Consider the following 42,734-nt stretch of genomic DNA (forward strand, 5'->3'; position numbering starts at 1 on the left):
AATGTTTTATAAAAAGTAATTAGTGATTAGTAACTAGTGATTAGCTTTGTCTCTTACTAGTTACTAATCACTATTCACTAATCACTTAAAAAAATGACCAAAGGAAAATTATTTGTATTCTCAGCACCATCAGGTTCTGGCAAAACAACTATAGTAAGACACTTATTAGAAAAAGAAGAATTAAATTTAGAATTCTCCATCTCATGTACAACACGTGAACCAAGAGGAACAGAAATTGATGGAACAGATTACTATTTCATTTCTTGGGAAGAATTCAAAGAACATATTAAAAATGAAGAGTTTGTAGAATGGGAAGAAGTCTACACGAATAATTTCTACGGAACTTTAAAAAAAGAAATCGAAAGAATCTGGGCTTTAGGAAAACACGTGATTTTTGACATTGATGTTGTAGGTGGATTACGAATAAAACACAAATTTCCTGAAGAAACTTTAGCTGTTTTTGTTAAACCACCTAGTGTTGACGAATTAAAAAGACGACTAAAACTACGTTCTACAGAGAGCGAAGACAAAATCAATATGCGAATTGCAAAAGCTTCGGTCGAATTAGCAACAGCACCTCAATTTGACAAAATAATTAAAAATTACGATTTAGATACAGCTAAGGAAGAAGCTTATCAGTTGGTTAAGGAGTTTATCAATAAGTAATTTAGTTTACAGTTCACGGTTTACAGTTTTAGCTGTTAACTTAAAACTGTTAACTTAAAACTAAAATAATGAAAATCGGTTTATATTTCGGAACATTCAACCCAATCCATGTTGGTCATTTGATTATCGCTAATCATATGGCTGAACATTCTGATTTAGACCAAATTTGGATGGTGGTTACACCTCATAATCCACATAAAAAGAAAAATACCCTTTTAGATGATTATCATCGTTTAGAAATGGTGCATTTGGCTACGAAAGATTTCCCGAAAATTCAACCTTCTGATATTGAATTTAAATTACCTCAACCGAATTATACTGTAAATACATTAGCTCATTTATTTGAGAAATTTCCGCAACACGAATTTTCTTTAATCATGGGTGAAGACAATTTGAATTCGCTTCATAAATGGAAAAACTATGAAGTTATTTTGCAGAACCATGGTATTTATGTTTATCCAAGATTAAATTCTGGTGAAATGGACGACCAATTTGCCAATCATCCAAAAATTCATAGAATTGGTGCTCCAGTCATTGAATTATCCTCAACATTCATTCGCGAAAGCATTAAAAATGGAAAAAATATTGTTCCCATGTTACCCAAAGAAGTTTGGGAATATGTGGAACATAATTTGTTCTATAAAAAGTAAATAAACTATGAATAAATTAAAATCATTAATCTTAATTCTATGCTTTACAATTATTTCTTGTGATAAAAAGAATCCAGAAAAAACTTATGAAAGTGATAAAATTACTATAATCTACAAAGAGAACAATAGTATCTTTTCTGAAAAGTCAATTAGTTTACAATTTGGATTAAAAGACACAATACTTAAATCTAAAAATTTTTCATTTATTGAAATTAATGATTTGTTTATAAAATCTTTGGGAAAGACAAAAAAAGAAATAAACTATTTAGAAACTGGAAAATATGATTTACTAATTATAAAAAAAGATACACTTCTAAATAATGATAATATTTATAAAGAATTTGAAAGATTTTTAATAACCGAAAAACTAATCAAAATAGATTAAGATTAATCAAGGTAAAAATCATTCAACTAACTTAACATTCCTTTACCATTCGTTCCGAAAAGCATTTTGTAAATTTGCATACGTTTAAACAATTAAACGATTTCACAATTAAACTTTATAAAATGAACAATTTCGAATTATACAATCCTGTAAATTATGTCTTTGGAAAAGGACAAATTGAAAAATTAAAAGATTTAGTTCCAGCCAATACAAAAATTCTAATCACTTATGGTGGTGGAAGTATTTTTAAAAATGGTGTTTATGACCAAGTAAAAGCTGCTTTAGCAACACAATTTGAAGAAAATAATATTGTAGAATTTGGTGGAATTGAACCTAATCCAAGATATGAAACTTTAATGAAAGCTGTTGAAATAATCCGAGAACAAAAAATCGGATTTGTTTTAGCAGTTGGTGGTGGAAGTGTAATTGATGGCACAAAATTTATTTCTGCAGCTGTTAATTATGAAGGTGATGCTGCTGATATTTTAAGAAAAAGAATTCTTTTCAAAGAAGGTTCAGATGTAATTCCTTTTGGAACAGTTTTAACTTTACCAGCAACAGGTTCAGAAATGAATTCTGGAGCAGTTGTAACCATTAATGAAACGCAAGAAAAATTAACGTTAGGAGGAAGTGCTTTATTTCCAAAATTCTCAATTGTTGATCCAACTGTGATTACTTCTTTACCAAAAAGACAATTGCAAAATGGTGTTGTGGATGCTTTCACTCACGTAATGGAACAATATTTAACCTACACTCATGATGCTTTATTACAAGATAGAATTGCTGAAAGTATTTTACAAACGTTAATCGAAATTGGACCAGATGTAGTCGAAAATCCATCAGATTATAAATTAGCTTCTAATTTTGTTTGGAGTGCAACAATGGCTTTGAACGGCTTAATTCAAAAAGGAGTTCCTTCCGATTGGGCAACACACATGATTGGTCATGAATTAACTGCTTTATACGAAATTGATCATGCTAGAACTTTAGCTATCATTGGTCCAAATTTATATAAAGTAATGTTTGAAACCAAAAAAGATAAATTAGCACAATACGGAAAACGTGTTTGGAACATTCAAGAAGGTTCAACTGAAGAAATTGCTGAAAAAGCTATTGAAAAAACGGTTGATTTCTTACACACTATGGGCATGAAAACTAAACTCTCTGAAAATACAGCAGATTATGCAAAAACAGCAGATTTCATTGTAAATCGTTTTGAAGAAAGAGGTTGGAAAGCTTTAGGTGAAAAACAAAATATTACTCCAGAAAAAGTTAGAGCAATTGTTGAAATGAGTTATTAATTCATTGCTGTTCGGCTTTAGCCAACGGAAAACAAAAGGTCATTATTAAATTCAAAAAGCGTTCAAGTACATGTACCTGAACGCTTTTTTCTAACCCCAAAACAAAAATTAACTTAACCCAACTAATTTATGTAGTCGTAATACTTTTGACATATTACTCCATTAAAAACGACAAGCTTTATTTTAAATTGCACCTCAATATTTAAAATTTTGTTAAACTTTACCTTAACACTTTTAACAATTGATTTGATAATGCATTTTAAATTGCTAATTTTGACTACTAAAACGATTTAGAAATGAATTCAAATCCAAAGTTTGCAGTTATAGGTGGTGGAAGTTGGGCAACAGCAATTGCCAAAATGTTGTGTGAGAACCAATCTGAGATAGCTTGGTACATGAGAAACATCTATGCTATTGAACATTTAAAACATCAAAGACACAATCCAAATTACTTAAGTTCAGTAGAATTTGACATCAAAAAACTGAAGTTAACGAACGATATTAATGAAGCAGTAGCTTTTGCAGATTATGTTATTTTCGCTATTCCATCTGCTTTCTTAAGTGGAGAATTGGAAAACCTAAAAGAAAGTTTAAAAGATAAAGTCATTTTTTCAGCTATTAAAGGTATTGTCCCAGAGACTAGTTTAATTGTTGGAGAACATTTTCATACGAAATATGATATTCCATACGAAAATATTGGTGTAATTACTGGTCCTTGTCACGCAGAAGAAGTTGCTCTTGAACGTCTTTCTTATTTGACAATTGCTTGTGGTGATGTGAAGAAAGCTAAAATCATGGCTAAAAACTTAAGTGGCAATTACATCAAAGCAAAAACTTCAGATGATATTATTGGTACTGAATATGCAGCTATGTTAAAAAACATTTATGCTATCGCAGCCGGAATTGCTCATGGTTTAGGTTATGGTGATAATTTTCAATCAGTTTTAATGAGTAATGGCATTCGCGAAATGAAGAAATTCATTAGAAAAGTGCATAAAATGAAGCGTAACATCAATAATTCTGCTTATTTGGGAGATTTATTAGTTACAGGTTATTCGGTATTCTCAAGAAATAGAATGTTTGGAAACATGATTGGAAAAGGTTATACAGTTAAATCGGCTCAGATGGAAATGAGCATGGTTGCTGAAGGATATTATGCTGCCAAAAGTGCTTATAAATTAAATCAAGAATATGGTGCAAAAACTCCAATTATTGATGCTGTTTACCAAATTCTATATGAAGGAAAAGATGCCAAAAAAGTATTTGCTAAATTAACTGAGAAGTTAGATTAATATAATTTCAAGAAAAAATAATGCTTTTTGTATAAAAAATATACATTATAAACTCAAGTAACAGCCAAGTTACACACTTTAATACTAATGCTGAAAAACACAACTATTTGTTTTTCAGCATTTTGCATTTTATTTAATCTGTTCTTTTTCTATTGGTATAGTATTTTCAATAGTCTAAGAGAAATTAAGTAAACAATTTAAACTATTATTATGAAAAAAGTATTTTTATTATCAGCTTTAGCATTTGCTAGTCTTACAACATTTGCTACAACACAAGTTAACTCAATCGAAACTACTACATTGATTTCTCAATCTCAAGAAGAGTTTAAAGAAATCAAACCAACAGACATTGCACAACCAGTTAAAGATGCGATTAAAAGAGATTTTGCAGATGCAACGGTTAGTAATGCATATGTGAATGAAAAAAATGAGTATAAATTAGTATTGTCTATCGGAGACGACAGTAAAACTGTTTATGCCGATGCAAAAGGAAATTGGTTGAAAAGAGAATAGTGGGAACTATTTCTCTTTTATTAAAAGACTATCGACAAACGATAGTCTTTTTTTTTTATAAATTTTTTAAGAAGAGCATTTATAGAATTGAAGTATTTTTATAAAAAAAATAAATGCCTAGGATTTTAATCATAGAAGACGATACTACTTTCAATAATATGCTTTTTCATTTTCTTCAGCGAAATGAATACGAAGCTGAACAAGCTTTTTCATCAAATGAAGGTTTGCAAAAGTTAGCAGAAAAATCTTTTGATATAATTCTATCAGATTTACGACTTCCTGATATGGATGGAATTTCTTTACTTTCTTCTTTAAATGAAAAAGGCAACACTACTCCTTTTGTTTTAATGACAGCTTATGCAGATGTAAAAACAGCCGTAAAAGCCATTAAAAAAGGAGCTGCAGATTATATTTCTAAACCTTTTGTTCCTGAAGAAGCTCTTTTGATATTGAAGAAGATTTTAAGTTCAGAGAAAAAGGTTGTGGTTGAAAAGAAAACCCAAGCTCCAAAAAACAAAGCACAAAATTCTCCATACTATTGGGGAAAAAGTACAGGTTCAATTCAGTTGAGAAAACATATTGATTTAGTTGCACCTACTCCATTATCTATTTTAATTACTGGAGAAAACGGAACTGGAAAAGAAGTTGTAGCCAAAACCATTCATGAAAACAGCAATAGAAATAATGGCCCATTTGTAGCGGTTGATTGTGGTGCTATTCCAAAAGATATTGGTACAAGCGAATTTTTTGGTCATGTAAAAGGTTCATTTACTGGTGCAATAAATGATAAAGCAGGTTGTTTTGAAGCTGCAAATACAGGAACTCTTTTTTTAGATGAAATTGGAAACCTATCCTATGAAAATCAAATCTTACTTTTAAGAGCAATCCAAGAACGGAAAATCAAGCGAATTGGAAGCAATAAAGAAATTGAAATTGATATAAGAATTTTAACTGCAACCAATGAAAATTTAAAATCAGCTGTTGAAGAAGGACGTTTTAGAGAAGATTTATTTCATAGAATTAATGAGTTTTCAATTGCTATTCCTGCATTAAGAGATAGACAAGAGGATATTGAAAAATTTGCCTATTTATTTCTTGAAAAAGCTTCATATCAATTAAACAAAGAAGTTTCAACAATCTCTAAAGATGCAATGCTTGCTTTGTTAAAATATAATTGGCCAGGAAATATTAGAGAACTTCAAAATATCATAAAAAGAGCAACTTTATTAAGCGAAGGTGATACTTTAACCTTACTTTCTTTACCAGAAGAAATAAGAAAATCTGAAAACAATGATGAAATTGTAGGTCTTAAAAACAAATCCGAAAAATCTGCTATTCAGGATGCTTTACATTTGGCAAATGGTAATAAATCTAGAGCTGCTGAAATTTTAGGAATGGCTAGAAAAACACTTTATAATAAGATTAATCAATATAATTTGGATTAATTTTCTTGCTGTAATGTTTTTACAAAAACTTCCAATTCTTTGATAGTGACTAAAAGTTCTTCATGAATGTTATCATAATTGTGTTCATTTGAAATTTTATCTTCAAGATTTTTAAGCCTGTTTGCCAAGTTTACATTCTTCAATTGACCAATCATGGTTTGCAACTTATGTGAAATTTTTTCTATAGATTCCAAATCCTTTTCGCTGGAAGCCTTTTTTAATAATTCAATGTCCAGAAGCAAATCACTACTATATTGTTTTAAAAAGTTTTGAATAGCGGTTTCGTTATCACCCAAAAAAGTCTTCAAAATTGAAACAATGGATTCGTTATTAGTTGTTTTAATTTTTAATTTTTGACCTGAATATTTTGAAATCAAACCCAAAAGCTGATTAGCGGTATAAGGTTTTGTCAAAAATGAATCGAATGCAACTTTATTATCTTCCGATAAAATTGGAGAATTTCCACTAATGGCAATTACTGGAATATTTTGTGTTTTTGGATTGTTTTTTAAAAATGCCAAAAAAGTATAACCACTCATAATTGGCATCTGAATATCAGAAAAAATAAGAGAAGGAATATTTTCGGCAATAAATTCTAAAGCTAAATTTCCATCGGAAAAAGTATGAATTTCTTTAAAATATGACTCCAAAACAAACTTTGTTAATTGAAGTTGAGAAGCATCATCATCTAAAATAACACATGAATTTAATGCTATAAATTCTGTAGGTTGATTTAAAGTTTTAATTTTCAGAGGTAAGTGTATTGTAAATTTTGAACCTTTTCCAACAATACTTTCTAAAATCAATTTCCCTTCTAATAAATCGACTAATCGTTTTGAAATAGAAAGACCTAAACCTGTTCCACCATAAAGTACCTCAACCTTACTATTTTCTTGGGTAAAAGGTTTAAAAATCTTCTCAAATGATTCTTTTGGAATTCCTACACCTGTATCTTCTACAGCAATTAAAAGTCGATTTTCGATTATTCTTGTTTCAATTGTAATACTTCCATTTGCGGTAAATTTGTATGCATTTCCAATTAAATTATACAAAATTTGACGTAATTTATTGAAATCACTGTTAAAAAGAATTCCTTCAGTTTCATCTAATTTAAAAATTAAATCAACGGTTTCTTTTTGATGTAAATCAGCAATACTTTGAGCAGTTTCTTCTAGCAATTCATTCAAATCAAAATCCTGAAAAGCCACTTGAACCTTTCCTTTTTCCATTCGAACATAATCCAACAAATCCGAAACCAATTGCTGAATGTAATGAGAAGCTGATTTTATTTTCAATAGTTGTTCTCTGTTTTCAAATTGATTTTCTCTTTTCAACAATTGCTCACTGTAACCCATCACAGATTGCAATGGAGCTTTGATATCATGACTAACCGTTGCCATTAACTGTTCTCTCGATTCAGAAAGTCGTTCTGCTTTCTTTTTTTGAAGTTCTAATGCTTGACGGTAATTTTTGTTTTTTAAAAAATCCATTGATAACAAGAAAAAGAAAAACACCACTAAAATTACACAGGCAAAAGCTGCATTTCGCATTAATTTTAATGTATCGTTTTGATTTTCTAATTTGCTTAATTGAATTTTCTTTTGATCATTTTCAACAGCAACACGCAACATTTGAATAATGTCTGAAAGCTTTCTAGTAAAAATAAGTTCGTTTTTTAGAAGTTCAATTTCTTTAGATTTTATTGTAACGGTTTGCTTATTTTGCAATTTTTGAGCTTTTTCGATAATGATTTTTGAAGCTCTTAAAATAGAATCTGCTTCCTTAAAAGAAATAGTATTTGTAGAATCTTTTGGAACATTAGAATTTAAATAAGCTACATACTCTTCAGCTACTCTTCTTTGATAATCAGTTAGTTCATCAGCATTACTTACAAAATTTTCAATGAATAGTTTCCCTTTAGAAACTTCTAAATTTTTTATATTTCCTAGAATTTCATTAAAAGGAGAAGGTTCTTCGTTATTGTTTTGCAAATCTCTTAAATCAATAATGTTTTGCTCTTTGAATTTTAAATACAGTTTTAAAGTATCAAATAACCCTTGTTCTTCTAGAAAAAATTCAGGTTTTAAAGTATCTAATTTTTTAATTAATTTTGAATTATTAGTCAGGAATACTGTTAAAGGTTCTTCTTCTTTGGATTGTAAAGCTGCTTTAGAGAGATTATCAGTTTCATAAAAATCTCTAATTAATTCTGTAAAAACTAAATATTTTTTGTCGGTTGTATCTTCTTGTAGCAGATTGTTTAATTTGGTTTGTTGGTTATATAAAAACCAAACGGCAAAAAACATCAAGGCTAACAAAGACAAATAACTTATTAGTAATTTTAAGGAAGTATATTTAGAAACTGCAGCCATTTAATAAATTAAAAAGTCATTAAGAAGAAAACTACTGATTAAAGTTTTTATTATATTTTAGAATTATTTGACTTCAATTTCATCCACGAAAATAAACGCTTCACCATCAAAAGGAAAACCTTGATGCCATTCTGGAAGTTTTCCAAAGTTGGTAGCAATTACTTTTACATATCTTGCTTTTTGTGGTTTTATTTTTAATTCAAAAGGTTTTATTACCACTTCGTATTCTTTTGGATCAATAGTATTATCTACTGTTCCTACTTTTGTGAAATTGATATTATCTTCAGAAATATAGTACTCTACTTTTGTTGGCATCAATATCCAAGCACGAGTGTCTTGTAAATAATTAGAGGTAATTGAACTAATTTTGCGTGTAGATTGCATATCTACGACACATTCAAAATCTTGGGTTTGATACCCTTGCCATTCTCCTTTTCTCCAATTTTCGTTACCGTAAATTCCGTCTAACAAACCTTCATCACCACCAGCATGATATTGTGGATTGTATTTTGATTTGATGTTGATGGTGAAATTGTTTGGTTTTTTGAAGAATTGTGCTGAAACTATGTTACTTTTTTTTCCATTATTTTCAGTATAACAAAATATTGCACTTGATTTATCAATCATAATTGGACTTTCATACTTTTTAATTGACATTAAAGTCATACTTGTATCTTTATCAAAAAGACTATAATAAATTTCATCTTCAGGATTTTGAGATTTGATTTCAATCTTCATTTTATCCTTAAACGCTTTGCTCTCTGCTTCAATAACTGGAACAGGAAGAATTGAAGAAACCTTTTCTTTTTCTTCAAATTCCATTGAAAATTGAGGAAGAATTCTGGTTTTCTCATTTGGTTGATTAATATATTCTGGTTTTTTTCCGTCAATACTTACTTTAATGTTATCAATAAATGGTTTGTTAACTTCCCATAAAACATCTCCTGGTCTTACATCATAAATTCCCATCGAACTCAACACATACCAAGCACTCATTTGTCCGCAATCTTCGTTGCCTATTAAACCATCTGGTGTGTTTTTGTAGAAATTTTCTAAAATATATTTTACTTTTTCGTTAGTTTTTTCTGGTTTTCCTACATAATTGTACAAATAAGCCATATGATGACTTGGTTCGTTTCCGTGTGCATATTGTCCGATTAAACCTGTAACATCAGCTTGTTCTCTTCCTGTGGTTTTACTTTCACTGTTGAACATTTCGTCCAACTTAGCTTCAAATTTTTCAGCTCCACCATAAGCTTCAATCATTCCAGAAATATCTTGTGGTACAAAAAAAGTGTATTGCCAAGCATTTCCTTCTGTAAAATTATTGTTCACTTCACGAGGGTCGAAAGGCTTGTCCCAACCTCCATTTTTCTTTGGTCTAATAAAACCTGTTTCCCAATCAAAAAGGTTTTTCCAATTTTGAGAACGTTTCATGAAATATTCGTACTCTTCTTTTTTATTTAAAATTTGAGCCATTTGTGCAATACACCAATCGTCATAAGCATATTCAACGGTTTTTGAAACACTTTCGTGGTCATCATCTATCGAAATAAAACCTTGTTTTTTGTAGGCTTCTAATCCTAAAACATCTCGTATGGCTGAGGCTTTACTCGCTTCAAAGGCTTTTTCGTAATCAAAACCTTTGATTCCTTTTGCCATAGCATCTGCCATCACAGAAACCGAATGATATCCAATCATGCAATCCGTTTCATTGGAAGCTAATTCCCAAACAGGTAATCTTCCACCTTGTTCGTATTGTTTTAGAAATGTATTGATATAATCTGAAGTTCGTTTTTTGTCAATCAAAGTATACAAAGGATGAGCCGCTCTAAAGGTATCCCAAAGTGAAAAAACAGTGTAATAATTAAATCCTTCAGCGGTGTGAATTTGGTTGTCTCTACCACGATATTTTCCATCTAAATCTTGTGCAATATTCGGTTGCATCATGGTGTGATACAAAGCGGTGTAGAAAATCGCTAATTTTTCTTTATCATTTGAAGTAACTTCTATTTTAGATAATTCTTTGTTCCAAAGCGCTTCTGCCTCTTTTTTTACTTTTTCAAAATCCCAGTGTTTGATTTCTGAACTGTTTAATTTGGCACCTTCATAACTTGTTGGAGAAAGCGATACTTTTACAAGGATCTTTTCTCCTTTTTTAACTTGTTTGGAAAAACTTAAAGCTAATTCAACTCCTTCATAAACTTTTCCCTCACTTTTATAATTGGTTTTTTCTTTATTGATTTTCATTGGCACATTAAACTCAATTCGTGCATATACATATTGATTTGTTGCCCAAGCTTCACTTCTTCTTAAAACCTCAACCGTTTTATCGTCAATTACTCTAATTCTTCCTTCCAATAATTTATCTCGATGATTTAAATCTAAAATGATATTGGCTTGACCATCTTTATTAAAAGTATATTCATGAAAACCTACTCGTGTTGAAGCTGTTAATCGAACATCAATATTATGCTTGTCTAATTTTACACTATAAAATCCTGCTGATGCTTTTTCGTTATCGTGAGAAAAACTTGAAGAATAGACTTTATTATCAAATGAAGGTTCTCCCATGGTTGGCATCAACATAATATCACCAAAATCAGAAACTCCTGTTCCGTTCAAATGTGTGTGCGAAAATCCATAGATTACATTATCTGAATAATGATAACCTCCACAACCGTCCCAACTGCCATCAATTCGTGTGTCAGGAGACAATTGTACCATTCCATAAGGTGTTGTTGCACCAGGAAAAGTGTGTCCGTGCCCACCAGTTCCAACAAATGGATTTACATGTTTAGCAAAATCTTGTGCAAATGCAGTAGTTGTAATGAAAAGTATAGCAAAAAGAAAATTCCTCATTTTATAGATTTTAATTTGCTATAAAATTGAGGAATTTTTATGATTTAAACAATTTATATCTCAGTTAGCCATTACACTGTGGTGTGTTTTTATAAAAAAGAGAGGCATACTTTATTGAAACTGAGAAATAATTAGAGGAATTTATTGATTTTTGTTTTTTTAGGGTACTACAACCTAAACTTTACTAAACTATAACCATACTGTAGTCATGCTTTTGGTATATATTTCATTTAAGATTGATTTACTTTACTATAGTTTTATGTTTGGTTTGTATTTAGTACGTAATTGGTTCGCAAAAGGAGCTGTTTTTAGCAAATACATAGAAATTAGTTAATAACTAAGGGTACTAGAACTGCGAACAAAATACGAACAAAACCTGAACAAAATACAAATAGTAAAAAGCTACACCTTGAGGGTTTGAAGTATAAAATAATAGTTTTATTAGCCCAAAAAAGGAAAACCGTAATACAAATTAAAAAAGCTAGTTTAGTTTTGTAGTTCCTAATTGATTTCCTGCGAAAATCAGTGTTTTTCCTATTGATATATTGGGGAAAAAATGGTAGGTTTGAATACAATAAATTTTAAAAATGAGTAAACCATATTTACAACCCAGAAAAGCTTTAAACAAAGCCTTTCTTAAAATAAAACCCAACCGAACTCAAATTGAATCTTTCAAGAGAAATCTTATTCAGGTTTTAGACAGTTGTAATGATAAGGAATCGGAAGAGTTTCATAAAAATTTAGTTTCTGATTTTCTTAAGAATACTTACTATTCTCCTAATCATTTTGTGAATACTAAAGGGAGAAACGATTTGGTAATTCACAACGGAAAAGAGGCTAAATCTACTGTTGGTGTTATTATTGAAGCTAAAAGTCCGACCAATAAATCGGAAATGATTTCAGTGAATAACCTTAATGGAAAGGCTTTGCAGGAATTGGTTTTGTACTTTTTAAGAGAGAGAATTACTCACAAAAACTTAGAAATAAAACATCTAGTAGTTACCAATATTTATGAATGGTTTGTGTTTGATGCTCAAGTATTTGATAAACTTTTTGCTCAAAATAAATCTTTTATAAAACAATTTGAAGAGTTTGAAGCTAAACAATTATCAGGCATTAAAACCGATTTCTTTTATAAAGATATTGCCAAACCTTTTATTGAAACTATAAAGGAAACTATTGAGTTCACCTATTTCGATTTCAGAACTTATGATAAGCAATTGCGTAATGATGATAAAGAAGACGATAAATCGTTAGTGGCTTTATTCAAATTACTTTCTCCAGAACATTTACTAAAACTTTCTTTTGCCAATGACAGCAACAGTTTAGATAAAAATTTTTATAGCGAATTATTGCACATTATTGGGTTAACCGAAACCAAAGAAGGAGGCAAAAAACTAATTCAAAGACCTAAAAAAGAAAACAGAAATGCTGGCTCTTTATTAGAAAATGCCATTACCCAAATAGATTCATTAGATAAAATTTCGAGATTACCCAATCCTAAAATTTATGGTGATACGCACGAGGAACGTTTGTTTAATGTAGCGTTAGAACTTTCCATCACTTGGGTAAATCGTATTTTGTTTTTAAAGCTGTTAGAAGCTCAATTGATATCTTATCACAAAGGAGATAAAAGTTATTCGTTTTTAAATGCTGAGTTGTTACACGATTACGACAATTTAAACGGTTTGTTTTTTCAAGTTTTGGCTAAAAAACCTGAGGAAAGAATGGAACGTGTCAAAAAAGACTACGAAAAAGTTCCTTACTTAAACAGTTCTTTGTTTGAACCTACCGATTTAGAACACGATACCCTTTTCATTTCTAATTTAGAAGATGAAATTGCATTGCCTTTATTATCTTCCACGGTCATAAAAGACAAACAAGGCAAAAAAGTTACTGGTCAAAAAAATGCTTTAGACTATTTCTTTTCGTTTTTAGATGCTTATGATTTTGCTAGTGAAGGCAGCGAAGATATTCAAGAAGATAATAAAACCTTAATCAATGCTTCGGTTTTAGGATTGATCTTTGAAAAAATAAACGGTTACAAAGACGGTTCGTTTTTTACACCAGGCTTCATTACCATGTACATGTGTAAAGAAACCATTAGAAGAGCTGTGGTGCAAAAGTTTAATGAAACTAAAAATTGGAATTGTGAAAACTTCACCGATTTATACAACAAAATTGACGATAAAAAAGAAGCCAATGTCATTGTAAATAGTCTTAAAATTTGTGACCCAGCAGTAGGTTCGGGACACTTTTTGGTTTCGGCTTTGAATGAATTGATTGTGATTAAACACGATTTAAAAATTCTACTAGACCAAGAAGGCAAAACCATTAGGGATTATAACATTGAAATTGTTAATGACGAATTAATGATTACCGATGAAGACAACATACCGTTTACCTATAACCCAAGCAACAAAGAAAGCCAACGTATACAAGAAACGCTTTTTAGAGAAAAAGAAACCTTGATTGAAAACTGTTTGTTCGGAGTAGATATTAATCCAAACTCTGTAAAGATTTGTCGTTTGCGTTTGTGGATTGAGTTGCTAAAAAATGCTTTCTATAAAGAAAATAATGAGTTGGAAACGTTGCCTAACATAGACATCAACATTAAATGTGGTAACTCGTTGATTTCTCGTTTTGATTTGGATACCGATTTAAAAAAAGCCTTAAAACAAAGCAAGTGGAACATTGAAAGCTACAAATTAGCCGTTGCCACGTATCGAAATGCCGAAAACAAAGAGCAAAAACGCGAAATGGAACGCTTGATTGAAGATATTAAAGGTAACTTTAGAAGCGAAATTGCCATAAACGACCCAAAAAAACTCACTTTAGAAAAGAAAAAAGGAGAATTATACAATTATACCCAACAAATAGGTTTGTTTGAATTGGGCAAAAAAGAAAAAGCCGAGTTTAACAAACGGGTAAACAAACTTTCAGACGAAGTAAAAACGTTAGAAAGCCAAATTGAAGAAATAAAAAGCAACAAAATTTATGAAAATGCTTTTGAATGGCGTTTTGAGTTTCCTGAAGTGTTAGATGACAAAGGAGATTTTGTGGGGTTTGATGTGGTGATTGGGAATCCACCTTATGGTGTAAACATAAATAGAAAAATTAATCCTGAATATTCAAATTTTTATAATGAAATAATTTTAGGAGAATTAGAAACGTATATTGTTTTTTATTACAGGGGATTAAAATTATTAAAAAATGAATATTTCTTATCATATATAACTCCTGATAGTTGGCTAACTAATAATGGGGCTAAATTATTCAGAGAATGGTTGTGTGAAAAAGATTTAATAGATGTATTTGATTATTATAAGCCTTTTGCTGATGCTAAAGATACACGTTGTCATTCTGTATTAATAAAAAATTCAGTTGTTAAAGATTCAGATTTAAGGGTACAACAAGTTTTACCATCAAATCCAAATGAAATTTATAGAAATTTTACAGTCAAAAATTCATCTTTAAAAGAGTTTAAAGAAAATGAATGGAGATTATACTTAATCCCTGAATTAAGGTCTTTATTTAAAAAAATTGATGATAATTCAATAGCGTTAGATGAAGTTTATAATATTAAATATGGTTTGAGAACTGGTGATAATAATAAATACATTTCATCCGAAATAACTGATTATCCAATAATTGCAGGTGCTGATATTTCATCGTTGTATGGAATTAAATGGAAAGAGAAGTATCTTAAAACAATTGAAGGTTTACCAAATAGTTATTTTAGTGAATCATTCACTAATAAAAAAATTATTATTCAATATGTTAGAACAAATAGTTTAGATTTAAAAGCTAGATGGATTGAAGCTGCATATGTAGAAGGCAATTATATCCCACTTAATTCTTTAAGTTATATTTATAGTAAAAACAATGATTTCGAACTTAAGTATTTGATTGCAGTTTTAAATTCATATATGATTAATATCTATTACAGATCATATTACACGGACGTAAATGTTAAACCAGCATATTTATCAAAAATTCCAATTATTAAAATAGGGAAAAAAGAACAACAGCCCTTCATAGACAAAGTCGACCAAATTTTAGCACTTAAAAAAGCAAATCCAGAGGCAGATACTAGTGTTTTGGAGCGAGAGATAGATTTTATGGTTTATGCGTTGTATGGGTTGAGTGAGGAGGAGATTGAGATTGTTGAAGGGAGTTAAAAATAATTAAAATGGAAAACAGAAAACTAGAAGTATATACATTTAATATACACCCAAATAGAAAACCAAATGAGATTATATTAATGGAAGATGTATATGGGAATGATCTTTATGAAAAATTAAAAAACAATTTTGCAAATTTTGTTGATACCTTTCCTCCCAAAAATATTGATAACAAAACATCTAAAATTGAAAAAATAAAAAAGGATGGTAAAATTAAAAGTATTTTTAAGTCAAATGATGAGTTAAGATATATTTCAGGTAAAATTAAAATTGGTGATGATGATGGTAAGGAACAAGATGTTGTTGAAAACAATAAAGACAAAACAGTTTTATACACTAAGAAAAAAGGACAGTCAGTTGAGAGACCTTATTATTTTATGATAGTATTACCATTAGCTTTAAAATATGGTTATTTAGTATTAGAAAGAGAAGGAAAACATTCAGCAAAAAGTGTCTTTGATAGATTGTTAAAAAAGTTCATTTATTTACATCTGTCAGAATTAAACACTAAAATTTCAAATTTTGTTGAATCTGAAGTTATAAAAGAATATTTAGAAAAAGGTATTTATAATAGTATAATCTTAAGTCAAAAAATTGTTTCAAAAGATAAAGCAGAACAATTTTTAGGTACTTATGTTGATGGTTCAAAATATAAAGTAGAAATGAAAATTATACCTTTAGAAAAATCTATAATCCCTTCTAATACAAAAAAGAAAATTTTAAAAAATTTAGAAGAGAATAAAGGTTTTTTTGATGGTCAGGATTTTAAAAATATAGGCTTTGACGATGAGGCAAATGTAAAAGTAATAGCGACTAAAGATGGTAATACTAGAACCATTGATTTAGATGATACTTTCAAAGTTAGACCTTATTATAATATTGATGTAGATATTGATAATAAAGGCTTTTCAGAATTTAAATCAATTAATAAAGAAGCAAAAAAATTAATAAAGAGTTTTGATTTGAATATCTTTTAATGTACAAAAAATTAAACATAAAGGCAATTATTAAAGGACATAAAGATTCTTTAAATATTGAAGATAAACATTCTAATTATAAAAAGGAGTTTATATATATTCCTATTATAATATCAATTATTTTAGTAATAATAAAAGTACCTGACAATGATGTTAAAAATATCTTTGGTATTTGTTTATCTATTTTGACTGGACTTTATTTGAATATATTAGTATTACTTATATCAAGCATCTCATCAGAAAATTTAAAAATAACTCCAGGTCAAAAAAAAATCAGATTAGAATTATTAAAAGAGACATTATATAATGTGTCTTTTTCTGTTTTTATTTCGGTTAAGGCTTTAATAGTATTGTTTATATCGACAATATTAATCATACCCAATAAATTATTAAATGAATTATTTTGTATATTAATTAATGTTGATTTTAATTATTCTGTTCAATTTATTTTAGGTTTATTCTTGTATAAATATACAATTGATATTTTCCTTATTTTGTTTATGATTCTTAAAAGAATCAATGTTCTTTATACAAAAGAAATTGATATTGAAAATCTTAAGTTAAATGAATTAATTAGAAAAGAAGAAGAATTGGATGATAATTATTAATTTTTATTTCATTTGACAGAAGAACAAATCATACAACTAATAAACAAACTAAACCGCTTTCCTAATTATAAAGAATGTGTAAAAGTTGGCATTGGTAAAAATGTAGACTTAGCGCATATATGGTATAAAGAAGGTTTTTCAGATAGTCATGTTCCATATACGTACTTTCTAATTAAAGATGGCGATAAATATATCGGTGCGGTATTAGACATGATACACGATTTACATTGGGTAGTATTACCAAAACATCGTAAAAAAGGGCATTTATCAAAAGCGTTAAATCAAGTCATATTACCTTATTTATTAGAAGAAACAGATAGATTAGAACAAAAAATATCAATAAAACGTTATCAAATAGGGGATACTAATTATCAAAACTCATTAAGAGCAGCTTTAAAAGTAGGTTTCAAACAAATAGATGAAGAAAATTTAGTTTTCGATTACAATTCATTAAACGAAGACGAATATCAATTGGATTTTCAATACAAAGGGTTACCACAAAAAGAACTTGAATTAGAAATTGATGAATTACAAAAAATAGCAAAAAAACTCAATAAAATAAGTTCAAAAATAGAATTTGCTTTTGGAAAACAAATTGAAGAATATTCAAAGCCATCATTAAATGATACAGCAAATAAAGTAGCTTATCTTAAAGAAGTTTTTAAGGATATGAAGTATGATTTTGATAAAAATTAAACAGTAAGAATTGGAACAAATAGCAGAAAATATAGCACAAATTACAAAAGACTACCATTCAGATTATAATGAAGGTTTTGTTATGTCATCTAAACACGTTTTAGATTGGGTAAATCAATTTGACGAGCAAGATCAAGAATTTGTTTTGAATGAACTATTGCATATTTTAAATCAAGGAGTTTATATCTCAAAAGAAAAAGCAAAGGAAATACTTTGGGAATTTATAAATAAAGCTACTACATTTTTTGGTTACCAAAATATTGAAACTTTTTTGAGAGAAACACATTTTATTTCTATTCAAGGTGCTGAAAAAAGCCAGACAGTTTTACTGTCAATACTAAATGATGTTTTATTGTTGAAAACTGGTTTTTCTATGGAAATATGTGGTTCTTTAGGTATTAGAAACTATATTTACTTAGATGATGTAATTGGTAGTGGAGGTAAATTTAACTTTGAAATTCATAAATTTATAATTAATAATGATTTACTTAATAAGTTAAAAAATAAAGAAATAAGAATTTTATCTTATTTCTTTTGTATTCATACATGGGGTACAGGAAATGCAAGGTATATTTTGAAAAATAAATTTAAAGAAGAAAACTATTTTTTAGATCACAAAGCATTTCCGATTGCATCTCACTACATTGTAGAAAATAATATTAAAGATTTCAATCAACGTTTGAATTTAGTTTATCCTGAAAAATCAAAAAACGAATATGATGTTTATATTGCTAGTCTTGACAAAGCTACAAGACAAACCGATAAAGCTTATAGAAGGCAAACGCAACCTAATAAGGAAACATTTTTTACTTCAAAGGAAAACAGATTACGTATAGAACAAATTTTCCTTGATAAAGGAATTCAAATAATCAATCAAATTCAAGATGAAGAAAGTAAACGAAAACATCGTCCATTAGGAAAAACATACCCTGGTTACAAGACTTTTGGTACAGGTACTTTGTTTTTTACTTGGAGAAATATAAGTAACACATGTCCAATTGTATTATGGTGGGATGTACCAGGACACAATTGGAAAGGACTTTTTCCGTTATATAATAGAGGAAATTAGAATTATTTTATTTAAATTTACCTAAGTTTGTACTATGAATATCAGAAACTACAACGCAAAAGAAGCAATTGTCTTTAGAAAAACGACAGAGCCATTTGGAGGTTTATCTAATATGGCATCAGGTTATGCTTTGTATATTAATGAAGTGATAATACCATCTTCAGAGCATCTATATCAAGCAATGCGTTATCCAACAAATCCTGAAATTCAATTTGAAATTATTAATCAAGATAATGCTATGAAAGCTAAAATGATTAGTAATAAATACAAAGCACAATATTCTCGTCCTGATTGGGAAAAAATCCAAATAAAAGTAATGCGTTGGGCATTAGAAATTAAGTTAGCTCAAAATTGGGATAAGTTTAGTTCAATACTTCAAGATACAGAAAACAAATCAATAGTTGAGTTTGCTACAGACAATAAAATATGGGGAGCTAAACCAGCTAATACTAATGAATTAGTAGGAGTTAATGCTTTAGGAAGACTATTAATGGATTTAAGAGAAAAATACATCAAAGATAAAAAACGTATTTTTTGTGTTAATCCACCAGATGTTCCAGCATTATTACTATACAATCAGCATATTGATGTTATATGTGACGACTTGATAATTGACTATCATAATGAAAATGTTTTAGAAGATAGTTTAGTATAACATTATCTCATTCATCTGCAGAAGATCACTCTCGTGTGCGATTCCTTTAGCTTTCTATGATTAGTAAAAAGATTCAAATTTATGATGCTAAAACAAGTTAAGCAGGATAAGATTGGAAAAATAGTTTGTGGAGCTACGAGTGTGTTCTCTTCTGCATCGGGATGACTAGATTGTAGATGTGGATTGTGGAGTTTCTTTACTTGGAATACTGAAACCAGTTCAGCATGACAAAACCAAAAATTAAACACCCATCACACCACGTTTATTAATTGCGGGTAAATCGGTTTGAGCATTTACATTTATGGAGTTGGTTTTGAAAATAAAAGTTTTGTCATACATTTTACTTCCTATAAAATAAGACAATGAAAATTCATTGTTCAATTGTAAAACACTATTTTCTAAAAATTCGATTTTGACAGCTGTTTGTGGTTCTACTGTTGCAAAGGCATGTCGCAATTGCATCGTATTTCTGTTTTCACCGTTTATTAAACCAAAAGCTCTTGAAACAATCATAGCCATTTCTAGTGTTTCATTCGTTGCATTTAATAAATAAGCATACCAACAATTTTCTTGAAAATCATCGCTCCATTCTTGAATGGCAACTATGTGAACGTTTTCTACTTTTGGGATTTCTATGTCTGCTTTCATTATAAAAAAATTAACCCTTCTAGGGTTTAAAACCCTAGAAGGGTTATTAATTATTATATAGTTGCTTTAAATTGCTCTAAGAATCGAACATCGTTTTCATAAAACATTCTGATGTCTCCAATTTGGTATAAAAGCATAGCAATACGCTCCACTCCCATTCCGAAAGCGAAACCTGAATATTCTTCTGCATCAATGCCACAGTTTTTCAAAACATTTGGGTCAACCATTCCACAACCACCAATTTCTAACCAACCTGTTCCTTTGGTTATTCTGTAATCTGTTTCAGTTTTTAAACCCCAATAAATATCGATTTCTGCACTTGGTTCTGTAAACGGAAAATAAGAAGGTCTAAGACGAATTTTAGATTTTCCGAACATTTCTTTCGTAAAGTATAACAAAGTTTGTTTTAAGTCAGCAAAAGACACATCTTTATCAATATATAATCCTTCTACTTGATGGAAAATACAATGTGAACGAGCTGAAACTGCTTCATTACGAAAAACACGACCTGGAGAAATAGTTCTGATAGGTGGTTTGTTGTTTTCCATATAACGTACTTGCACGGATGAAGTGTGTGTACGCAAAAGCAAATCGGGATTTGTTTGTGTAAAGAAAGTATCTTGCATATCACGAGCTGGGTGATATTCTGGTAAATTTAAGGCTGTAAAATTGTGCCAATCATCTTCAATTTCTGGACCTTCGGAAACATTGAATCCTAGAGTTGAGAAAATGTCAATAATTTGGTTTTTTACAATTGAAATAGGGTGACGAGAACCAATTGCAACTGGTTCACCTGGACGCGTTAAATCTCCATAAACTCCTTTTGCTTCATCTTTTGTTTCTAAAACTTCTTGAAGAGCAGCTACTTTTTCTTCGGCAGTGGTTTTCAATTGATTGATTACTTGACCGAATTCCTTTTTCATTTCGTTAGGAACATTTTTAAATTCGGCAAATAATTCTTTCAATAAACCTTTACTACCTAGGTATTTAATTCGGAATTCCTCAATTTTTTCCTTGTTTTCGGCATTGAAAGCTTTAGCTTCTTCAATATGTTTTTTAATCTTGTCTATCATCGTTCATTTTGTAAAGCGCAAATTTAAGCTTTTTTAGTGATTAGTGAAAAGTGATTAGTAATTAGTTTTTTGCTATTCACTAATTACTAACGGCTAATTACTTAATAATTTCTTTTTCAAGAAAATAACTCACAATTGCATCTTTCATTAATACAGATTGTTCACCTGCTTTTAGGGTTGGTAATTCTTCTTTTACTTTGTAATGAGGCCAACCTTCAGCATCATAATAATCAAATTCATAATAACCATAAGGTTCTAGTAAACGACAAATGGCAATGTGCATTAGGTTTACTTTTTCGTCTTTTTTGAATTCTTGGTTGAATTTTCCTAATTCTTGAACTCCAATTAGGTATATAATAGCATCAAGATCGAGTGTGTCACCATCAGCAAATTTGTTTGACAATAGTGTAACTACTTCTTCCCAACGTTCTTTTAATTGTTCGTCTCTAGACATTTTTTTAAAGTTATAAGTTATAAGTTATAAGTTATAAGTGAAATAACTTTGGCAGATAACAATTTTTGCAAAGATAGTAAGTAGGATTTTGACTTTCGATAATTCTTTTATCTTTGTTCCATTCTATTATCTATTTGTCTTTCATCTTTTATCTATTTTATGCATTTTATTGATATTGTTTTTGCTGCTTTTTTAGGTTATGCTTTGTATAAAGGAATTAAAAACGGCCTTTTTGTGGAGTTAGCTTCATTAGTAGCATTGATTGCTGGAATTTTTATGGCTTTGAAATTTTCAGGATTTGCAAAATCTATTATCGAAAACAATGTTTCTTGGGATGCAAAATACATTGAAATTATTGCTTTTGCGTTGACATTTATTGCTGTGGTTGCTGGAATTCATCTTTCGGCTAAAGTATTGACTAAAATTGCTGATTTTGCTTTTTTAGGTTGGATTAATAAATTAGCTGGAGCTGTTTTTAGTATGCTTAAAACGATTTTAGCTTTGAGTATTGTGATATTATTATTTGAAAAAATCAATTTAAATAACATAATTACTTCTCAAGAAACTTTAGATGATTCCATGTTTTATAATCCTATAAAAAAGGTTTCTGAATTTGTTTATCCAAAGATTGAAGAATGGTATGATGAGTTTAAGAATTCAGAAGGCAGTGAGCAGGATTTAGATAGTGATAACTAATAAAATTATTTTTCTATTATTCTTTGTCGAATTAGTTTAATGATTCTATCAAATTCTAAATTCCTCTTATTTGAAATAGTATATTTCCAATCTCCATAATTTTTTAAATTAATTTTTAATGTATTTGGCTCGTCTTTAGAAAAAATTTGAGCAATTAAAGAAGTTATAACATAAAGTTTATAAAGCCAATTTTGATTTGGATTTAAAATTTCAACACTTTTAACATCGACAAAATTAAATCTTCTAAATTCCCAATAGTCAATAGCTTTAATTTCAAAGTAATCATCATATACTTTCATAATTGGATAACCTTTTACATCAAAAACTATTGGTTCAGTCATTTCTTTTTAATCTACTAACCTATCTAACTTCCTTAATAGCACTACTCAAAACCCAACCTTCCGTTTTGTCTGTTAAATGAATGCGTTTGTAGTTGTCTAATGTTTCTTTTACATAGACTTTTGTGCCTTCATGCAATGTAAAAGCATTGTCTGCATCTTCTTTTGGTTCTGCTTTTACTTCGACTGTGTCTTCAAAAACGATAGCTGGTTTGTCTTTTTTCTTGTAGTTGGTTAAGAAATTAGCTGATGAAAATGAAACCAGCACTAAAAACAAAGCCACAAATATGGAAACAAACGAAAAACGCTTCACATTTGATTCTTCTTTGTACAAAAACAAGGCAAAACTCAACAAGGTCAACACTGAAAAAACAACACTTAACCAAGTCCAAGTGTTAATTGAAAATATGGAAGTTACACTTTTGATGAATCTAGTAAAACCTAATTCATTAATAACTTTTATGTTGTCAATCGTTCTTTTTTGAGCAAAAGCTAAATTGGTTTTAATGTTTTTATCGTTAGGTTTCAACAATAAAGCTTTTTCGTAGTAATAAATAGAAGGAGCTACTTTATTCAATTTGTAATACGAATTCCCTAAATTAAAATATAAATCTGCTGATTCTTGTTTTAGACTTTTTTCAATGAATTCATATTTCTGGATTGCATTTTCATAATCTCCTTTTTTATACATTTCATTGGCAATCTCAAATACTTTTTGAGCAGATTCATTAGAAGTTTGTCCAAATGAAAATTGGAACAATAGTATAAATATGTAAACTAAATTTTTCATTTTTTAACCTTTGTCACCCTGAATTCATTTCAGGGTCTTTTTAATTTATTTGCTACTTTTTGATTCTGAAACAAGTTCAGAATGACAGAACTTTATTTTAGTTTTTTGAACCATTAAGAAATTAAGTTTCATTAAGGTTTTTTTTATAATTCAAATCTTTTAACCTATTTACCTTATAAACTTTTAAACTACTTTATTAGTTAATTGCTTTTCTAATTCGGAAATACTTTCTACTGCTCTATCAAAATCTGATTTCATAGTATCGTCTGAAGAAGGAGCATATCTAGCAAATTCAGCTGATTTCATCAAATTGATAAAGTTAGATACTGATTCCTGAGAAGCATTTTTTTGCAACAACAATTGTTCAATATTTTCTTTATCCATTTCTGAAGTTTCAATATGAAGTTTTGCTTTTAAGAAATTGTGTAAGGCTTTTTCAATCGCTAAATAGAAAGGTACTTTGTTCCCCAATTCTTTTTTGGCTTGACCTAAATATTTTTTAGCCAATTTATTGTTCAAACGAACTCTATTTCCGTGTTCATCACTAACATATTCATCTGTTTTACGTTTCACGATGAATAAAATTGGAATGAAACACAAAGGTAAAATCAACAAAGAATAATATAATGTTGAACCAAATGGTGTTGGTTTATCAATAGGTTCAAAATTTGTTGTTCTATTGATAAATTGAAACGTTTCTGATTTTGTGATGTCTTGTTTCTCTGGATCATTTGAAGCTACTGTTGCTAATCCTGGCCCATCAATTACTTCAACTATAAATTCATCTGAAGTAACTGTTTTGTACGAATTTGATTTTAAATCAAAATAAGAAAACACCAATGGTTTTATTGGGTATTTTCCTTTGGCTTGAGGCACAATTGTATAAGTATCCGAAATTTTTCCGATCATTCCAGACAAAGGTGTATTTACTTCTTCGTTGTGTTTTGGTTCAAAAACGTCAAAAGCTGTTGGGAATTCTAATTTTGGTAATTCAAATAATTTTAGGTTACCTTTCCCTGAAACTTCTACATTTATATCTAAAGATTCTCCAAATTTAACCTGACTTTTTGAGGGTACAACTTTGAACGTAAAATCTCCAACTGCTCCTTTAAAATCAATAGGTTTATTTGCTTCTGGAAGTGGTTTTACATTTATAGTTCTGGCACCAGCAGAAATTGTTTTTTTAACCGTTTTATAAGGATCATCAAAAGGAGAAGTTCTTCTTACAGGCACATTTACATCCATTGTAATTGTCAAAGGATCTAAATTTTTGCTTCCAGCTTCTAATGGATAAAGTATCACTTTTCTCCATTCGACCATTGCATAATCTTTTCCGTTGTATTGTGACAAAACAGCTTTAAGGTTTTTCATGTCTTGAAACTGACTCCAAAAACCATTGTAAGCAGGATTATCTGTTTCACGAACATTATTTACACCATATCTTGGGTCAAAATACACTTTATAAACCACAGTTACTGGTTCATTTACATAAGGGTTTTGTTTAGAAACATCCGCAACCAAGAAAACACCTTCTCCAACTTGAGCTAAAGGATCATTTGGATTAGTTGGCATTTGAACTGCATCAACAATTCTAACTACAACTGCATTTGATTTATAAACATTTCCTTGGTATTCAATAGTTGCTGGTTGAATGGTAAAAGTTCCCTTAGATTTTGGTGTTAAAACAAAGTTTAATTGCGTAAAAATTTCTCTTTTACTGGTCATTTTTCCATTGATAATAGTAATGGAATTTTGATTTCCTTTATTGATATAAGGTCCTTCAACTTTAAAACCATCAAATTTTGGTGCTTCGAAATTATCACCGTCGTTATTAATGGAATAAGACAATAAAATCTTTTCATTTAATGCATAAGCATCTTTTTGCGTTTTTGCTTCGAATTTTACTTCTTGCGCAAAAGCAACTAATTGACTTATAAATGCTATAATTAAAAAAATCTTTTTCATTGTAATTATATTCTTTTTCTCTTTTTCTTGCCACGGATTTATTTATTTGAAAACCCAATATCTGAATAGCTAAGAATCTATTTTACCAATCTTTATCTGTTTGGATTCGAACACCTTTTTCTTTGCGCTCATTTACTTTTTCTTGAATTTTCTTTTCAGCATTATTTACTGCTTCTAAGATATTTTCAATTTTTTGCTTGTCTGCTCCTTGTGGTTGAGGATTTCCTTTGTCCTCTTTATCACCTTCTTTGTTTTGGTCTTTTTTGTCGTTATTCTCTTTTTTATCTTGTTGGTCTTGATCTTTATTTTTGTCTTGATCTTGGTCTTTGTTTTTATCCTTGTCGTTTCCTCCACCACCACTTTTTGGAGGATTTTCTTTTAAGAATTTTTTAGCCAATGCATAATTATAGCGCGTTTGTTCGTCATATGGATTGTTGCGTAAAGCATTTTTATATGATTCAACAGCAGCTTGATAATTTTTTTCTAACATCAACGTGTTTCCTAGATTATGAAACGCTTTGTGTTTTTCTTCTTTAGTTTTAGCAGAAGTTGTTGCTTCAAGGTATTTGAATTTTGCTTCTCCAGGTTGATTTAACCTATAAATACTATTTCCTAAATTGTATTGAGAAGCAGCTTTTACATCTTTATCAGATGAGGCTGAAACTCTATAATCTGCTTCTGAAGCAATATATTTTTTGCCTTTAAAAGCTTCATTGCCTTTATACAATTCTTTGTGATCTTCTTGTGCAAAAACGAAAGAAGTAACTAACAATACAACATAAACTATTACTCTATTCATCTCTATTTTCTTTAAATAAGTTTAATCTTTGGAACCAAGCTGTCTTTCTTTCAAAAAGCAGCAAATCTATAAATAATAATAAAAATCCCAAACCTAAAAACCACTGATATTGTGACTTAAATTCGGCAACTTGTTGGGTTTCTGATTCATTTTTTTCAATAGAACCTAAAACCGTTTGCAAATTATCTACAACTGATTTGGTATTGTTTCCGTCTAAATATTTTCCTTTTGTAGTTTCAGCAATTAATTTTAAGGTTTCTGGATTCATTTTGGTTATAACAGTTTCTCCGTTTGAATCTTTTTTATAACCTACAACTTTTCCGTTTTCTTTAATTGGAATTTGTCCACCTTTTGTACTTCCAACACTAATAGTTACAATTTTTATGCCTTTTTCTTTTGCTATCTCTAAAGCTTCATTGGCATCATCACCATGATCTTCTCCATCTGAAATTAGAATTAGCAATTTACTTTGTTGGTCATCATCAAAAAAATTAATTGCTTGATTGATTGCCTGATTCAAAGCTGTTCCTTGTGAAGACAACATATTTGTATTGGCATTTTGCAAGTACATTTTTCCAATGCTATAATCAGAAGTCATTGGCAAAATAGGATAAGCACTTCCTGCATAAGCGATTAAACCAATTCTATCACCTTGTAGATTATTGATGATTTGATTGATGATTTGCTTAGATTTTTCCAAACGATTTGGTGCAATATCTTCAGCCAACATACTTTTAGAAACGTCAAGTGCAAAAACTATGTCTATCCCATCTCGTTTTATGGTTTCCATTTTTGTGCCTAATCTTGGATTTGCAATGGCAATAATTATAGCACTTAATCCTAAAATCACTATTAAAAACTTAAGAATAGCCTTAAATGATGAATATTCTGGAATTAATTTTTTTACTAAATCTAAATCACCAAATTCTTTTTGCTTTTTGTTTTTCCAATATAGATTGAATACAAAAAACAGTACCACAATGGGTATGATTAGTAACAAATACAAATATTTTGATTCTTCTAATTGATACATTTTATATAAATCCTCTTAAAATTGTGTTTCGTAATACTACTTCAATCAAAATCAAACCACAAGCAATTAATAGTATTGGACGAAAAAATTCGTTATAATTCGTAAATTTCTTTTCTTTTATCTCTGTTTTTTCAAGCTTATTGATGTTATCATAAATCTCTTGAAGTTTTTCATTGCTTGTAGCACGATAATAAATTCCATCTGTTTTTTTAGCAATTTCTTTCATTAAGCCTTCATCGATTTCTACATCCATCATTTGGTATAAAAATTTTCCGTTTGGATCTTTCGAATAAGGAAACATAGCTCTTCCGTTTGTCCCTATTCCGATTGTGTACACTTTTATTCCGTATTTTTTAGCAATGTCAGCAGCCATTCTTGGATCTATTGTCCCTGAATTATTTACACCATCTGTTAATAAAATAATGATTCTACTTTTGGCTTTGCTTTCTCTTAAACGATTTATAGCTGTTGCTAATCCAACACCAATTCCTGTTCCATCTTCAATGATTGAATCATCATATTCAATAGATTTTATGGCTTGTTGCACAATTAAACCATCAGAAGTAACGGGAGTTTTCGTGTAACTTTCTCCAGCATAAACTACAATTCCAATTCGGTCATTTATTCTATCATTCGCAAATTTAGAAGCAACTTTTTTGAGAGCTTCTAATCGGTTTGGTTTTAAATCTTTGGCCAACATACTTCCTGAAACGTCAATTGCCATTACAATATCAATTCCACTAGTTGATTTTTGTTTTACGGAAACGTCTACTGATCTTGGTCTAGCTAGAGCAAGAATTATAAACGATAATGCTAATAATCTAACATAAAACAATAATGGTTTAATTTTAGACAAAAGTGAATGACTATTTTTAAATGCTTTTGTTGAACTGATTTTTAAACTTGCATCTCTTTTATTTCGGTTGTAATAATGCCAAAAAATAGCTGCTGGAATTGTTAGAAACAACCAGAAAAAATGAGGATTTAAAAATGTTATATTTCCCATTATAGACTACTTTTTTTGAGTTCAATAGAATTTCGGACACGTTCCATCATCTTTTCTGCATCCTTATCACCATCTTTATAAATTAAGAAGAATTCTTGTGCTGAATTTGGTTGTGTGAAAATCACAATTTCATAAGCCATTTTATATTCTTTCTTGTCTGCTGGATTAGTAATTGTAAATGTTCCGTAGGCTTTTTTACCTGTTAATTCTTTTTTAGGTTCGTAATCATCTACTTTAACCAAGATATTTTTTGCACCTTGAGATTCCAAAAATTTAATATTGGTTTCAACTGCTAAATCTTTATCTAAAGCAACAGAATCTTTAAAAGTTGTTGTGTTAAGCGTAATTGAAAAATTATCAATCAAACTTCCATAAGTAAATCTTCCTACTGATTTTACAGTTGGAGGCAAGTTTTGTTGCACTCTTTCATCAACTGTACGTTTTAAAACTCTTGGTGTTTCAATTTTTATGGCTGGATCACCATATTCTGAAGTTACCCATTCTTTTTCTAATAATTCTTTTGAAGTATGTCCGATGAAATTATCTTTTAGATAATCATAAGCAATTGTTCTTGCAAAAATTATTAACGAAACAAATAAAAGAACTACAACTGTTGCAATTGAAAGTGCTATTCTAGTGACTTTATCTTTTTTAGCTTTTTTACGTTTTACTTCTTCCTGGAATAAATTATCTAGTTCTTCTTGAGATCTTGGAGTTCCTTTGTCTAAAGTTACTAAAAACTCGTTTACTATTTTTTTGCTCTCTTCAATTTCAGAAGCAATAGGTTGTGATTTTGCAAACTTTACTAAATCGGCATTTTTTAATACTTCATTAAATTGATTTAGTAGAGAAGGACTAATTTTAATATTTCTCTTGGCAGTTTCAGTTCTTAATGCTCTGTACAATTCATTGGATGTACTTTCCATAGCTGGAATTGAAATGGATTCTTCAATATAAACACGAGCAATATCTGTTAGTTCTGAATAATATTCTTTTACTTGTCCATTTTGCCATAGGTTCTTTTTTTCTAGTGTTTCAGAATGCACTAATGCTTTTTCTATTGGTGAAGCAAATCCTTTAAATTCTTCTTTTTTATGATTTTGAATTTTCTTAATTATGTAATACGCTAAAACTCCTAAACCAATTACTAAAAGACCAAATAAAACATATTTCCACCAATCACCTGCTGGTTTTTTTACCTCTACAATAGGCTTGATATCAAACATGGGTTGCACAATTGTGTCAACTTTGACATCATTTACTCGAACGGAAGTTGAATCTGAAAAATAGTCTTTATTGTTAATTTTAACAGCAATACTTGGAATTTTATACACTCCAGAATCAAATTGTGTTAATCCATATTTTTTGATTAATTCTAACTTATCGTTGTCTTTGATGGTGTCAATTGGATATGATTCTAAAACTTCCATAAGACCAATGAATTTTCGCTCAGGAAAAACAACATGGTCTTGTAAAGTAACTTTTGCTTTTAGAATTAAATTCAGTTGTGAACCAATTTTAATTTCTGTAGAATCAACTGTTGAAGTCATTGATTGCGAAAAACCAAAAACTGAAACCAATAAAAACAGTATGTATAATCGTTTTGTCATTTTTTTATTTCTGAAATCTAAATTCAATTATCATCAATCTTGAAACATTATCTTGCCTTGAAATAGCTTAGCAGTTTTTTTACGTAATTTTCATCAACTCTAGAGTGAATTACTCCAGCACCAGATTTTGAGAATGTAGTTTTAAAATAATCTACATTTTCTTTATGGTTGATTTCGTAATCTAGTCTTACTCTTTTAGAATTTGTGTTCACATACATCAACTCATTTGTTTCTGCATCAAGCATTTGAACCAATCCTATATTTGGAATACTTTCTTCACGTTGGTCAAAAACTCTGACTCCTGTAATGTCGTGTTTTTTTGAGACTATTTTCAAAGTAGATTCATAATCTTTAACCATGAAATCTGAAATTACAAAAACAATTGCTTTTTTCTTCATGATGCTTGATAAGAATTTCAACGCTTGCGATAAATCGGTTTTCTTGCTTTTTGGTTGAAATTTAATTAATTCTCTAATAATTCTCAACACATGTGATTTTCCTTTTTTTGGTGGAATGAACAATTCAATTTCATCTGAAAACAAAATCAACCCAATTTTATCATTGTTGTTTGTGGCAGAGAAAGCTAATGTTGCACCGATTTCGGCAATGATTTCACTTTTCAATTGATTTTTAGTTCCAAAACTTTCAGAACCTGAACAATCAACCATCAGCATCATGTTTAGTTCTCGTTCTTCTTCAAAAACTTTTACGTAAGGTTCGTTATATTTTGCCGTAACATTCCAATCAATACTTCTAACATCATCTCCAAACTGGTATTGTCGAACTTCAGAAAATGTCATTCCACGACCTTTAAAAGATGTGTGATATTCACCCGAAAAGATATGATCACTCAATCGTCGGGTTTTGATTTCTATTTTACGTACTTTTTTAATTATTTCTTTTGTGTCCATTTTTTTAGTGATTAGTGAATAGTGAATAGTGAGTAGTAACAAACAAAGGCTATTACTAATTACTAGTTCCTAATTACTACTATGGTACTTCAACTTCGTTTACAATTTTATTGATGATATCAACAGAAGTTACATTTTCAGCTTCAGCTTCATACGTAATTCCGATTCTGTGTCGTAATACATCGTGAACAACTGCACGAACATCTTCAGGAATTACATAACCTCTTCGTTTGATAAAGGCATAACATTTGGAAGCCATAGCTAAATTGATGCTTCCACGAGGAGAAGCTCCAAAGCTGATTAAAGGTTTAAGACTTTCTAATTTATATTTTTCTGGATAACGTGTTGCGAAAATAATATCTAAAATATATTTCTCAATTTTCTCATCCATGTAAACCTCTTTCACAGCTTCTTGAGCTCTTTTGATTTGTTCTACAGAAACTACTGCATTGATTTTTTCAAAACTTCCCATTAGACTTTGTTTCATCACAATTCGCTCTTCTTCCATTTTTGGATAATCAATAACGGTTTTAAGCATGAAACGGTCCACTTGAGCTTCTGGCAAAGGATAAGTTCCTTCTTGCTCTACTGGATTTTGAGTTGCTAAAACAAAAAATGGTTTGTCTAACTTGAAAGTAGTATCACCAATGGTTACTTGTTTTTCCTGCATCGCTTCAAGTAAAGCCGATTGTACTTTTGCTGGAGCACGGTTAATTTCATCTGCTAAAACGAAATTGGCAAAAATTGGCCCTTTCTTAATTGAAAAAGCATTATCTTTCATGTTGTAAATCATTGTTCCCACAACATCAGCTGGTAACAAATCTGGTGTAAACTGAATTCTACTAAAACTTCCTTCAACAGCTTGAGCCAAAGTATTTATGGCTAATGTTTTTGCTAAACCAGGAACACCCTCTAACAAAATATGTCCTTGACCTAAAAGTCCAATTAACAATCGCTCTACCATGTGCTTTTGCCCTACAATAGTTTTATTTATTTCCATTGTAAGTAAATCAATAAAAGCACTTTCTCTTTCAATCTTTTCATTAATGGCTCTAATGTCCAAAGTCATTGTGTTTTCTTCCATTTTATTCTTAATTTAGTACCAATATTACAGTATTTAAATATGCTATTAATTTTAACATTTCAAAATTGTAATTTTTTTTAGTTTTTTGTTGTTAACATTGCGTTAAAAATAATGCGAAATATACTGATTTGGCAATCATTTGTGATATTGTTTCATACTTTTAAGAAAAAATTTTAAAATTTACTACTTATGGCTTTACCGCTTTCTCCAATTGTAGCTGGAGTAATGAATTGGGGAGTTTGGGATAAGAACCTAAAAACCCAAGAAATGATTACATTAATTAATGCTTTTTTAAATCAAAATATAACTTCTTTTGACCATGCAGATATTTATGGAGGTTATACTACAGAAGCTGATTTTGGAAAGGCTTTATCTCAATCTGAAATAGACAGAAAATCAATACAACTTATCTCAAAATGTGGTATTAAATTACTCTCAAATGAAAGAGATTATAAAATAAAACATTATGATTATTCTGCTGAATATATCATTTGGAGTGCTGAAAATTCATTGAAAAATTTACAAACCGATTATTTGGATTTATTCTTATTGCACAGGCCAAGTCCTTTGCTTCAACCTGAAGAAGTTGCAAAAGCAATTGATCAATTAAAATCACAAGGAAAAATTTTATCATTTGGAGTTTCTAATTTCACAAATTCACAAACTGAATTATTGCTAAAAGCTGTTCCGGTTGAATACAATCAAATTCAATTTTCTGCTACCAATTTTGATGCTATGTTGGATGGAAGTTTAGATTTTATGCAAAGTCATAACATAAAACCTATGGCTTGGAATCCTTTAGGTTCAGTTTTTAAAGAAGATTCTAAACAAACTAGAAGATTAAAAAAAATTTTAACTGATTTAGTCATTAAATATGAAGTTTCTTCTGATTTATTGTTGCTTTCATGGGTTTTGCAGCATCCTTCTAACATTATTCCAGTTGTAGGAACAACTAATATTACTCGAATTCCACAACTAAATAATGCCAAAAAAATCAAATTAGATTTAGAAGATTGGTTTGCTATTTGGACCGAAAGTCAAGGAAATGAAGTGCCATAAATGCTGACTGAAAACTATAAAACATGATTAATAAACGCTTACTTGTAAAAAACTTATTGGCTCACAATGATGAGAACAGTTTTTATGATAAAAAGCGTCAGTTGAATTTACATACTAAAGAAGGAAAAGCTAAATTTTTAAAACATATTTGTGCTTTATCCAATTCAAATCCAACGAATACTTCTTTTATTGTAGTTGGTGTTGAAGATGAAACCAATGAGATTGTTGGTGATGATTTTTTTGATGATAGTCGCATTCAAAATTTGGTAAATGCTTATTTAGAAAATCCACCAAAAATTCAATATGAAAATGTTCCTTTTCCAAATTTACCACCAGATAAAGTTGTAGGTTTAGTAAGCATTAAACCTAATGGAAAAGTATCTAAATTCAAGAAAAATATTCATACAATTTTGGCCAATTCCACTTTTATTCGAGTGGGAAGTAACACAATGCCAACAGAAGAGAAAGTTGCTTTCTCAAAAATAAATACTGAAACTGTAATAAGTATTGAAAATAATTCAAGAAATAGTATTGAACATACTTTGGAAAGTGTTTTAGATTTCATCAACAATACACATAAGGATTTACCTTCTGAATATAAGGTTTTCAAAGAGCTTTTTGTAGTTTGTTGGGCCGGAAATAAAAAGAGAGTAAAAGACACAATTTATTATTCGAGAGTTGATATTGAATTGGTTAATGAACAAGTAAAGCTATTTTATTCGGCTTTAGATGAAATTAGCATATCTTATGATAATGAATCGTTTACAATTACTGAATATGTCAAATTAGGCTTAAATGACAAAACGAGTTATTATCCTTTAGAAAAATTAAAAATTACTTTTTTTGATAATGGTTATTATAAAATGGATATCGAATTTTTATTTGAACCACCACAATACAATCGAAACATGTTGCATCATATTTACAATGCAACTTTGGCTTTAATTCAAAAAATGACGAAAGGAAATTCACTTAATTATCAAGATAAAAAAGATGTGGAAAATATTCCTTCTGTTTTAATGATTTGTTATTTGAATGACTTTAAAGAAGCTAAACAAAAATTAATTGATGCAAAATTAGTTTTAAAACAATATGAAAATCCCGAAGTTTACATTGCTTTTAAAGAGGCTTTAAGAGTTTTGAGAAAAATGAAATACAATTCTAATATTTAATAATAATTGCTGATAAAAAACTATAAACACCTAAAAAACTTGAAATTACAGATAATATAATTAATATTTTTTTGTTTTTATTCCAAAACAAATAGGCTGCAAATAAATAAAACAATGCACTAATTATTGAAGCAATCTCAGGTCTAGTTTCAAAAAGAGGTCTTATTAAATAGGGATATTGTTCAGAATACTTTATTAAGTAAGCCTCATAGTTAATAAACGCTAAGTCTTCATTTTTATTCCAAAACAACATCCAATCAATTGTCTTTACTAATGCAATTGAAAACAATAAAGTTGCTATAAAAATCTTTTTTTTCATTCTTAATATTCATTTAGACCATAGAGTATTTCTTTCATTTTTGTTCCATTTATTTCAACAGGTTTGTAAGCTATGTTGAACTTATCAATTGCAACATCAACATCATCTTTTAACTTCTTGTATTCAATTGGTAACTTACTTTCGCATTGCTTTTCATTTTCATAGCTATTTAAAATAATACTAAATTTTTGATAAAATTTTTCTCCTTCATTTATAAAAGCATTATATTGATTAATAAATAAAATCAACCTATCAATTGGAAATTCAAGTTCAACTTGCATTTTAAACTTTTTTGTTCCCTCAGCTTTTTTCATTTTTTCTATATACGTTTCTAAATTATTATTGACAGTATCCCAATCATCTTGATTTCTACATTCTGGTAATGAAGCAAAATAACTGATTGGCTTTGTAAATTCTCTAAATAAAGTTTCAATATCAGTTTTTATGTTTTGGTTTGATGCTTGTAAATAAGCTGTTTCAAAATAAATTGTATTCAAATCATTATGCATTCTTAAAGTAAAATCTAAAATACATTCGATTTTTTCTAATTCTTTTTCTTTTTCTTCTGAAGATAAACTACTAGAACTAAACAAATTAATAAATGTTTGCGTAACTGAAGCAAAAGTATTTGTTCCAAGAACTGATGTAAGATTAAATCCTAACTTTTTATCTCTTTTTTCTTTAACCAAATCTTTCATTTTAGTAAACTCTGGATATTGATTTGGATTAGATATTTTATTAATTTCAGAAAATGTTCTTACAGAAGCAAAATGATGATCTAAGCTCAAAACTTTTTCGTATAGTAATTTTATTATTTGAAGACCTTTAATATATCTAATCTTTGATATATCTGTAACATTATCATTTTTTAATTGTTCTAATTGCTTATTTAGTCTTTCCTTTAACAATAAATAATTTACTTTTTGCTCAATTGTACTAGAAGATATATTAAACTTATTATCTACTAGTTTAATTTGAAGTATAACTGCATCAATCTTTAAATCATAAACCTTTTGAACAAAAATCATTTCTTGAATCATTTGTTCAATAATTACATTAGGATCATCATCTTTTGCATAGCTATTTCCAAAACAACATATACAAAAAATAAATATATAGATCTTTAAAGTTTTCATGACTTAATTATTTTCTACAAGTGTAAAAGTTATTATCACTTTTTCATCTGTTATTAATGTTGGATAACTCCCTTTTTTTAAAAGTTTGAACTTTGAATCAATTCCTAATTGAATTAATAATTCATCGTCTATTAAAATGTCTTCTTGTTGAATAAATAGTGGATTTTCATCTTTTTTTAATAGAGAAAGTCTTTTACCTGCTAAAAAAAGTTCTTCTTCTTTTGTAATTTGATTTCGATCTATTTCTAGTTTGAAAACGTCTTTATCAACTAATAATAATTTTCTTCCTAGTTGACTCCTATTAAGAGTGTCATTTGGATAGTCGCATTGACCAAAACCCCCAAAACAATCTCTCATAATACCATAATTTGTAGTTATTTTCTCGGTCTGAGCTGAAGTAATTAATGCAATTAAAATAAAAAATATTGTTGCTGTTATTTTCATCATTATAGAAATCTTTAATTATTATTTAAAATTTGGTCTTACATTATTTTAGCTTTATATTATTGCTCGGATATTAAATTGTATTTTAAAATTATTATTAAAAAAACATTACATTTTAAAAGATTCCTTAATTTCATTTTCATCTTCTTCATTTAAATCCCATGATTTTTGTAAATCATAATTTATTAAATAATAATTTACTTTTACATTATTATTTTTTGCTTCATCTAAAATTCTAATCCATTCAAATGCTTTATCTTCATTAACTTTTCCAATAAATGAAGCCCACGATATTAAAACAGTTACTTCATTCAGATCAATTTTTTCGTTTTTTGTGTTAGTCAGTAAGGGGATTATTTCACTGATGTTTTTGGTTTTATCACCCTCTATAGATGAGAAATTATTTAGTTCAGCTATAAACTCATCTACCTTTGCATTACAATCACTTGCTGTTTTTTTATACGTAACAAACTCTCCATTTTTATTGAAAAAATAAGCATCTGGTATAGATGAATACTTGGATGTGATTGCTTGTTTGTAGCTTTCCCAGTCTTTAAAAAAAAAACTATTTTGCTGAATTTTATATTTTAATAAAAAACTATTCAAATCAGATTCTGTAGCAAAATAAGGATTTTTAATTCCGTATTTTAGTTTTGCTAAAGATTGGCAGTTAATTAGAAAAACTATGAACAATGTATATATAATAAATCTTTTCATGGTAAAAAAATTAAAAGAACGGCCATAAATTTATAACCGTTCTTTATGTTATGATTAAAACTTAAGGGTATAATTTCCGTCATTGTTTTTATTAGCAGTATATTTACCTGCTTTTAATGTATATCCTTTTTGTATTTCTAATTTTTCGCAAACATTATCTGAAAGAACATAGTCTTCTTCAATAATGACAGCTGATCCATTAAAAGTCTGCTTAATTATATTCATGCCCTTTTCTCCAAAAGAAACATCTACCCCTCCCATACCATTGCTTACAGCCTGAAAAATATCTTCTAAATCAAGAGAAATATCAACTTTACAAACCCCAAAACCCTTACAACCTTTTGATTTTCTACCAAAATCTATTGATATTGTAATAGGAATTTTAGGTTTTTCTGTTAATTCTGACTCAATAGAAGTTTCACTTTCTAAATTTAAACAAGGAGTTGAATTTCCAACAAAACTAAACATAACAATAGCGATTAAGCCGAATACTAATTTTTTCATAATAATAGTGTTTTTAAATTTTAATTAAATAAATTTTGTTTTACATAAATTTCAAATTGATTCTGCAGTAATTTGATGTTGTAAAACTACTATTATGAAAAAAGGTGTAGTTGTGGTTTTTCCGTAAAAAATGTTAAAGTTATATAAAACCCAATTTTCTTGCTTCCTTTATAATGTCCTCATCTGAGCCCTTATCAATACAAAAATAATCTTTAATTTGTACTTTCCTTTTTTCAATGGCACTATGCGAAAGGTTTATATATTCTGGCATACTCTTAGTTCTTATTCCTTGTGCTAATAAAGTAATGATTTCTCTATTTATGGTATCTAAGTAATCTTCTCTCGACAAAAGTTCTTTAATACTTTTTATAACTGTTTCACTATGGTATTTTTGATTATTGACAACTTTTTCAAAAGCATTTAATAATTCGTCACCACTAAAATCACTTTTAACTAATAACCCATTTGGATTTATTTTTTTTACTATATTATAAAGTATAAATGCTTCTGCATGAGAAGTAAGCATCATAATTTTAGAATTTGGTAATTGTTCTTGAACTAATAAAGCCAAATCTTCACCAGAATTAATTTTTTTATCATGATAAGGAGGTAGACTTCTGTCTAAAAAAACCATATCAAACTTTATAGGATTTGTTTTGTCCGTTATTATATGATAAGCTTCTTCACAAGAATTTGCTAATGTAGGTTCGATTTCTAATCCTTGATTATTAAATTCTAAAACTACTTTATAACCTTCTAATTGAGTAGGATGATCATCAACCATTAATATTTTGAAAGCCATTTTGTGCTATTTTTAGGATATAAATGTAGAAAACTATAATGGAATTATCAAATTTATTACTGTTCCTTCATTCTTGTTTGATTTGATATTAAATTTTCCTTTTATACTTTCTATTCTTTCTTTCATATTCTTCAATCCTATTCCGTTTTTTGGTTTATTTACATCAAAACCTTTTCCATCATCTTTTATTTCAATATCAATTTCATTATTTTTTTGTTTCATACTAATTTTTACAATTTTAGCATCTGCATATTTGTCAATATTTAAAAGTGCTTCTTGCAAAACTCTATAAATTTGCATTTTAATATTACTCTCTAATGATTCCCAGTCAATATTTTCATCTATAAATAACTTAAAATCTATTGTGCTGTGATTTTCTATAGATGTAAATATGTTTTTTACAATTGAAATAAAATTAACATTGTCTGAAAAAATATCTTTATTTAAATCATGAGCAATATTTCGTATTTCTTTTTCAATTTGTTGAATATCATCAATATGATTTAAACATTTATTTATGGTTTCTTGATCATTTCTTTTACTTAAAACAAATAAGTTTAAACGAATACTAGTAAGTTTACCCATAACTCCATCATGAAGTTCTTTTGATATTCTTTGTTTTTCAATTTGTTTTCCTTCTTCTATTTTTTTCTGTTCATCTAGCATTAACTCAAAAATAACAGCATTGGATTTTTCTTGTTCTTTAATATATTCCAGCTCTTTATTTTTATTCTTTTGTATTCTTAAATTATAATAAAATAATAAAAATAAAATAAAAAATAAACTCAAAATAATTATTATCCATCTTTGAGAAGAAACTTTATTTTTATCAACTTCAATTATATCTTTTTCTTTAATGATTTCATCCGTTTCAAAAGCAATTCTAGAAAATTTATCTCTTGTTTTTCGCTCAACTTCAATTAGACTATCATTAAGAAATACAATTCTTTTTAAATGGTAATTTTTATTAGGCTCAGCTTTAGCTAAAAAATGCAATGCCTTTAATTCATCATCAACTAAATTTGCTTTATTTGAATTTGAAATTACAGTTTCAAAATAGTTAATAGCTTTTATTGTGTCTTTAATAAACAAATAATATTTCCCTAAATGTAAATTTGAAGTGTTTTGTATTGGTTTAAATTGAAGACTATCTCCAATTTTTAAAGTTTCTTGAAATTCTTTAAAAGAAGTTTTATCACCTAATTGTAATTTAGCATATCCATAATAATTTTTTAAATAGGCTTGAGTTTTTATATCAATAGTATTGAAATTTTTTATTGATATTCCTTTTTTTGCAAACAAAAACATTTTATTATAATCTTCCATTTGCATATAGGTATTACAATAATTTATGTATACCTGTGCTTTTAGTGTAGAGTATAAAACATCTTCTGACAAATTAATTAATCCATTTTCTGCTTTTAAAAAATAATCAAGAGCTTCACTATAGTTTTTTAAACCTAATTGGTTTAAACCTATTAATGTAAAACAGTCATATTCAATTCTAAATTCTTGTATTTGGTTTGCAATTCTTAAAGCTTTAGTAATGTATATATCAGATTCTAAGTAATTATTTCTAAAATGAAGAACATTTCCTATATTTCTATAAATATTTAGCTTTAAATCTTCTTTGGTTTTAATATTTATAAATTTATTTGCTTTTTGATAATAATAATAACTACTATCAATATTGAATAATGAATAATAGTGATAATCTCCTAAATAGTTATAACTTTTTGAAATAGATGTTGAGTCATTATCAAAAATAGCTTCTTTATTTATTTTTTGTGATATTTGTTTATATCTATCTAATTGATTTAAATTAAAAAATCTATTAGCTAATTTAAATTGATAATATCTATAAAGAGTGTCATTTTTATGACTAATTAATAAAAAAGATACACTATCAGTAAAAGCTAAACGGGTTTTTTTATCTAAAAAATCATCGTTTGCTTTTACTAAAAATGTATCAATTTTTTTATATTTCTGAAAATTAATATCATTCTTAGGTTTTTCACAATTAAGAAATAATATAACAACTAAAAATATTAATAAGATATTTAAAAATTTCATTGATTATTAGCTATAAACAAATCTAATAAAATTATTAGATAAACTAATAGTTAATCTTTTTTTATTGGAGGTAATGGATCTCCTTCATTACCTCCTTCTGCAATTGAATCACCTTCTTTCATAAACGAATTCTCAATTATTAAATTTTCATGCATATCAAAGCTATTTAATTTTTTTTGATTAGGTTTTTGATTATCTAATTCATCGACTGAACAAGATGTTAACGTTAAAGAAGTTAATACTACTAAAAGTCCAAGTGTATAATAAATAGTTTTCATAATTTTACATTTTAAATTAAGCATAGATTTATTTTGTAGACAGATTACTCTGCAATTATTAATTGAAAAAAAAATTAGGAATTCATTGTACCTGTATCAATACAAATCAAAATTAAATACTAAAAGACTTGTTAAATTGTGGTTTTTCATCAAAAAATGTTAAATCATTAACTTTATAACAATATAAAAATGAATAGAAAATTAGTAATTGGAGACATTCACGGAGGCTTAAAAGCTTTAAAACAAGTTTTAGAAAGAGTCAATGTTTCTAAAAATGATACTTTAATATTTTTAGGAGATTATGTAGATGGCTGGAGTGAATCTCCTCAAGTTTTAGATTTTTTAATAACCTTAAAACAAAGACAAAAATGTATATTTATTAGAGGAAATCATGATGATTTATTAATGAGTTATCTCAAAACTAATACTTTTAGCGAAGAATGGTTCAATCATGGTGGAAAATCAACAGTTGACAGTTATGAAGAAATAGATTTACAAACCAAACAAACACATATCAGTTTTTTAGAATCATTAGAACCCTATTATCTTGATGATGAAAACAAGTTGTTTATTCATGCAGGTTTTACCAATTTAAAGGGTGTTGATTTTGAGTATTTTAAACCTTTATTTTATTGGGACAGAACTTTGTGGGAAATGGCTTTGGCTTTAGATGAAAAGATTTCTTTTAAAAGCGAATTGTATCCGAATAGATTAAAATTATATAAAGAAATTTACATTGGTCATACTCCAACTACAAAAATCAATAAAACTATCCCAATCAACAAAGCTTGTGTTTGGAACATTGATTCTGGAGCTGCTTTTACTGGACCATTAACCATTTTAGACGTTGAAACGAAAGAATATTGGCAAAGTGATGCTTTACCTAGTTTGTATCCTAATGAAAAGGGTAGAAATTAAATATAACTTGTTATCTTTGTAGGGTATTTATTTAAATAGAAAACAGATGAAAAAAATTATTACACTTATTATTGTTTTAGTAGCATTTACATCAAACGCTCAAGTTTTTAAAGGTAAAGGAGATACTAAATTTCAAGTTGGTGCTAATATGCAAGAAAATGGAACAGGAATTCATGTTACTACAGACTTTGGTTTAGGTGAAAATATGTCTTTTGGATTTGCAGCAGTTTATTTACTAAATGCTGAAAGAATTAATGATGTAAAACCTGATTTTGAAGACAGAGCAGATATTAAGATTCGTTTTAATGCAAACATTGGAAACGTACTAAACATTAGCGATGCTGTTGACATTTATCCAGGATTAAGTTTAGGCACAAGAAACTTTGGTGGTCATGTTGGTATTCGTTATTTCTTTACTGATGGATTTGGGGTTTATTCTGAAGCAGGTTTTCCAATTGCTAGCTATAAAACTGATTTAGTTGGTTTTGATAAATACAACAATCAATTTACATTTAATATTGGAGCAAGTTTCAATTTACAATAACTAATAATGAGTATAGTTACAGAAAAGAGGTTAAAAGACAGAAGTGGTTCTGTTTGTGAAATTAGTGGCACTGATGAAAATTTAGTAGTCTATTTAGTTGAACCCAAAACAGAAGATATTCCAGAAAATTGTGTTTTAATTTCTCAAAAATTAAAAGATCAAATTGAAAATCCGGAAACTACTGATCCAAATGATTGGAGAGGTTTAAGCGATAGTATGTGGAATGAAAATTTACCTGTTCAAATTGTTTCATGGAGAATGCATGCTCGATTAAAAAACATAGATATGTTAGACATGATGTATCTGGATGAAGATGCATTAGAGTGGGCAAAAGCAACAGGTGAAGCTGATGATGAAGAAAAAATTATCCATAAAGACAGTAATGGCAATATTCTTAACGATGGTGATTCTGTGGTTTTAATCAAAGATTTAGATGTAAAAGGAGCAAATTTCACAGCAAAACGTGGAGCCGCTGTTCATAATATTAAATTAGTTTGGGATAATGCTGAACATATAGAAGGCAGAGTTGAAAACCAACATATAGTTATTTTAACACAATATGTAAAGAAGACCAAATAAGTTTTATTTATCACATAAAAAAATCCCTAACTCTTTTTGAATTAGGGATTTTTTATTGGTTGGTTGGGTTGGTTAATTTTTGTTTGTTTATTTCTTATTTCTTAACG

Annotated in this window: 42 protein-coding genes (1 of these 42 cut by a window edge); 20 read left to right on the plus strand and 22 right to left on the minus strand. The window is 28.6% G+C overall.

Annotation, left to right across the window (positions count from 1 at the left end; all coding sequences use genetic code 11):
* The 8 genes from ACFO3U_RS05070 to ACFO3U_RS05105 all read left to right on the plus strand — a co-directional run.
* Positions 1-12, plus strand: partial view of a YicC/YloC family endoribonuclease gene (locus ACFO3U_RS05070; RefSeq protein WP_379738688.1) — the 3' portion only. 849 nt of this gene lie to the left of the window's left edge; the window shows 12 of its 861 coding nt (coding positions 850-861); its start codon lies beyond the left edge, outside the window; its stop codon occupies positions 10-12.
* Between the two features lie 81 nt (positions 13-93).
* A complete protein-coding gene (gene gmk, locus ACFO3U_RS05075; RefSeq protein WP_379738690.1) occupies positions 94-666 on the plus strand; it encodes a guanylate kinase in 573 nt (190 codons plus the stop codon).
* Positions 667-734: 68 nt separating this feature from the next.
* A complete protein-coding gene (gene nadD, locus ACFO3U_RS05080) occupies positions 735-1,316 on the plus strand; it encodes a nicotinate (nicotinamide) nucleotide adenylyltransferase (protein WP_379738692.1) in 582 nt (193 codons plus the stop codon).
* A gap of 7 nt (positions 1,317-1,323) precedes the next feature.
* A complete protein-coding gene (locus ACFO3U_RS05085; protein WP_379738694.1) occupies positions 1,324-1,701 on the plus strand; it encodes a hypothetical protein in 378 nt (125 codons plus the stop codon).
* Between the two features lie 122 nt (positions 1,702-1,823).
* On the plus strand, positions 1,824-3,002 hold the full coding sequence (locus ACFO3U_RS05090; protein ID WP_379738696.1) for an iron-containing alcohol dehydrogenase: 1,179 nt from the start codon (positions 1,824-1,826) through the stop codon (positions 3,000-3,002).
* Positions 3,003-3,298: 296 nt separating this feature from the next.
* On the plus strand, positions 3,299-4,294 hold the full coding sequence (locus ACFO3U_RS05095) for an NAD(P)H-dependent glycerol-3-phosphate dehydrogenase (RefSeq protein ID WP_379738698.1): 996 nt from the start codon (positions 3,299-3,301) through the stop codon (positions 4,292-4,294).
* A 210-nt stretch (positions 4,295-4,504) separates the two neighbouring features.
* On the plus strand, positions 4,505-4,807 hold the full coding sequence (locus tag ACFO3U_RS05100; RefSeq protein ID WP_379738700.1) for a hypothetical protein: 303 nt from the start codon (positions 4,505-4,507) through the stop codon (positions 4,805-4,807).
* A gap of 113 nt (positions 4,808-4,920) precedes the next feature.
* Complete coding sequence (locus ACFO3U_RS05105; RefSeq protein ID WP_379738702.1) at positions 4,921-6,252, plus strand: sigma-54-dependent transcriptional regulator; 1,332 nt, start codon at positions 4,921-4,923, stop codon at positions 6,250-6,252.
* On the opposite strand, the gene ACFO3U_RS05110 is transcribed toward ACFO3U_RS05105, so the two are convergent.
* Both ACFO3U_RS05110 and ACFO3U_RS05115 read right to left on the minus strand, forming a co-directional pair.
* Complete coding sequence (locus ACFO3U_RS05110) at positions 6,249-8,624, minus strand: hybrid sensor histidine kinase/response regulator (protein ID WP_379738704.1); 2,376 nt, start codon at positions 8,622-8,624, stop codon at positions 6,249-6,251. The two genes, ACFO3U_RS05105 and ACFO3U_RS05110, sit on opposite strands and share 4 nt — an antisense overlap.
* A 63-nt stretch (positions 8,625-8,687) precedes the next feature.
* The gene (locus ACFO3U_RS05115) at positions 8,688-11,486 is read right to left on the minus strand and encodes a GH92 family glycosyl hydrolase (RefSeq protein ID WP_379738706.1); all 2,799 of its coding nucleotides are present in this window, start codon (positions 11,484-11,486) and stop codon (positions 8,688-8,690) included.
* A 587-nt stretch (positions 11,487-12,073) separates the two neighbouring features.
* Here ACFO3U_RS05115 and ACFO3U_RS05120 point away from each other — a divergent pair.
* The 6 genes from ACFO3U_RS05120 to ACFO3U_RS05145 are packed head-to-tail and all read left to right on the plus strand — an operon-like array spanning position 12,074 to position 19,675.
* Entirely contained in the window at positions 12,074-15,667 is a 3,594-nt protein-coding gene (locus ACFO3U_RS05120) for a DUF7149 domain-containing protein (protein ID WP_379738708.1), read from the plus strand.
* Between the two features lie 11 nt (positions 15,668-15,678).
* The gene (locus ACFO3U_RS05125; protein ID WP_379738710.1) at positions 15,679-16,647 is read left to right on the plus strand and encodes a hypothetical protein; all 969 of its coding nucleotides are present in this window, start codon (positions 15,679-15,681) and stop codon (positions 16,645-16,647) included.
* Positions 16,647-17,255 carry a hypothetical protein gene (locus ACFO3U_RS05130; RefSeq protein WP_379738713.1) on the plus strand — a complete coding sequence of 203 codons (609 nt, stop codon included), beginning with the start codon at positions 16,647-16,649 and terminating at the stop codon, positions 17,253-17,255. The genes ACFO3U_RS05125 and ACFO3U_RS05130 overlap by 1 nt, the downstream gene beginning before the upstream one ends.
* 12 nt (positions 17,256-17,267) lie before the next feature.
* On the plus strand, positions 17,268-17,951 hold the full coding sequence (locus tag ACFO3U_RS05135; RefSeq protein ID WP_379738716.1) for a hypothetical protein: 684 nt from the start codon (positions 17,268-17,270) through the stop codon (positions 17,949-17,951).
* Positions 17,952-17,961: 10 nt separating this feature from the next.
* Positions 17,962-19,020 carry a phosphoribosyltransferase-like protein gene (locus ACFO3U_RS05140; protein WP_379738718.1) on the plus strand — a complete coding sequence of 353 codons (1,059 nt, stop codon included), beginning with the start codon at positions 17,962-17,964 and terminating at the stop codon, positions 19,018-19,020.
* A gap of 34 nt (positions 19,021-19,054) precedes the next feature.
* Positions 19,055-19,675 (plus strand): NADAR family protein, encoded by a 621-nt coding sequence (locus tag ACFO3U_RS05145; RefSeq protein ID WP_379738721.1) that lies wholly within the window; start codon positions 19,055-19,057, stop codon positions 19,673-19,675.
* A 240-nt stretch (positions 19,676-19,915) separates the two neighbouring features.
* Here the strand turns inward: ACFO3U_RS05145 and ACFO3U_RS05150 are convergent, their stop codons facing one another.
* From ACFO3U_RS05150 to ACFO3U_RS05160, 3 genes are all read right to left on the minus strand, one after another.
* Positions 19,916-20,323, minus strand: coding sequence for a hypothetical protein (locus ACFO3U_RS05150; RefSeq protein ID WP_379738724.1), 408 nt, complete (start codon positions 20,321-20,323; stop codon positions 19,916-19,918).
* Positions 20,324-20,376: 53 nt separating this feature from the next.
* Complete coding sequence (pheS, locus tag ACFO3U_RS05155) at positions 20,377-21,396, minus strand: phenylalanine--tRNA ligase subunit alpha (RefSeq protein ID WP_379738727.1); 1,020 nt, start codon at positions 21,394-21,396, stop codon at positions 20,377-20,379.
* 97 nt (positions 21,397-21,493) lie between these two features.
* Entirely contained in the window at positions 21,494-21,850 is a 357-nt protein-coding gene (locus ACFO3U_RS05160) for a hypothetical protein (protein ID WP_379738730.1), read from the minus strand.
* 159 nt (positions 21,851-22,009) lie between these two features.
* Here ACFO3U_RS05160 and ACFO3U_RS05165 point away from each other — a divergent pair, with 159 nt between their 5' ends.
* Positions 22,010-22,546 (plus strand): CvpA family protein, encoded by a 537-nt coding sequence (locus tag ACFO3U_RS05165; RefSeq protein ID WP_379738733.1) that lies wholly within the window; start codon positions 22,010-22,012, stop codon positions 22,544-22,546.
* 5 nt (positions 22,547-22,551) lie between these two features.
* Here the strand turns inward: ACFO3U_RS05165 and ACFO3U_RS05170 are convergent, their stop codons facing one another.
* The 9 genes from ACFO3U_RS05170 to ACFO3U_RS05210 form a co-directional block, all read right to left on the minus strand.
* Positions 22,552-22,887 carry a hypothetical protein gene (locus ACFO3U_RS05170; protein WP_379738736.1) on the minus strand — a complete coding sequence of 112 codons (336 nt, stop codon included), beginning with the start codon at positions 22,885-22,887 and terminating at the stop codon, positions 22,552-22,554.
* Between the two features lie 19 nt (positions 22,888-22,906).
* Complete coding sequence (locus tag ACFO3U_RS14045; RefSeq protein WP_465254188.1) at positions 22,907-23,674, minus strand: tetratricopeptide repeat protein; 768 nt, start codon at positions 23,672-23,674, stop codon at positions 22,907-22,909.
* A gap of 183 nt (positions 23,675-23,857) precedes the next feature.
* Complete coding sequence (locus tag ACFO3U_RS05180; RefSeq protein WP_379738738.1) at positions 23,858-25,639, minus strand: BatD family protein; 1,782 nt, start codon at positions 25,637-25,639, stop codon at positions 23,858-23,860.
* 82 nt (positions 25,640-25,721) lie between these two features.
* Positions 25,722-26,438 carry a tetratricopeptide repeat protein gene (locus tag ACFO3U_RS05185; RefSeq protein ID WP_379738741.1) on the minus strand — a complete coding sequence of 239 codons (717 nt, stop codon included), beginning with the start codon at positions 26,436-26,438 and terminating at the stop codon, positions 25,722-25,724.
* Entirely contained in the window at positions 26,431-27,471 is a 1,041-nt protein-coding gene (locus tag ACFO3U_RS05190) for a vWA domain-containing protein (protein WP_379738744.1), read from the minus strand. Before ACFO3U_RS05190 ends, ACFO3U_RS05185 begins: the two co-directional genes overlap by 8 nt.
* A gap of 1 nt (position 27,472) precedes the next feature.
* Complete coding sequence (locus ACFO3U_RS05195; protein WP_379738747.1) at positions 27,473-28,477, minus strand: vWA domain-containing protein; 1,005 nt, start codon at positions 28,475-28,477, stop codon at positions 27,473-27,475.
* Complete coding sequence (locus ACFO3U_RS05200; protein ID WP_379738749.1) at positions 28,477-30,087, minus strand: hypothetical protein; 1,611 nt, start codon at positions 30,085-30,087, stop codon at positions 28,477-28,479. Before ACFO3U_RS05200 ends, ACFO3U_RS05195 begins: the two co-directional genes overlap by 1 nt.
* Before the next feature lie 47 nt (positions 30,088-30,134).
* Positions 30,135-30,998, minus strand: a complete 864-nt coding sequence (locus ACFO3U_RS05205) for a DUF58 domain-containing protein (protein WP_379738752.1) — start codon at positions 30,996-30,998, stop codon at positions 30,135-30,137.
* 79 nt (positions 30,999-31,077) lie between these two features.
* A complete protein-coding gene (locus ACFO3U_RS05210) occupies positions 31,078-32,082 on the minus strand; it encodes an AAA family ATPase (protein ID WP_338377832.1) in 1,005 nt (334 codons plus the stop codon).
* A 189-nt stretch (positions 32,083-32,271) separates the two neighbouring features.
* On the opposite strand from ACFO3U_RS05210, the gene ACFO3U_RS05215 reads away from it, so the two are divergent.
* Entirely contained in the window at positions 32,272-33,141 is an 870-nt protein-coding gene (locus ACFO3U_RS05215) for an aldo/keto reductase (protein ID WP_379738756.1), read from the plus strand.
* A gap of 23 nt (positions 33,142-33,164) precedes the next feature.
* Positions 33,165-34,313 carry an ATP-binding protein gene (locus tag ACFO3U_RS05220; RefSeq protein WP_379738760.1) on the plus strand — a complete coding sequence of 383 codons (1,149 nt, stop codon included), beginning with the start codon at positions 33,165-33,167 and terminating at the stop codon, positions 34,311-34,313.
* On the opposite strand, the gene ACFO3U_RS05225 is transcribed toward ACFO3U_RS05220, so the two are convergent.
* From ACFO3U_RS05225 to ACFO3U_RS05260, 8 genes are all read right to left on the minus strand, one after another.
* Positions 34,303-34,632, minus strand: a complete 330-nt coding sequence (locus ACFO3U_RS05225) for a hypothetical protein (protein WP_379738763.1) — start codon at positions 34,630-34,632, stop codon at positions 34,303-34,305. The genes ACFO3U_RS05220 and ACFO3U_RS05225 overlap by 11 nt on opposite strands.
* 2 nt (positions 34,633-34,634) lie before the next feature.
* Positions 34,635-35,768: a hypothetical protein gene (locus ACFO3U_RS05230; protein WP_379738766.1), complete on the minus strand. Its 1,134-nt coding sequence runs from the start codon at positions 35,766-35,768 to the stop codon at positions 34,635-34,637.
* A gap of 3 nt (positions 35,769-35,771) precedes the next feature.
* A complete protein-coding gene (locus ACFO3U_RS05235) occupies positions 35,772-36,215 on the minus strand; it encodes a hypothetical protein (protein WP_379738769.1) in 444 nt (147 codons plus the stop codon).
* A gap of 105 nt (positions 36,216-36,320) precedes the next feature.
* A complete protein-coding gene (locus ACFO3U_RS05240) occupies positions 36,321-36,929 on the minus strand; it encodes a hypothetical protein (protein WP_379738772.1) in 609 nt (202 codons plus the stop codon).
* Positions 36,930-36,983: 54 nt separating this feature from the next.
* Positions 36,984-37,433, minus strand: a complete 450-nt coding sequence (locus ACFO3U_RS05245; RefSeq protein WP_379738775.1) for a hypothetical protein — start codon at positions 37,431-37,433, stop codon at positions 36,984-36,986.
* Between the two features lie 139 nt (positions 37,434-37,572).
* The gene (locus ACFO3U_RS05250) at positions 37,573-38,235 is read right to left on the minus strand and encodes a response regulator (protein WP_379738778.1); all 663 of its coding nucleotides are present in this window, start codon (positions 38,233-38,235) and stop codon (positions 37,573-37,575) included.
* Between the two features lie 33 nt (positions 38,236-38,268).
* Positions 38,269-40,308 carry an ATP-binding protein gene (locus ACFO3U_RS05255; RefSeq protein ID WP_379738781.1) on the minus strand — a complete coding sequence of 680 codons (2,040 nt, stop codon included), beginning with the start codon at positions 40,306-40,308 and terminating at the stop codon, positions 38,269-38,271.
* A gap of 50 nt (positions 40,309-40,358) precedes the next feature.
* Positions 40,359-40,586, minus strand: a complete 228-nt coding sequence (locus ACFO3U_RS05260) for a hypothetical protein (RefSeq protein WP_379738784.1) — start codon at positions 40,584-40,586, stop codon at positions 40,359-40,361.
* Between the two features lie 189 nt (positions 40,587-40,775).
* Here ACFO3U_RS05260 and ACFO3U_RS05265 point away from each other — a divergent pair, with 189 nt between their 5' ends.
* Genes ACFO3U_RS05265 through ACFO3U_RS05275 form a run of 3 tightly spaced genes read left to right on the plus strand, consistent with a single transcriptional unit; the run spans position 40,776 to position 42,627 of the window.
* Entirely contained in the window at positions 40,776-41,504 is a 729-nt protein-coding gene (locus ACFO3U_RS05265; RefSeq protein WP_379738787.1) for a metallophosphoesterase family protein, read from the plus strand.
* A 46-nt stretch (positions 41,505-41,550) separates the two neighbouring features.
* Entirely contained in the window at positions 41,551-42,048 is a 498-nt protein-coding gene (locus ACFO3U_RS05270; RefSeq protein ID WP_379738790.1) for a DUF6646 family protein, read from the plus strand.
* A gap of 6 nt (positions 42,049-42,054) precedes the next feature.
* Positions 42,055-42,627, plus strand: coding sequence for a PhnA domain-containing protein (locus ACFO3U_RS05275; protein WP_379738793.1), 573 nt, complete (start codon positions 42,055-42,057; stop codon positions 42,625-42,627).
* Positions 42,628-42,734 lie beyond the last annotated feature (107 nt).

The organism is Flavobacterium ponti (genome assembly GCF_042652765.1).
Taxonomy (GTDB): domain Bacteria; phylum Bacteroidota; class Bacteroidia; order Flavobacteriales; family Flavobacteriaceae; genus Flavobacterium; species Flavobacterium ponti.

Coding starts and splice junctions, on each gene's coding strand:
- gmk (WP_379738690.1), top strand. CDS start 94: ATGACCAAAGGAAAATTATTTGTATTCTCAGCACCATCAGGTTCTGGC.
- nadD (WP_379738692.1), top strand. CDS start 735: ATGAAAATCGGTTTATATTTCGGAACATTCAACCCAATCCATGTTGGT.
- ACFO3U_RS05085 (WP_379738694.1), top strand. CDS start 1,324: ATGAATAAATTAAAATCATTAATCTTAATTCTATGCTTTACAATTATT.
- ACFO3U_RS05090 (WP_379738696.1), top strand. CDS start 1,824: ATGAACAATTTCGAATTATACAATCCTGTAAATTATGTCTTTGGAAAA.
- ACFO3U_RS05095 (WP_379738698.1), top strand. CDS start 3,299: ATGAATTCAAATCCAAAGTTTGCAGTTATAGGTGGTGGAAGTTGGGCA.
- ACFO3U_RS05100 (WP_379738700.1), top strand. CDS start 4,505: ATGAAAAAAGTATTTTTATTATCAGCTTTAGCATTTGCTAGTCTTACA.
- ACFO3U_RS05105 (WP_379738702.1), top strand. CDS start 4,921: ATGCCTAGGATTTTAATCATAGAAGACGATACTACTTTCAATAATATG.
- ACFO3U_RS05110 (WP_379738704.1), bottom strand. CDS start 8,624: ATGGCTGCAGTTTCTAAATATACTTCCTTAAAATTACTAATAAGTTAT.
- ACFO3U_RS05115 (WP_379738706.1), bottom strand. CDS start 11,486: ATGAGGAATTTTCTTTTTGCTATACTTTTCATTACAACTACTGCATTT.
- ACFO3U_RS05120 (WP_379738708.1), top strand. CDS start 12,074: ATGAGTAAACCATATTTACAACCCAGAAAAGCTTTAAACAAAGCCTTT.
- ACFO3U_RS05125 (WP_379738710.1), top strand. CDS start 15,679: ATGGAAAACAGAAAACTAGAAGTATATACATTTAATATACACCCAAAT.
- ACFO3U_RS05130 (WP_379738713.1), top strand. CDS start 16,647: ATGTACAAAAAATTAAACATAAAGGCAATTATTAAAGGACATAAAGAT.
- ACFO3U_RS05145 (WP_379738721.1), top strand. CDS start 19,055: ATGAATATCAGAAACTACAACGCAAAAGAAGCAATTGTCTTTAGAAAA.
- ACFO3U_RS05150 (WP_379738724.1), bottom strand. CDS start 20,323: ATGAAAGCAGACATAGAAATCCCAAAAGTAGAAAACGTTCACATAGTT.
- pheS (WP_379738727.1), bottom strand. CDS start 21,396: ATGATAGACAAGATTAAAAAACATATTGAAGAAGCTAAAGCTTTCAAT.
- ACFO3U_RS05160 (WP_379738730.1), bottom strand. CDS start 21,850: ATGTCTAGAGACGAACAATTAAAAGAACGTTGGGAAGAAGTAGTTACA.
- ACFO3U_RS05165 (WP_379738733.1), top strand. CDS start 22,010: ATGCATTTTATTGATATTGTTTTTGCTGCTTTTTTAGGTTATGCTTTG.
- ACFO3U_RS05170 (WP_379738736.1), bottom strand. CDS start 22,887: ATGACTGAACCAATAGTTTTTGATGTAAAAGGTTATCCAATTATGAAA.
- ACFO3U_RS14045 (WP_465254188.1), bottom strand. CDS start 23,674: ATGAAAAATTTAGTTTACATATTTATACTATTGTTCCAATTTTCATTT.
- ACFO3U_RS05180 (WP_379738738.1), bottom strand. CDS start 25,639: ATGAAAAAGATTTTTTTAATTATAGCATTTATAAGTCAATTAGTTGCT.
- ACFO3U_RS05185 (WP_379738741.1), bottom strand. CDS start 26,438: ATGAATAGAGTAATAGTTTATGTTGTATTGTTAGTTACTTCTTTCGTT.
- ACFO3U_RS05190 (WP_379738744.1), bottom strand. CDS start 27,471: ATGTATCAATTAGAAGAATCAAAATATTTGTATTTGTTACTAATCATA.
- ACFO3U_RS05195 (WP_379738747.1), bottom strand. CDS start 28,477: ATGGGAAATATAACATTTTTAAATCCTCATTTTTTCTGGTTGTTTCTA.
- ACFO3U_RS05200 (WP_379738749.1), bottom strand. CDS start 30,087: ATGACAAAACGATTATACATACTGTTTTTATTGGTTTCAGTTTTTGGT.
- ACFO3U_RS05205 (WP_379738752.1), bottom strand. CDS start 30,998: ATGGACACAAAAGAAATAATTAAAAAAGTACGTAAAATAGAAATCAAA.
- ACFO3U_RS05210 (WP_338377832.1), bottom strand. CDS start 32,082: ATGGAAGAAAACACAATGACTTTGGACATTAGAGCCATTAATGAAAAG.
- ACFO3U_RS05215 (WP_379738756.1), top strand. CDS start 32,272: ATGGCTTTACCGCTTTCTCCAATTGTAGCTGGAGTAATGAATTGGGGA.
- ACFO3U_RS05220 (WP_379738760.1), top strand. CDS start 33,165: ATGATTAATAAACGCTTACTTGTAAAAAACTTATTGGCTCACAATGAT.
- ACFO3U_RS05225 (WP_379738763.1), bottom strand. CDS start 34,632: ATGAAAAAAAAGATTTTTATAGCAACTTTATTGTTTTCAATTGCATTA.
- ACFO3U_RS05230 (WP_379738766.1), bottom strand. CDS start 35,768: ATGAAAACTTTAAAGATCTATATATTTATTTTTTGTATATGTTGTTTT.
- ACFO3U_RS05235 (WP_379738769.1), bottom strand. CDS start 36,215: ATGATGAAAATAACAGCAACAATATTTTTTATTTTAATTGCATTAATT.
- ACFO3U_RS05240 (WP_379738772.1), bottom strand. CDS start 36,929: ATGAAAAGATTTATTATATATACATTGTTCATAGTTTTTCTAATTAAC.
- ACFO3U_RS05245 (WP_379738775.1), bottom strand. CDS start 37,433: ATGAAAAAATTAGTATTCGGCTTAATCGCTATTGTTATGTTTAGTTTT.
- ACFO3U_RS05250 (WP_379738778.1), bottom strand. CDS start 38,235: ATGGCTTTCAAAATATTAATGGTTGATGATCATCCTACTCAATTAGAA.
- ACFO3U_RS05255 (WP_379738781.1), bottom strand. CDS start 40,308: ATGAAATTTTTAAATATCTTATTAATATTTTTAGTTGTTATATTATTT.
- ACFO3U_RS05260 (WP_379738784.1), bottom strand. CDS start 40,586: ATGAAAACTATTTATTATACACTTGGACTTTTAGTAGTATTAACTTCT.
- ACFO3U_RS05265 (WP_379738787.1), top strand. CDS start 40,776: ATGAATAGAAAATTAGTAATTGGAGACATTCACGGAGGCTTAAAAGCT.
- ACFO3U_RS05270 (WP_379738790.1), top strand. CDS start 41,551: ATGAAAAAAATTATTACACTTATTATTGTTTTAGTAGCATTTACATCA.
- ACFO3U_RS05275 (WP_379738793.1), top strand. CDS start 42,055: ATGAGTATAGTTACAGAAAAGAGGTTAAAAGACAGAAGTGGTTCTGTT.